This is a genomic window from Bacillus sp. MC1252 (assembly GCF_056838025.1).
In genome coordinates, this window is sequence record NZ_CM166369.1 from 2,297,649 (window position 1) to 2,352,322 (window position 54,674).

72 protein-coding genes and 2 pseudogenes (2 of these 74 cut by a window edge) are annotated in these 54,674 nt (G+C 40.5%); 11 read left to right on the forward strand and 63 right to left on the reverse strand.

Annotated elements, in window-relative coordinates:
* The 9 genes and pseudogenes from ACYH0L_RS11740 to ACYH0L_RS11780 all read right to left on the reverse strand — a co-directional run.
* A pseudogene (locus ACYH0L_RS11740) lies at nucleotides 1-276 on the reverse strand (YmfQ family protein) (its annotated part extends 165 nt beyond the left edge of the window); the annotation flags it as partial.
* Nucleotides 263-1,309 (reverse strand): baseplate J/gp47 family protein, encoded by a 1,047-nt coding sequence (locus tag ACYH0L_RS11745; RefSeq protein WP_482354486.1) that lies wholly within the window; start codon nucleotides 1,307-1,309, stop codon nucleotides 263-265. The pseudogene ACYH0L_RS11740 and the gene ACYH0L_RS11745, both read right to left, overlap by 14 nt.
* A complete protein-coding gene (locus ACYH0L_RS11750) occupies nucleotides 1,302-1,733 on the reverse strand; it encodes a DUF2634 domain-containing protein (RefSeq protein ID WP_482354040.1) in 432 nt (143 codons plus the stop codon). Before ACYH0L_RS11750 ends, ACYH0L_RS11745 begins: the two co-directional genes overlap by 8 nt.
* Complete coding sequence (locus ACYH0L_RS11755; protein ID WP_482354041.1) at nucleotides 1,733-2,014, reverse strand: DUF2577 family protein; 282 nt, start codon at nucleotides 2,012-2,014, stop codon at nucleotides 1,733-1,735. Before ACYH0L_RS11755 ends, ACYH0L_RS11750 begins: the two co-directional genes overlap by 1 nt.
* Nucleotides 2,011-3,117: an XkdQ/YqbQ family protein gene (locus ACYH0L_RS11760; protein WP_482354042.1), complete on the reverse strand. Its 1,107-nt coding sequence runs from the start codon at nucleotides 3,115-3,117 to the stop codon at nucleotides 2,011-2,013. The genes ACYH0L_RS11755 and ACYH0L_RS11760 overlap by 4 nt, the downstream gene beginning before the upstream one ends.
* 11 nt (nucleotides 3,118-3,128) lie before the next feature.
* Nucleotides 3,129-3,791 carry a LysM peptidoglycan-binding domain-containing protein gene (locus ACYH0L_RS11765; RefSeq protein WP_087977383.1) on the reverse strand — a complete coding sequence of 221 codons (663 nt, stop codon included), beginning with the start codon at nucleotides 3,789-3,791 and terminating at the stop codon, nucleotides 3,129-3,131.
* Nucleotides 3,784-8,751, reverse strand: a complete 4,968-nt coding sequence (locus ACYH0L_RS11770) for a transglycosylase SLT domain-containing protein (RefSeq protein WP_482354043.1) — start codon at nucleotides 8,749-8,751, stop codon at nucleotides 3,784-3,786. Before ACYH0L_RS11770 ends, ACYH0L_RS11765 begins: the two co-directional genes overlap by 8 nt.
* Before the next feature lie 3 nt (nucleotides 8,752-8,754).
* On the reverse strand, nucleotides 8,755-8,907 hold the full coding sequence (locus tag ACYH0L_RS11775; protein WP_008361258.1) for a hypothetical protein: 153 nt from the start codon (nucleotides 8,905-8,907) through the stop codon (nucleotides 8,755-8,757).
* A gap of 23 nt (nucleotides 8,908-8,930) precedes the next feature.
* A complete protein-coding gene (locus ACYH0L_RS11780) occupies nucleotides 8,931-9,380 on the reverse strand; it encodes a phage tail assembly chaperone (protein ID WP_095285430.1) in 450 nt (149 codons plus the stop codon).
* Nucleotides 9,381-9,562: 182 nt separating this feature from the next.
* On the opposite strand from ACYH0L_RS11780, the gene ACYH0L_RS11785 reads away from it, so the two are divergent.
* Nucleotides 9,563-9,619, forward strand: coding sequence for a putative holin-like toxin (locus ACYH0L_RS11785; RefSeq protein WP_229200408.1), 57 nt, complete (start codon nucleotides 9,563-9,565; stop codon nucleotides 9,617-9,619).
* 346 nt (nucleotides 9,620-9,965) lie between these two features.
* Here ACYH0L_RS11785 and ACYH0L_RS11790 read toward each other — a convergent pair whose 3' ends face one another.
* The 21 genes from ACYH0L_RS11790 to ACYH0L_RS11890 all read right to left on the reverse strand — a co-directional run bounded on the left by ACYH0L_RS11790 (nucleotide 9,966) and on the right by ACYH0L_RS11890 (nucleotide 25,263).
* On the reverse strand, nucleotides 9,966-10,409 hold the full coding sequence (locus ACYH0L_RS11790) for a phage tail tube protein (RefSeq protein WP_034282378.1): 444 nt from the start codon (nucleotides 10,407-10,409) through the stop codon (nucleotides 9,966-9,968).
* Between the two features lies 1 nt (nucleotide 10,410).
* Nucleotides 10,411-11,757 carry a phage tail sheath family protein gene (locus ACYH0L_RS11795; protein WP_482354044.1) on the reverse strand — a complete coding sequence of 449 codons (1,347 nt, stop codon included), beginning with the start codon at nucleotides 11,755-11,757 and terminating at the stop codon, nucleotides 10,411-10,413.
* 2 nt (nucleotides 11,758-11,759) lie between these two features.
* Nucleotides 11,760-11,984 carry a YqzN/YkzM domain-containing protein gene (locus tag ACYH0L_RS11800; RefSeq protein ID WP_410612589.1) on the reverse strand — a complete coding sequence of 75 codons (225 nt, stop codon included), beginning with the start codon at nucleotides 11,982-11,984 and terminating at the stop codon, nucleotides 11,760-11,762.
* Nucleotides 11,971-12,426, reverse strand: coding sequence for a phage tail terminator family protein (locus ACYH0L_RS11805; protein ID WP_482354045.1), 456 nt, complete (start codon nucleotides 12,424-12,426; stop codon nucleotides 11,971-11,973). Before ACYH0L_RS11805 ends, ACYH0L_RS11800 begins: the two co-directional genes overlap by 14 nt.
* Nucleotides 12,427-12,430: 4 nt before the next feature.
* The gene (locus tag ACYH0L_RS11810; protein ID WP_482354046.1) at nucleotides 12,431-12,937 is read right to left on the reverse strand and encodes an HK97 gp10 family phage protein; all 507 of its coding nucleotides are present in this window, start codon (nucleotides 12,935-12,937) and stop codon (nucleotides 12,431-12,433) included.
* Entirely contained in the window at nucleotides 12,934-13,290 is a 357-nt protein-coding gene (locus ACYH0L_RS11815; protein WP_482354047.1) for a DUF3599 family protein, read from the reverse strand. The genes ACYH0L_RS11810 and ACYH0L_RS11815 overlap by 4 nt, the downstream gene beginning before the upstream one ends.
* Nucleotides 13,287-13,679, reverse strand: coding sequence for a protein YqbG (yqbG, locus tag ACYH0L_RS11820; RefSeq protein ID WP_482354048.1), 393 nt, complete (start codon nucleotides 13,677-13,679; stop codon nucleotides 13,287-13,289). Before yqbG ends, ACYH0L_RS11815 begins: the two co-directional genes overlap by 4 nt.
* Before the next feature lie 5 nt (nucleotides 13,680-13,684).
* Nucleotides 13,685-14,056 (reverse strand): YqbF domain-containing protein, encoded by a 372-nt coding sequence (locus tag ACYH0L_RS11825; RefSeq protein ID WP_482354049.1) that lies wholly within the window; start codon nucleotides 14,054-14,056, stop codon nucleotides 13,685-13,687.
* Nucleotides 14,057-14,061: 5 nt separating this feature from the next.
* Complete coding sequence (locus ACYH0L_RS11830; RefSeq protein ID WP_482354050.1) at nucleotides 14,062-14,991, reverse strand: phage major capsid protein; 930 nt, start codon at nucleotides 14,989-14,991, stop codon at nucleotides 14,062-14,064.
* A 23-nt stretch (nucleotides 14,992-15,014) separates the two neighbouring features.
* Nucleotides 15,015-16,181 carry an XkdF-like putative serine protease domain-containing protein gene (locus tag ACYH0L_RS11835; RefSeq protein ID WP_482354051.1) on the reverse strand — a complete coding sequence of 389 codons (1,167 nt, stop codon included), beginning with the start codon at nucleotides 16,179-16,181 and terminating at the stop codon, nucleotides 15,015-15,017.
* Between the two features lie 26 nt (nucleotides 16,182-16,207).
* Nucleotides 16,208-17,032, reverse strand: a complete 825-nt coding sequence (locus tag ACYH0L_RS11840; protein WP_482354052.1) for a hypothetical protein — start codon at nucleotides 17,030-17,032, stop codon at nucleotides 16,208-16,210.
* Between the two features lie 83 nt (nucleotides 17,033-17,115).
* A complete protein-coding gene (locus ACYH0L_RS11845; RefSeq protein WP_482354053.1) occupies nucleotides 17,116-18,021 on the reverse strand; it encodes a phage minor head protein in 906 nt (301 codons plus the stop codon).
* A complete protein-coding gene (locus tag ACYH0L_RS11850) occupies nucleotides 18,018-19,538 on the reverse strand; it encodes a phage portal protein (RefSeq protein WP_482354054.1) in 1,521 nt (506 codons plus the stop codon). Before ACYH0L_RS11850 ends, ACYH0L_RS11845 begins: the two co-directional genes overlap by 4 nt.
* Nucleotides 19,538-20,836, reverse strand: coding sequence for a PBSX family phage terminase large subunit (locus ACYH0L_RS11855; protein WP_482354055.1), 1,299 nt, complete (start codon nucleotides 20,834-20,836; stop codon nucleotides 19,538-19,540). The genes ACYH0L_RS11850 and ACYH0L_RS11855 overlap by 1 nt, the downstream gene beginning before the upstream one ends.
* Nucleotides 20,836-21,555, reverse strand: coding sequence for a phage terminase small subunit (gene terS / locus ACYH0L_RS11860; protein ID WP_482354056.1), 720 nt, complete (start codon nucleotides 21,553-21,555; stop codon nucleotides 20,836-20,838). The genes ACYH0L_RS11855 and terS overlap by 1 nt, the downstream gene beginning before the upstream one ends.
* Before the next feature lie 171 nt (nucleotides 21,556-21,726).
* Nucleotides 21,727-22,128 carry a hypothetical protein gene (locus tag ACYH0L_RS11865; RefSeq protein WP_482354057.1) on the reverse strand — a complete coding sequence of 134 codons (402 nt, stop codon included), beginning with the start codon at nucleotides 22,126-22,128 and terminating at the stop codon, nucleotides 21,727-21,729.
* Between the two features lie 238 nt (nucleotides 22,129-22,366).
* On the reverse strand, nucleotides 22,367-22,951 hold the full coding sequence (locus ACYH0L_RS11870; protein ID WP_482354058.1) for a BA5345 family protein: 585 nt from the start codon (nucleotides 22,949-22,951) through the stop codon (nucleotides 22,367-22,369).
* Nucleotides 22,952-23,097: 146 nt separating this feature from the next.
* Nucleotides 23,098-23,595, reverse strand: coding sequence for a hypothetical protein (locus tag ACYH0L_RS11875; RefSeq protein WP_482354059.1), 498 nt, complete (start codon nucleotides 23,593-23,595; stop codon nucleotides 23,098-23,100).
* A 66-nt stretch (nucleotides 23,596-23,661) separates the two neighbouring features.
* Nucleotides 23,662-24,006, reverse strand: coding sequence for a structural protein (locus ACYH0L_RS11880; RefSeq protein WP_482354060.1), 345 nt, complete (start codon nucleotides 24,004-24,006; stop codon nucleotides 23,662-23,664).
* A 90-nt stretch (nucleotides 24,007-24,096) separates the two neighbouring features.
* Complete coding sequence (locus ACYH0L_RS11885) at nucleotides 24,097-24,276, reverse strand: hypothetical protein (RefSeq protein ID WP_341081729.1); 180 nt, start codon at nucleotides 24,274-24,276, stop codon at nucleotides 24,097-24,099.
* 573 nt (nucleotides 24,277-24,849) lie between these two features.
* The gene (locus ACYH0L_RS11890; protein WP_482354061.1) at nucleotides 24,850-25,263 is read right to left on the reverse strand and encodes a MarR family winged helix-turn-helix transcriptional regulator; all 414 of its coding nucleotides are present in this window, start codon (nucleotides 25,261-25,263) and stop codon (nucleotides 24,850-24,852) included.
* Between the two features lie 382 nt (nucleotides 25,264-25,645).
* Between ACYH0L_RS11890 and ACYH0L_RS11895 the strand changes: the two genes are divergently transcribed.
* Complete coding sequence (locus tag ACYH0L_RS11895) at nucleotides 25,646-26,050, forward strand: DoxX family protein (RefSeq protein ID WP_482354062.1); 405 nt, start codon at nucleotides 25,646-25,648, stop codon at nucleotides 26,048-26,050.
* A 31-nt stretch (nucleotides 26,051-26,081) separates the two neighbouring features.
* Entirely contained in the window at nucleotides 26,082-26,444 is a 363-nt protein-coding gene (locus tag ACYH0L_RS11900) for a VOC family protein (protein ID WP_482354063.1), read from the forward strand.
* Between the two features lie 247 nt (nucleotides 26,445-26,691).
* Here the strand turns inward: ACYH0L_RS11900 and ACYH0L_RS11905 are convergent, their stop codons facing one another.
* The 19 genes from ACYH0L_RS11905 to ACYH0L_RS11995 all read right to left on the reverse strand — a co-directional run bounded on the left by ACYH0L_RS11905 (nucleotide 26,692) and on the right by ACYH0L_RS11995 (nucleotide 38,014).
* A complete protein-coding gene (locus ACYH0L_RS11905; protein ID WP_482354064.1) occupies nucleotides 26,692-27,738 on the reverse strand; it encodes an NADH:flavin oxidoreductase/NADH oxidase in 1,047 nt (348 codons plus the stop codon).
* Between the two features lie 197 nt (nucleotides 27,739-27,935).
* Nucleotides 27,936-28,319, reverse strand: a complete 384-nt coding sequence (locus tag ACYH0L_RS11910; RefSeq protein ID WP_482354065.1) for an ArpU family phage packaging/lysis transcriptional regulator — start codon at nucleotides 28,317-28,319, stop codon at nucleotides 27,936-27,938.
* Between the two features lie 81 nt (nucleotides 28,320-28,400).
* Nucleotides 28,401-29,564: a helix-turn-helix domain-containing protein gene (locus ACYH0L_RS11915; protein WP_482354066.1), complete on the reverse strand. Its 1,164-nt coding sequence runs from the start codon at nucleotides 29,562-29,564 to the stop codon at nucleotides 28,401-28,403.
* A 31-nt stretch (nucleotides 29,565-29,595) separates the two neighbouring features.
* Nucleotides 29,596-30,375, reverse strand: coding sequence for a DUF5986 family protein (locus tag ACYH0L_RS11920; protein WP_482354067.1), 780 nt, complete (start codon nucleotides 30,373-30,375; stop codon nucleotides 29,596-29,598).
* A gap of 77 nt (nucleotides 30,376-30,452) precedes the next feature.
* The gene (locus ACYH0L_RS11925) at nucleotides 30,453-30,659 is read right to left on the reverse strand and encodes an XtrA/YqaO family protein (RefSeq protein WP_482354068.1); all 207 of its coding nucleotides are present in this window, start codon (nucleotides 30,657-30,659) and stop codon (nucleotides 30,453-30,455) included.
* Between the two features lie 72 nt (nucleotides 30,660-30,731).
* The gene (locus tag ACYH0L_RS11930) at nucleotides 30,732-31,016 is read right to left on the reverse strand and encodes a hypothetical protein (RefSeq protein WP_171465196.1); all 285 of its coding nucleotides are present in this window, start codon (nucleotides 31,014-31,016) and stop codon (nucleotides 30,732-30,734) included.
* A 132-nt stretch (nucleotides 31,017-31,148) separates the two neighbouring features.
* A complete protein-coding gene (locus ACYH0L_RS11935) occupies nucleotides 31,149-31,589 on the reverse strand; it encodes a RusA family crossover junction endodeoxyribonuclease (RefSeq protein WP_413544983.1) in 441 nt (146 codons plus the stop codon).
* Between the two features lie 205 nt (nucleotides 31,590-31,794).
* The gene (gene dnaB / locus ACYH0L_RS11940; protein WP_413544984.1) at nucleotides 31,795-33,087 is read right to left on the reverse strand and encodes a replicative DNA helicase; all 1,293 of its coding nucleotides are present in this window, start codon (nucleotides 33,085-33,087) and stop codon (nucleotides 31,795-31,797) included.
* On the reverse strand, nucleotides 33,059-33,346 hold the full coding sequence (locus ACYH0L_RS11945; RefSeq protein ID WP_075623713.1) for a replicative helicase loader/inhibitor: 288 nt from the start codon (nucleotides 33,344-33,346) through the stop codon (nucleotides 33,059-33,061). Before ACYH0L_RS11945 ends, dnaB begins: the two co-directional genes overlap by 29 nt.
* A gap of 5 nt (nucleotides 33,347-33,351) precedes the next feature.
* A complete protein-coding gene (locus ACYH0L_RS11950; RefSeq protein ID WP_413544986.1) occupies nucleotides 33,352-34,212 on the reverse strand; it encodes a hypothetical protein in 861 nt (286 codons plus the stop codon).
* A 213-nt stretch (nucleotides 34,213-34,425) separates the two neighbouring features.
* Complete coding sequence (locus ACYH0L_RS11955) at nucleotides 34,426-35,226, reverse strand: PD-(D/E)XK nuclease-like domain-containing protein (protein ID WP_413544988.1); 801 nt, start codon at nucleotides 35,224-35,226, stop codon at nucleotides 34,426-34,428.
* Nucleotides 35,186-36,106 (reverse strand): hypothetical protein, encoded by a 921-nt coding sequence (locus tag ACYH0L_RS11960; protein ID WP_413544990.1) that lies wholly within the window; start codon nucleotides 36,104-36,106, stop codon nucleotides 35,186-35,188. The genes ACYH0L_RS11955 and ACYH0L_RS11960 overlap by 41 nt, the downstream gene beginning before the upstream one ends.
* Nucleotides 36,107-36,216: 110 nt before the next feature.
* Nucleotides 36,217-36,438, reverse strand: coding sequence for a YqaI family protein (locus ACYH0L_RS11965; RefSeq protein WP_061419716.1), 222 nt, complete (start codon nucleotides 36,436-36,438; stop codon nucleotides 36,217-36,219).
* A 32-nt stretch (nucleotides 36,439-36,470) separates the two neighbouring features.
* The gene (locus ACYH0L_RS11970) at nucleotides 36,471-36,662 is read right to left on the reverse strand and encodes a hypothetical protein (protein WP_095285463.1); all 192 of its coding nucleotides are present in this window, start codon (nucleotides 36,660-36,662) and stop codon (nucleotides 36,471-36,473) included.
* A gap of 189 nt (nucleotides 36,663-36,851) precedes the next feature.
* Nucleotides 36,852-37,022 (reverse strand): hypothetical protein, encoded by a 171-nt coding sequence (locus ACYH0L_RS11975; RefSeq protein WP_413544992.1) that lies wholly within the window; start codon nucleotides 37,020-37,022, stop codon nucleotides 36,852-36,854.
* Nucleotides 37,023-37,292, reverse strand: coding sequence for a hypothetical protein (locus ACYH0L_RS11980; RefSeq protein WP_096881244.1), 270 nt, complete (start codon nucleotides 37,290-37,292; stop codon nucleotides 37,023-37,025).
* 2 nt (nucleotides 37,293-37,294) lie between these two features.
* Nucleotides 37,295-37,561: a helix-turn-helix domain-containing protein gene (locus ACYH0L_RS11985; RefSeq protein WP_223254150.1), complete on the reverse strand. Its 267-nt coding sequence runs from the start codon at nucleotides 37,559-37,561 to the stop codon at nucleotides 37,295-37,297.
* A 68-nt stretch (nucleotides 37,562-37,629) separates the two neighbouring features.
* Nucleotides 37,630-37,779 (reverse strand): hypothetical protein, encoded by a 150-nt coding sequence (locus ACYH0L_RS11990; RefSeq protein ID WP_482354069.1) that lies wholly within the window; start codon nucleotides 37,777-37,779, stop codon nucleotides 37,630-37,632.
* Nucleotides 37,780-37,795: 16 nt separating this feature from the next.
* Entirely contained in the window at nucleotides 37,796-38,014 is a 219-nt protein-coding gene (locus ACYH0L_RS11995; RefSeq protein WP_181891708.1) for a helix-turn-helix domain-containing protein, read from the reverse strand.
* A 161-nt stretch (nucleotides 38,015-38,175) separates the two neighbouring features.
* Here ACYH0L_RS11995 and ACYH0L_RS12000 point away from each other — a divergent pair, with 161 nt between their 5' ends.
* From ACYH0L_RS12000 to ACYH0L_RS12020, 5 genes and pseudogenes are all read left to right on the forward strand, one after another.
* Complete coding sequence (locus tag ACYH0L_RS12000) at nucleotides 38,176-38,511, forward strand: helix-turn-helix domain-containing protein (RefSeq protein ID WP_181891709.1); 336 nt, start codon at nucleotides 38,176-38,178, stop codon at nucleotides 38,509-38,511.
* Between the two features lie 96 nt (nucleotides 38,512-38,607).
* Nucleotides 38,608-39,258, forward strand: a complete 651-nt coding sequence (locus ACYH0L_RS12005) for a hypothetical protein (RefSeq protein WP_482354070.1) — start codon at nucleotides 38,608-38,610, stop codon at nucleotides 39,256-39,258.
* A 72-nt stretch (nucleotides 39,259-39,330) separates the two neighbouring features.
* Nucleotides 39,331-39,801, forward strand: a complete 471-nt coding sequence (locus ACYH0L_RS12010) for an ImmA/IrrE family metallo-endopeptidase (RefSeq protein WP_482354071.1) — start codon at nucleotides 39,331-39,333, stop codon at nucleotides 39,799-39,801.
* A 158-nt stretch (nucleotides 39,802-39,959) separates the two neighbouring features.
* Complete coding sequence (locus ACYH0L_RS12015) at nucleotides 39,960-40,583, forward strand: DUF4352 domain-containing protein (protein WP_482354072.1); 624 nt, start codon at nucleotides 39,960-39,962, stop codon at nucleotides 40,581-40,583.
* Between the two features lie 95 nt (nucleotides 40,584-40,678).
* Nucleotides 40,679-41,077 (forward strand): annotated as a pseudogene (locus ACYH0L_RS12020) (sigma-70 family RNA polymerase sigma factor); the annotation flags it as partial.
* 217 nt (nucleotides 41,078-41,294) lie between these two features.
* On the opposite strand, the gene ACYH0L_RS12025 reads toward ACYH0L_RS12020, so the two are convergent.
* From ACYH0L_RS12025 to ACYH0L_RS12060, 8 genes are all read right to left on the reverse strand, one after another.
* Nucleotides 41,295-41,567, reverse strand: coding sequence for a DUF3986 family protein (locus tag ACYH0L_RS12025; RefSeq protein WP_180275481.1), 273 nt, complete (start codon nucleotides 41,565-41,567; stop codon nucleotides 41,295-41,297).
* Nucleotides 41,568-41,606: 39 nt separating this feature from the next.
* Entirely contained in the window at nucleotides 41,607-41,963 is a 357-nt protein-coding gene (locus ACYH0L_RS12030) for an Imm1 family immunity protein (protein WP_256498833.1), read from the reverse strand.
* An 84-nt stretch (nucleotides 41,964-42,047) separates the two neighbouring features.
* Entirely contained in the window at nucleotides 42,048-42,473 is a 426-nt protein-coding gene (locus ACYH0L_RS12035) for an NUDIX hydrolase (protein WP_230030422.1), read from the reverse strand.
* A 387-nt stretch (nucleotides 42,474-42,860) separates the two neighbouring features.
* On the reverse strand, nucleotides 42,861-43,052 hold the full coding sequence (locus ACYH0L_RS12040) for a hypothetical protein (protein ID WP_256498835.1): 192 nt from the start codon (nucleotides 43,050-43,052) through the stop codon (nucleotides 42,861-42,863).
* Between the two features lie 93 nt (nucleotides 43,053-43,145).
* Nucleotides 43,146-44,558 (reverse strand): polysaccharide deacetylase family protein, encoded by a 1,413-nt coding sequence (locus ACYH0L_RS12045; RefSeq protein WP_482354073.1) that lies wholly within the window; start codon nucleotides 44,556-44,558, stop codon nucleotides 43,146-43,148.
* A gap of 158 nt (nucleotides 44,559-44,716) precedes the next feature.
* Nucleotides 44,717-45,256, reverse strand: coding sequence for a delta-aminolevulinic acid dehydratase (locus ACYH0L_RS12050; RefSeq protein ID WP_256499679.1), 540 nt, complete (start codon nucleotides 45,254-45,256; stop codon nucleotides 44,717-44,719).
* Nucleotides 45,257-45,409: 153 nt separating this feature from the next.
* Nucleotides 45,410-45,502 carry a GNAT family N-acetyltransferase gene (locus ACYH0L_RS12055; RefSeq protein WP_249705038.1) on the reverse strand — a complete coding sequence of 31 codons (93 nt, stop codon included), beginning with the start codon at nucleotides 45,500-45,502 and terminating at the stop codon, nucleotides 45,410-45,412.
* Nucleotides 45,503-45,878: 376 nt separating this feature from the next.
* The gene (locus tag ACYH0L_RS12060) at nucleotides 45,879-46,172 is read right to left on the reverse strand and encodes a spore coat protein (protein ID WP_099727703.1); all 294 of its coding nucleotides are present in this window, start codon (nucleotides 46,170-46,172) and stop codon (nucleotides 45,879-45,881) included.
* A gap of 177 nt (nucleotides 46,173-46,349) precedes the next feature.
* Between ACYH0L_RS12060 and ACYH0L_RS12065 the strand changes: the two genes are divergently transcribed.
* A complete protein-coding gene (locus ACYH0L_RS12065; protein ID WP_099727704.1) occupies nucleotides 46,350-46,664 on the forward strand; it encodes a hypothetical protein in 315 nt (104 codons plus the stop codon).
* A gap of 35 nt (nucleotides 46,665-46,699) precedes the next feature.
* Complete coding sequence (locus ACYH0L_RS12070) at nucleotides 46,700-46,912, forward strand: hypothetical protein (RefSeq protein WP_099727705.1); 213 nt, start codon at nucleotides 46,700-46,702, stop codon at nucleotides 46,910-46,912.
* Between the two features lie 36 nt (nucleotides 46,913-46,948).
* On the opposite strand, the gene ACYH0L_RS12075 is transcribed toward ACYH0L_RS12070, so the two are convergent.
* The 4 genes from ACYH0L_RS12075 to ACYH0L_RS12090 all read right to left on the reverse strand — a co-directional run bounded on the left by ACYH0L_RS12075 (nucleotide 46,949) and on the right by ACYH0L_RS12090 (nucleotide 52,136).
* Nucleotides 46,949-48,289 carry a sugar porter family MFS transporter gene (locus ACYH0L_RS12075; RefSeq protein ID WP_099727706.1) on the reverse strand — a complete coding sequence of 447 codons (1,341 nt, stop codon included), beginning with the start codon at nucleotides 48,287-48,289 and terminating at the stop codon, nucleotides 46,949-46,951.
* Between the two features lie 84 nt (nucleotides 48,290-48,373).
* A complete protein-coding gene (araA, locus tag ACYH0L_RS12080; protein WP_099727707.1) occupies nucleotides 48,374-49,795 on the reverse strand; it encodes an L-arabinose isomerase in 1,422 nt (473 codons plus the stop codon).
* A gap of 17 nt (nucleotides 49,796-49,812) precedes the next feature.
* On the reverse strand, nucleotides 49,813-50,517 hold the full coding sequence (locus tag ACYH0L_RS12085) for an L-ribulose-5-phosphate 4-epimerase (protein ID WP_099727708.1): 705 nt from the start codon (nucleotides 50,515-50,517) through the stop codon (nucleotides 49,813-49,815).
* Entirely contained in the window at nucleotides 50,511-52,136 is a 1,626-nt protein-coding gene (locus tag ACYH0L_RS12090; RefSeq protein ID WP_230030427.1) for a xylulokinase, read from the reverse strand. The genes ACYH0L_RS12085 and ACYH0L_RS12090 overlap by 7 nt, the downstream gene beginning before the upstream one ends.
* 273 nt (nucleotides 52,137-52,409) lie before the next feature.
* Here ACYH0L_RS12090 and ACYH0L_RS12095 point away from each other — a divergent pair, with 273 nt between their 5' ends.
* Nucleotides 52,410-53,510 (forward strand): GntR family transcriptional regulator, encoded by a 1,101-nt coding sequence (locus ACYH0L_RS12095; protein WP_099727710.1) that lies wholly within the window; start codon nucleotides 52,410-52,412, stop codon nucleotides 53,508-53,510.
* Nucleotides 53,511-53,545: 35 nt separating this feature from the next.
* On the opposite strand, the gene ACYH0L_RS12100 is transcribed toward ACYH0L_RS12095, so the two are convergent.
* Nucleotides 53,546-54,271, reverse strand: coding sequence for a DsbA family oxidoreductase (locus ACYH0L_RS12100; RefSeq protein ID WP_099727711.1), 726 nt, complete (start codon nucleotides 54,269-54,271; stop codon nucleotides 53,546-53,548).
* Between the two features lie 150 nt (nucleotides 54,272-54,421).
* Nucleotides 54,422-54,674, reverse strand: the 3' portion of a protein-coding gene (gene hxlB / locus ACYH0L_RS12105) for a 6-phospho-3-hexuloisomerase (RefSeq protein WP_099727712.1). 305 nt of this gene lie beyond the right edge of the window; 253 of the gene's 558 nt are visible here — the last part of the coding sequence; the start codon falls outside the window, past its right edge; its stop codon occupies nucleotides 54,422-54,424.

The window sequence follows — 54,674 nt, forward strand, 5'->3', positions numbered from 1 at the left end:
AGCATAAGTGATCGGTGGAATGTTGGACATGAGATTCAATATACGTGCCCTTCTCAATTCAATCGAATCACCTGATTCACGCTGCACCTTCAGCATCCTTTCCCATCGATTAAGCCCCCATGTGGCAGTAAGCGGAAACAGTTGATCAGTCATATCAAAAATAGAATCATCTAGCCTTTCCATCTCAGGAGCCTCTGATTTCATGAGCTCATCAAAATCTGTGATCTCTGTGAGATAAGCAGGAAGGTAAGCTTTCATTTCATCAAGCTTGCTCAATAACGTTCACCTGCCCTAGACGCGGAATCTCAATGTCCTGAAGCGGTAAGTTCTTTGCCTCACCGTTTATCAATACATCCGCATAATCAGACACACTATCCGCATGATACAAAATGTCATTAATCGCTGACATTCTGATCACATTCTCCTCGAAAGCAAGTGATTTTAGGAGAGCCTTGATCTTCTCCTCTATTTCTTGTTGAGCATCTTCAAGTGAATAATCCATTTTAAGCTCCACTGATACGGACACCACAACATCTTTCCACTTGGCGCTTTCAACAGTGGCAATAGCCCCGATCGGTGCTTGCCCTTCTCCTTCTCCTGGAACCGGATCAATGTACTCTTTGACCTTATTGACGAGCAGATCCGTCGCAACATCAAAATTCCCATCTGTGATGACAACTTTTACTGTGCCCTCCCCGTTCCAAAGTGGGAACACCTTCGCCCTGCCAACTCCTTCAACTTCTTCAGCCCACTTTTTATAATGAGCTTTGTTGGCACTGACAGCCTCCCGCCTTGCCCTCATCAAGTACCGCTCATAAAGAGCTTCATCGTCTTCTTCCTCTTGCCCTGGTATCTTCAATTCTTCAAAAATGACAGACTCTAATCCTGGTATGTTATCGAGCGATAGGAGTGGCAGCTCTGCAAAATTCCCATTTCCTACAGCACCAGTCGTTTCACACTTCAGCGTGCCGTCAGATTGATATTGAAAATATAGACTGTCAATGTAGAACCTTGAGCCAATAGGTATTCTGATAGTGTCAGGTGTCACCTCAACGGACCATACAGCACTTGTGGCCACTTTACGAGTGATGCCCACTTCAGCAGCTCGTCTATCTAAAAATTCTCCCTGCGCTGTATCCGCAAAGACAAGATCGAACATCTGTTCTAGCCATATATAAGATTGAGCAAGTTCCGCAGCTGCAGGGGCCAACGCATTCCATATCACGCTGTTTTCACGTTTATCAATATCATCCGGTATACGTTCCAACATGCGCTCCATGATGGCTTCATAAGACTGTTCTTCAAACATCTTCGCCAATCACCTCCTCGATCTCCAAGGTCCCTTCATCCGTCACCACGTTAAAGAGCACTTTAAAGGTTGCCCCTTCTTTAGTGATCTCAAAATCTTGCACACTTTCAATTCTTTCATCCACTAAAAGAGCCTCTTCTATCAACCGCGGGATTTCCATCTCCTTGTATTCGTCCGTTGATTCTTCATCAGACACAGCTTCTTGCACTTCGCATCCTACGTCATGACTATAAACGGCATGTGAATATCGTTCCGTTCGCAAAGCCATATAGACGAATTGGCGAATGGCATCAAGACCATTAATCTTTTCATTGGTTAAACGGCCAGTTTCAAAGTTGATTCGGTAGGTGGTCGAAGGTTCAACAATATCCTCTTCTTCTTCATCATCCAAATCCTCAATTTCTTCTTCAGGTGAAAGAGCCATTACGAACCACCTCCTACTACTTTATCTAAGATGTAAAACGTTTGGCCGCCTGTCATTGCAAGGACCATGACACTATCACCTTCTTCTAGCTCATCATCTTCTCCCACGTCTAAGCGGGCTGGCCAGATGAGAAGTTCTTCAGGAATGATGAGTTTGTCATTCTCATTGAGTCGAACACTAAGAGGGGAAACAGACACCACATCACCAAGTATCAAGTCAGTTGGCGATTGTGCATCCACAGCATTGACGGCCAATCGCTTAATTGCCTCACTTAGTTTCATGATTGGTTCCCCGTTGGAATTGTGTTCTTTTCAACGACATCGATCGTCATGGTGTGTTTGGTTCCTTTAAATTCATGACTGTCTTGATCGATCCAGTACGTTTTTTTGATGCCGATATCAGGGATGATGATGCGTACTGGCATACCGCTTTGTAATCCAGGAATACCTAGAGCTTGGATGCTTTTAAGTTCTTTCTTCACACCCTTTTTCTGTGAGAGACGAACATCAGCCCGCTTTTGCAGCTGTGCTTGGTTGATCTCTCCTGACACTCTTTCAACGTGCTGAAGAATTCCATATTTGCTTCTTGCTGAACTATCATTCGCCACAGCCAGCATTTCAATTTCTTTCTTTTGAGTAACCATTTTTGGTTTCTTTGGCTTTGTTGGTTTGGTCGTTTTCTTATCTTTTTCTTTATCTTTGTCAGTAGTCTTAGATTTCTTTTTTTCCTTCTTTAAAACTTTTATTTTATCCACGTGTGTTGCTCTCATCTTTACACGTGTGGCCGTTTCTTCAATGGAAGTGCTGTACTGATAATCAATGAGATTGACACCTGATTCAATGACCCATACGTCCTCTGGATCTGGCCAAGCTCTCAACCCCATTTTCCCTTTAGAAGAATAAATCTGATAGTTACGTCCTGTTTGTTTTTTCGTTTCCCTTAGAGCCTGCAAGATGATGTCATAAAGGCTTGTATCGTTTTTGAATACAAGTGATTTAATGACATGGCCAGTGTTAGCAATCGATGTCATCGGGATCTGAAAATCTTGACCAAGCCGCTTCATTATCTGATCAGCCCGCTTGTTTGCAAAGACATAGACATCCTGGTTCTTCACCAAATACTGAAGCATGTCATAAGCAGTAAAAGTGAGCTTTTCATCTTTGGGCGTTCTTGCAAACACTGTTCCTCTGAAAAGCTCTTTCCCCTTCCACTTGAAAAGAACCGTGTCACCTTCTTTGATGCTGTAATACTTTTGACTTCCTTGCTTTGTAACGATAGTCGCTTGTATTGAGCGGGGGGCCTGATACCTTTGCCCCCGAAGTGTCACACTCTCTGTCACAAGCTCATACATGGTGCCGCTTCTGATGGCAAAAAGCTCAATCAATGTCAGCCCCCCTATTGTGGTATTTTTAATTTTTGACCAGGGAAAATCCAATGCCCTGGTTGTCTAATATTTCGTCTACTTCGTTTGATCATAGCGGCTTTATTTGCATTCCAAATGCGGCGCCACTTTGTGCTGTCACCATAGAAACGACCAGAAATATCCCACAAGGTATCACCCTTTTTAACGGTGTACACTTTTGGTGCGCCTTTTGAGCTGCGTTTTTTGCTGCTCTTTTTGGCTTTCCGTTTAATTTTTCTAGGTGATGCGGTTTTGTATTCTTTCAGCTGCAGCGTGAATTCTCGATCACCAACATCATAAGTACCTTCGTTGTGATTGAAGCTTTCTATGCTGCATTGCATATTGATTTTGGTTCCAGTAACGATAAAGCGCACAGGCTTTTTTGATTTCATGAATCGCTCTATTTTGGCAATAGCATTCTCTGGTGATGGAATGTTTTTATATTCAGCGATCGGTGTATATTTCTTTGGAAAAAAGGCTGTAAATGAAATTTGGCGAGCCCCTGGTACATCCAAGAATGTGAGCTCACCAAATTTTGATACTTTGATAGATTCATTTTGTACGTTGTTGTTCAGTTCAAGTTTCTCTGGAAGGACAGGGAATCGTAATTTGTCCTTTCCTTGCGAAATCCATAATTGATATTTTGATTTAGCCATCGATCACGACTCCCTTCGTTCCTGTGTTGATTTCATTTTCTAATTCATCAACCAACATCTGTTTGATCTTTTCAACAAGTGAATCTTCATCTTGGCCATTATGATAATGCTGCTCACCATTAAAATTAATGATGATCTGTTTTGATCCACCAGAAACAGTCGATGCATTCGATGTGCCAGCTGTTACTGTTTGCACCTGCCCTTGTGAAAGCTCGGATGATGCAGAGTTGGCTGGATCGTATACGTCCATTCCTAAAGCCTGTGCTGCTTGCGCCAACAAGTAACGGCCACGAATGCTTCGTTCTTCAGGAATAATCCATTCACGCTTGTTGCCTTCACCAACTCTGGCGATTTGCTCTTGCGTGATTAAACCACCGTTTGCATAACCCTTATATGGTCCGCCGTTTCTAATACTTCTCAATCCAGGCGTATTATAGACACTTCCATATCTGCCCTTAATGTAGTTAATGGCCGCTACGGCATTATGGATTGGGTTCCAAATGTCATTCATGCCTTTGCCTTTATTGGAGTTAAATGTCGGTCCAATGGTTTGCATTAAGCCTTTAGAAGGTGTTCCTTTCTTGGCATTGGAATCCCACAGGTTGATCGCTTTCGGGTTTCCACGTGACTCATTCTGCGCGATTGTCATCAAACCAGGTAGCCAGCTCATCGATGTGCCTGTTGCCATTAAAGCAGCCATGAGCCATTGTTGAACACTTAGGTTAGATGCACCCATGCCGCTAAATGCAGCGATTAAAGAACCGGCTTGATTCTCTGCGAATTTCTTCACATCAACTGAATCAAGACCTTTGACGACACCGATCGATGCAAATTTCCCAAGACTCATCATGACACGTGAAGGAGAATGAATGTCTAATTCCTCTCTAAACGCCTGTTCTACTTTCTTCGCCATGTCTTTGGCTGCTTGTGTCACTTCGCTTCCTTTGGAACGCATACCGCTGTTAAAGGCATCAATCATTCCTGAACCCCAGGAAGGTGACTCTTGGCGAGCGGATAAGAAAGGTTGTCTTACATTTTGATCTAAGAATTGACCTGTGCCAGTTGGTGTCATGTTTTGACCTGCAGCAAAGCCAGTGACAGTTTGCACACCATAAAGCGGAGTCGATGCCTGAATTTGAGTAAATGGTTGCTTGATATTAGCTTGTTTCCACTGTTCAAGTGAAACGACTTTGCTGTTTAAACCTTTTTCAAAGTCAGTGCTAAACTGCTCCCCGTATTTTGATGCGTTGCCGGTCTCCCCAATTGATACCGATCCACTTGCAGAAGTGGAAACTGCTGAAGCAGCTGCCGGCCTCATAGGAGACGATGAACTTGCTGGAGAAGTTGGTGATGCACCGTTTGGCACCACAGACATTCCAAGGTGAGAAGCAGCCTGAGCAAGCAGCATCTTCCCTCGCCCTCTATTGTTTTCAGTCGGAATGACAAATTCTTTTCCCGCCTCGCCTATCCACGAAAGTGTTGGCTTTGTGATATAACCACCGGTGGCGTTTCTGTCTTCTTTCTTCCCTTTAGGTTTCCAACCTGTCTTTTCTTCACCTTTTTTAATAAAGACATTAGCAACTTTCCCACTAACTTCCTTGACTTTATTAACCACATCGCCAACAACACCAAAGATGCCATCCCACGTATTTTTTAGATTCTCAGCATGTGTTTTTAATGGGTTAAATACTTTATCTTCAAACCATGTACTCACTGTTTTCCAAATACCCTTGATGATTCTCCATGCATCCTGAAATTTCTCCCACACAAAGGTAATTGCTGGCTCTGCATACTTTTTATATGGCTGCCACACATACTCATCAAACCAGGTAGCCAGCACAACCCATGATGTTTTAATCCAGTTCCACGTGCTTTTAAACAGGTTCCAGATAAACATGATGGCTGGCAATCCAACATTGATGAAAGGCTGCCATACGAAGGTATCAAACCATACCGCAAATGTACCCCAGACAAACTGAACCCAATTCCAGAACTCGGTTAGTTTATTCCACACCCATACAATGGCTTCAATCGCCACTGATCCAAATGGTTCCCATACATAAGTCATGAACCATGCTGAGAAAACGGACCAGGTGATTTGTATCCAGTTCCACAATTCAACGATCTTGTTCCAGACAAGGGTGATCGCAGCGACCGCAACTTGTCCGTACGGAGTCCATACATTGTCCATGAACCAAGTTGATGCAGCTCCCCAGACGGTACTAATCAATTCCCATCCCACGACAAAAACACCAACCACAAAGTTGATGATTGGAACTGCAAAGTTATAAATCGGCAGCCATACGTTATTCATAAACCATGAAGAAAGCTGACCCCATTTCTCTGTGATCCAGGTCCATGTGTCGCTGAAAAACGTTGTGATAGGTGTTAGAACATTATCATTGAACCAACCGGAAACGGTGGACCATGTGTCTTTAATCCACTGGACTGCATTTTCTGCGCCTTTTACAAGCTCATCCCATTTCTTCTTGATGGTTCCGTCATCAAACATCTTACCGATCCAGTTACCGAGATCACCGCCAAAGATGCTTCCTAAAACTCCACCAATAGCTGTCCCAATTCCAGGCGCGATCAATGTCCCTAGTGCAGCTCCACCGATACCGCCGCCCAGATTGCCAGCAAACCCACCGATCTTTTCACCTTTGTTGTCATTATTCATACCGATAAGTTCTGTGGCTGCAATCAGTGTACCGAGAATAGGAATACGTTTTCCGATGCTCTTTGCACCTTTACCGATACTCCCCAACAATCCACCACCACGCCCTTGGTTTGGTGTGGTTGGTCTTACTGGCTCACCTCTATTGATCCAAGGCTGACGATATTCAGGAGGTCTTGGGTTCCTTGGTGGTCGCCCTGTTCCCCCAGCTCCGCCAATTACACCACCGCTTGTTCCTGGTCCCATTCCTCCTCTTAAACCTTTGCCCCATTTATAAGCAGCAAATGCTCCTGAAAGAATGGATTTAAGTGGCTTTAATAGAGTGGCCACTTTTCCAAGGAATGCGAGCGCAAACGCATTGGCAATCAAAGCACCGGCAATGGATCCTTCGCCTGTGAGGGCATTCCAGTTGATCTCGCCAATCTTCTTGGCGATCCGAATGCCTAATTTCACAGGGTCTAGAGCTTCTAGAAATGATTCAATGAATATCTTTCCAGCCTTTGCTCCTGCATCAGTAAAACTATCTTCAGACTGCTTGTTATCAATTCCAAGCAGCCCATTGATCACACCGTTTATGATGCCACCATAGGTTTTTCCGACATTCTTAGCCATTTTGAAAAGACCAGGCTTTCCTGTCTTTTCCCACCACGCTCCAAAAACGTCTTTTGTGTTATCAAGAACTAGCTTCCACCGAGTTTCAAAGTCCATATTTCTGTATTTTTCTAGCTGTTCAAAGTGCTTCTTCAGCTTAGGGTTGTCCTTAAACTTAACCTTCAGTTCTTGTGTCTGTTTTTTGGTTAACTTCTCACCAGGAAACAGAATTTTAAATTGATCACCAATGAATCCGAAAACACTCTTTGTCGGATCAAGGAAGCTGTTAGCAAATTTCTTGCCCGCTTTTTCAGCTTTGTTTGATAGATCAGTCAGCACAAAGGAATATTCTCCACGCCACGTTCTAAATGCTTCTAGTGCAGGTTGGAACGCAGCTGCTAGTCCTTTGCCCCAAGGCATAAGGATGCTGTTATTGATAAATGATTTGACACCTAGAAATAAGTTGGCCAAGTTGTCCGACATTTTGATCATCATATCGTTGTATTTGCCAAATTCCTTCGTTACTTCTGGCCATGTTTTGGAGATGTCTTTGCCGCTCTTTGCAAGTTTTTCGAGCTTACCTCTGGCATCACCAGAGATCGCCCCCATTTCCTGAAGCGCTGCCGTTGCGTCACCGATAGGACGCCCCGATTTAATGCCGTCATATAAACGTCCCATCCATAGCGCAACTTCTGAGAACGGCCGCTGAACACCTGCAGCAACGTCCCCGACTAGTTTCATTCCTTCAGTCGTAGAAAGGGCATTGCCCGTAAATACTTGGAGGACGCGAGATGACTCGAAAATCTCATCACGAGTAAATGGCGTTTGACCAGCAAAGGCTGTTAGCTCATCCAGACGTGCATCTGCTTTTCCTCTGCTGCCGAGCAGTGTTTCAAAAGCTGTGGTCATGTTTTGTCGATCCGCAACCATTTTGAGCGGTACAACAATCCCGCCTGTTGCACCGGCACCGACTCCAAGCAAACCAAGTGTACTGGTGACAGCTGACACGATCCCTCTCAATGGCTTTGTGATAAGATCAAGAACCTTGATTGTGGTTGTGTAAGTCCGTCCCAAATGGGTATTTGCAAATGAGACAGCTCCACGTACTGGAGCGGTGAAACGGTCGATCGCATTGATCGCCACCCTGTATTCAGTCCCTAACGTGTTCCTTGTATAAGACGCTATACGGCTGACTGTTCGTCGAACCATATCAACGGCTCTAATGGTATAGCTGTAGCCCCGGCCAAGCTGACGCGCTGCATATGAAACAATACGTCTGATCCCTGAGGTTGCACGATCATGGACCGTTATGGCAAACCGTTCTACTTTGCCAAACTTCCGATCGATGTAACGACGAAGCCTGACAAGCCCTGGTGTTGCCTGATCTTTAATGCGCATCAGCACACTATGAGTACGCGGCATCTTGCGTTGTAAGAAGCCATTGAACTTTCGTAGTGCTTTTGTGGCCAGATCATTGACATCAAGCGTCAGCTGATAAGTTCGAGCAAGATCACGCAATACGAAACGCTGCACACGTCTTAATGCGATTGTGGCATTGTCTCTGATTCTTAAAGTGATTGGCCGCTCTGATCTGCGGCGCAATCTATCAAGGCGTTCTAGGTCCCCTCTGATCAAACGCAACTTACGCGTGATCCGGTCTTGTAATTCAAACCGAGCGGTTAAACGAGCCATGTCTTATCCTCCTTTCTTCGATTCCTTTTCAAGCACTTCTAATTTATGGGCTATTAACCCAAACAAAAAGCCCTTGAAACGCCTTGGCGCTTCATAGACCTCTAAGAGTTCAGACGGGGAGTAATGAAGCTCATGCATGCAGTAATACAGATACACAGCCTCTTTGTTCCCGTCCTTTATTAGTTTTTTGCTTCTGTTTCAAGGTCCTCAATTTCATCTTCAAAACCGTTGACCTCAATGGCTTTGTTTAACCAGTTCGCATATTCACCGCCGACAGATAGGACACGCTTTGCCACTTCGACTGGATCTTGGGTGCTGTATGCTTCACGCAATTCTTTTGACTTAAAGTCAGGATAAATAGTTGATTCAACCGCAATACGTGCATAAAAGCGTTGAGAATCTAAGTCTTTCACACGTCCACGACCTTTAACATTCTTGTAAGTCGTGTTTTCTTTTTCCAGTTCATCGATGCGCTCTGTTGTGATCGCTTTGAATACGAATGGAATCACTTCACCCTTTTTATCAACAAAGCGCTTTGAAATGATTGATTTGATTTCTTCTGTCTCAGCTGTTTGTCCTGGCATAAAGAATGAAAGATCATATACGTTGTTTGTTTGTTTTTCGCTCATGTTTAAAAACTCCCTTTGATTTGTTTTTTGAATGCAAAAAAGCACATCCATTTTTGAATGTGCTTTCCAATCTTTTCATGTATAATATAGATCGTACATATGAACGGCTTATAAGGGCGGCCTGGCTCACCCCAGATCGAAAGGGGGTGATGCTCATGTCAACGTTCCAAGCGATTTCCCTAATGCTTTTGTTCGGGATGTTTATCCTTGCCTTGTTGACGTATATAAACAAAAAATAGGCCTCCCTTGATCCTGGTAAGTTCGTAGGGATAACCTATTTCCTGTTTAGCTTCACCATGTAAATAAGCCAGCCCTCTTGTGGGCCTCATTGTACATTGCCGGGATGCTCCAACATCCTGGCTTCTTTTTTGTGTGTTAGTGATACACTAACACACAACCTTTGTTTATAGTATATCAAGCTCTTTTAATTATAACAAATTTGTACAAAGAAATTTAAAACAGAATGCCTTTCGATAATATTCTATACAGTGACATTCTAATTTATTCACAATAACCAGCTACTCAATTAAAGAGCAGCTAGTTACATTGCCTTAGGGGATCTCTCCTTACTATATGCCAACGCCCTTAAAAAGAATCTTTCAACTTCTCAGGAAGATCGAAGTCCTCAAACGTGAAAGGAACCTCTTCTTCCAGTGCTTCTGAATCCACATCAAGCCCTGCAATTTTAGCTGAATCAAAGTTCACATCAAACAATGTGACACGCTCTGTGCCGCGGCCGGATGATTTGTCATCCAGTACTGCTTGAATAGTGAAATACGGATCTTGTCCTTTTTTTACATAGTTCAGCATGAGCTGAACGAAACGTGATGTTACTTTATAGAAAGTCGCTGTGCCGGTCCCATTCGCACCGGTTGTCTTGTGACCGGTCATACGACGGCCCATAACGTTAACTTCTGATTTGTTTTTCTCCACGTTTGCTTCAAACGTCTTGATGAACGCCAATTCCTCACCATCGAGGAATAAACGTCCTTCCTTACCTGAAATGGTATTCTGCGCTTTAAAAGCCATCTTATTTCACCTCTACATTGAAATAGAATTTTTCAGCTGCATCAACAGGTTGAACAGCTAGATCAATCAAGAAACCGTCACGATCTTCATTCAAAGCGATCGTAATATCTGTTTCAGAATCAAAGCCAGTGATTCCAGATCCATCTTGGAGCTGCGTGAGATATTGCGTGATGAGTGTTTTCACCAGCTGCAGCCCATCATCAGATGCCGGAATGTCATTGCCATTTGCTTTGCGTAACTTAATCAAATCCTTCAATTCTCTCGTTAGATCGTTGTTGATCGCATCGAGCACTCGAATGATCTTGTTTTTAGCGAATGTCTTGTTCTTCTCGGTTGTGTAAGTCGTTAAGGAGTTAATATCCTTTTCAACGCTTACTGTGCGATCTCTCGCATCAAACGTGAACAAGAATTCCCCTTGTGATAAGCGATATTCCACTTGGTCATTATCCAAGCGCTCTAACGTGTCCACAGCGCCTTCATATTCAACAAATGTCAGTGACTGATTGAAATTGGCTCCTGCAGATGCACCGGCAACCCATGCAGTTGCTTTGGCTGGCGTGATCTCTGTGCCGTCTTCTAGCAGAACGCCACTTGTGACATTGATAATTCCTTCATGATCAGCCGAATAGTTTGCTAAAACCCCTTGCACCTTGCGCCCTTGATCATCACGCAGCCGCTTGATGAAAGCCACAAATGTCGCTTTTAACTGCTCGCTAGTGTTATTAGGCAGCGCGATCACGTCAAAGTATTCTGTTTCAGCTGCTTCAAGAAATGCTGTGTAATCTGCCACGCTTGGCACACCGTTTTTCCCACCGCTTAGTGTTACGCCAGCTGTGATAGTCACTTCACCTTCACCAGAAAATTGAACGTATTTGTTTTGCTTCAGCTCTTTGACATCAGTGACAACCTGCTTATCGACAATGTCTGTACCCACGTAAGTCACCACATCACGCTTGGAGCTGTCCAATACGTTTTCAGTGACTTGGATCGTGACCTCATTACCTTTCTGTCCGCCATAATTAGCAAGCACATTGAAATTCTCGCTGATCTGAGCCTTTGCAGGCTCCCCTTCATTCAGGCGATAAAGCAAGACTGTTTGTGCTTTTTTCTTCGCTTCTCGGAAAAGAAGCAGTGATTTGTCATCGATGTTTAATCCGACTTTTTTATTTAAGTCCTCGATGCCTGAGATAGAGATGAACGTCTTAGGCTCTCCCCAACTCATCGTAATCGGAAGTGCAACGGTTCCGCGATCACCTAACGTGATACGCTGCTGTGCTGTGGTTTTAAAATTGAAGTAGATACCAGGACGCTTCTTTTCTGTACCTGGCGTGAAAGTACCTCCATTCATGCTTAAACCTCCTTAGACAAAAAAGCATCAATCTGCTTTCTCGCTTCTGTTTTTGTAATTGGTTGATCTTTGATATAAAAAAGAGCACCTTCAAGGATTTCAGGCTTTACGCCAAACAATTCCTTGCTGTGCTCTTTCAAGGCTTCAAATGAAAATGCTGCTTCTTTAGGAAGAACCGGAGCGGCTTTTTCTTCTTTCACCTGTGATTCATTTTTAGTCTTGCTCACGTTTGATCACCCCGTCTGAAAAATTTATGTCGTCAAGGCTTGGCTGCGCGTCTCGGTTGTACCAATAGGCACTATCCCATGTGAGGACGATCGTTGCCACACCTTGATCTGCAATCCTAGTTTCCGCCCTCTTGATTCGCATATATTGATCGAGCGGTTTACCGTCTTCAGCAACCATCTGAATGATATTACGATCCGCTGATAAGGCATCAACGATTGTTTCTGCCGCATCATGAGCCTGCCCAGAATCCTTGTGAAACACTTTTATATGCAGCGTGTATGTTTTGAGAAACGTTGAAACAGTATCGTTTTTTGTGTTTGTCCATGCTGCAGGAAAGTACATCGATGGGATCTGAAACTGTTCAGGAATCTCTTTTTCATATACTTTCACCGGAAACCGCTTGTAACAATAATTCATGATGGCGCCGACTTCTTGATTCATCTAATCACCGCCCAAATTGTTCATCGATCCATTGCTGCAGCTTGCGGTCCAATGATTGTTCAAACATCTGTTCAAAGATGGCTATTGCATTATCCCAATAGCCGCTGCCCTCAACCCATTGAAATTTTAGGAGCATCCCTGTTTCGGCATTTGGGTCATATTCAAATCTGTCCCCAACCCACCTACCAGGAACCCATCGCCTGTCCTGATTTTTACTAGGATCAATTGTAAAGTGTCCATCGTTTGTGTAAGATGCATATTCCAAGTTGGTCCCTACATCCAGGGTGAGACCACCGCTGCTCATAGAAAATACGTTTTCTTGGTCTCCCTTTTGGAATGAGTTGAGCAAACGGCGAACATCCACCGTTTTTGTACGAATAACCTCATCCTGAACGATATCAAGAAACTCATAGCCCATTCCTTCAAGCCACTCTTCATATTCTGCTTGCAAGCCGCCATTAACAGCTGCATTCAAGTCCTCAATGAATTGATCAAGACCATCAATCCTCATAGGCTTTCACTCCTTGTGGCTACCACCTCAATGTGGTGGTTTTTGATCCGTCTGGGCTTTTGCAGTTTCAAAGTAATGCCCTCCCATACTACTTTGTCATTAAGTCGGACATCGGCAGTAATAGGAAAATGAACAAGATACGATTGATGAATAGTTGCGTTTGGCTCCTGCTGTGTGATGTTTTGATTTTTCTCTGTGAAGTAACAGGCTTGATCGACTTGATCAGGCTCATCAGGATATGAAAAGACCGGCTGCGCATCTTGGACAGGTATTCCATAGAGATTGCCTGTTTTTTGTTCTTCCTGCAGATGATATATATCGCATCGATCCGTTAATAATGATTGATAGCTCATAGCGATCTCAACCTTAACTTGACGTTGCCTGGATCTTCTGGCGCTTCTCCTGGCTCGATATAATCTATCAACAGGTTATACACATCTGGCTTTGAAACGGCGTTACCATCTGCCAGTGTATAAGAGTAGTCACCAATCTTTTCAGACTTGTATCCTTTGATGATCGACTCATCTCCATTGATCAGCGCGAAGAATTGTGCCATTTTAATCAATGCAATCTTCACCTTTTCAGGAAGTGGCTGATATTTTTCACTTGTGAAATCATGACCTGCGATCTTAAATACCTCAGCTTCAGCCTCGATGATGTCACTTTCCAATAGTTCATCCGAGCGGTATTTCACAGATTCAAAGACTGTATATGCCCTAACATCTTCAGGAGAGATCAGCATCAGCCTTACTCTCCTGCTTTTTCTTGCTGCTGTTGATTTTCAAGGATGAAGGCAATTCTTTCACTTTCATTCTTGAACTCAGACGGATCGCCGCCAAGATCAACAATAACGGCTTCTTGTCCATCTTTTTTCATATCCTTCAATTCAGTTTCAGTGTAGATTTTTGCTTCTTGTGCCGGTTCTTCTGACGGCTTTTCTTTTGTTTGATCATCCGTTTTTGGATCATCAACAGGAACATCATGCTGCTTACAATCAAAGAACTCATTGCCATCGAGATATTGAAAAACCTTTTTTTCAATCTCCTTAACTTGGTTAAGAAGAAAGACATGCCCCATCACAGAGTATGTCTTTCCCTTGATCAATTCAACTGTATACATATTGATCACTCCTTGACCTTGATGATCTTAGCAACAGCATCCTCTTCCTCAAATTTGCTGTCTAGCTTCGCAGTCAACACAATGATGAATTTACGTCTGCGGATATCCTTTTCAACCTCAATACGAATATTGCGTGAGAATCCAAGGATGATGTTTTTTGGATGAGTCAATAAGATATCCGAAACATCTGTGCCGTCCTCTCCCATTTCATATGGCTGCATGTTTGCAATACCTTTGACCGGCACACCGAATGCAGAAGAAAGACCACCTTGTACAGCTGCATCTCCTAGATTCGTTTGACGATCCGCTACTTTGTCTTTCCACTCGACTTCTTGTCCTGGCGATGTGTAAAAACGGAATTCTTGTGGAATACGCAAATATTTAGATGGAACAGCTTTGTACCCTTGTTTGAATACTTGGCGTGTAAGTGGTTCACCAGCTACATCTACGATATGAGATGTTGCTTGCTTACGAATACCATCTAGCTGCGCAAGGTAAGCATCAGATGACGCTGTGTCACCATTTAGGATTAATTCTTCAATATCAACAGCTGCACGCTCAGCGAGCATTTGCATGATAGTATTTTGTAAATTATCACCCTCGATGTTATTTTCAAGCGTGTCATATGTGATATTTACTTCAGCGATGACTTCTTTTGCATTAAGCTCCACAGTGCTTGTTGTTGGCGCAGTCTTTTGTTCATTAGTTAAACCTACACCTTCTTGACCAGGACGAAGAATCCGCTGACCAAAACCGATTTTTTCAATTTTTTGTGCATCACTATCCATTGGAATGACACGTGCATCTTGTAGCAGTGTTGGTGCATTTTGCACCATACGAATAAATGTGCTTGATTGGGTCGGATTCATGAGACCGCCTGTCTTTAAAGTAGCAAGCGTCACTTCCGCTTTGTTAATTACCTCTTGATTTCTCACTCTAGTTCCTCCTTTTTCTCGGCTTAAAGCAAGCCGTCCCATACCGTTTCAGATTTTTGCAAGTCTTGTTGTTGTGCATCCTCTACGCCATTACCTTCCGGACGTGCTTTTTCAAGGGCTTCGACTCTTTCAACAACTGGAGCCATTGCTTTTTCTACAGCTGCGGCCATTTCTTTTGCGACAGCTTCATCCGTTTGGTTTTCTTGCGGATCAGGTTGTTGCTCGCCTTCTCCTTTTTCAAGGTCTTCAAGTCGTTTTACAACCGGTGCAATTGTGTCCTCTAGCATCTTTTGCAGATCTTCTTTTTTCACTTCTTCGTTCTCCTCCTTCTCTTCCGCTTGACTCAACAGATTGTCGATAGCGGCTCTTGCATTTTTCAATTCAGTTAAGTTAGCAGCGGAAAACTTTCGGCCAGCTTTTGCGACTTCTTCAGGTGGATCAGTTTGGATCCCAGCCAAGTCATCAGTAAGCAAAATCTCTTGTGTAATTTCCACAAAGTCTTGCAGTGCTGCCCTTACCTTTTCAGGATCAGTCTCCAAATCTTCATCGGTGTAGGAATCCCATTTAAACAAAACGGAATTCAGTGCATCTTGTGCCGCCCAAAACTCACGACGCATGCGGCCTTTGTCGTATCGGTTCTTTACTTCTCCTTTTGATAAAAAGAAGTTTTTGAGCAAAGAAAAAAGCCCCTTCTCATCAGAAGCTGGCTTGTGATCTTCTTGTTTTCCTATGTCTGCTGTTCCGGCCATTGAGTATCCGGTGATCTCACCCTTTTGAATCTGTTCCCAAATTTCATCGGAAGCCTTCGTCACAAGGACCCACGATCCTTTCTTGATAATCTCATCGCCCATTTCAAAGTCAGATGGAGCAATGTACGATTCAACGACTTCCCCGACACCGCCTTGGAAATCATGCTGCTTGTCGATCTCACGTGCATCCTTCAGGAACCCATGAGCAGCTTTTTCGATCTCTTCTGGTGTCATGTAATCCCCATGTGCATCTGCTACGTTTGGTTCGTAGACAATACCGTACACTAGACGCTGTGCATCATCTGCTTTGGCAATGACCTTGATCTCTTTTTGAAAGTCATTTTCTTTTTCTGATTTCATAAAAAAAAACTGCTTTTGATTAGCAGCCTTGTCTACGTATGAAACGTGTGTGATCTTTGCATTAATCAATTCCCGTGGCATATTTTCACCCCCTTTCAAGCTCCTATTTAAAGATCTTTAAAATTAACTATTGAAATAAGTTGTTGTTCCTTTACTTCTACATTGAACGGTTGAGTTTCATCAAAAACAATTGACACTTTTTTATTACCTGATCCCAGTTCGATTGCAGGAGGAACAGAATAAACAACTTCATCTTTTACTTGATCTGTTACTGCTTTTTCTATTAATTTTTCTAAGACATTACTATTTGAAATCTGCTGCAATATCCAATCACCCAAGTTTCTTATTGGTAAATATTTCGCCAAATCGCCAATAATGTCTATTATTTTGTCTTCCCATTTTCCAGGAATTTTATCTTTAATGTAAGTCTTTATTTCATCAATAACATTGTTCTGTATCCTAGATGCAATGTCATTAGGTAGATTTAAGCTATGAAGATCAAAATTATTTAAACCCACTATAATATCCCGATTATTCACAAAGCATTTCATATTTGCAGAAAAATTAGGCTGAACAAAGTCTTCAAGCCCAATAGTTAACCTGATATCAGGGTTTGCACCAAAGAAATCCCAACTAAATACTCTTAATCCCCCTATTTTAAGCTCACCATGTATTCTTTCAACGTCAACTTCAATTACTATATTTAACAATCTGAATTGAACCTCAACATTATTCAAATCAATAAGATTTGGCTCGTTTAGACTAAGACTGTTCATTTTTATTTTTTCGATATGCACATTTCCAATTACTTTAACCCCTGACTGCTCAATAATAACATCACTTAAAGTAGTCTCTTGTTTGAAATTCTCTAGATTCCTTTTTATAAATGAATCAAGAGTTGTTTGAGACAGAGAAATTTCAAGTTTGTTCATAAATAATCCTCCTTAAAGTTGAATACAACCTTAATTTGCATTGAGGAATTATTTATATACTAGAATTTTCTTGAAAAAAGCTTTTACAAGGACTGACTTCGAATTTCTTCTTTTTCATCAGCTGACAACCCTAAAATGGCCGGATCAACCACAGGACCAACCGCACAATGACAATTTACTCGCTCTTTGGGAGAAAGCGTGGTATCTCTCGGAAACACACAACGCTCTCCGCTGCCTGGTATCTCGAATTCCTCATCCAAAGGAATGATCGTGCCATCCAGCTGCACATGACTTTCTCTGGACTGATTCTTTTTCCCGCCGCTGTGTTTCCATTGTTTTGCCGTCACAGCTGGAGATTGTACATATGATTCATGTTGAGCAACAGAAGAAGCGGTCAACACTTCAGTTACAGCTGTTACACGTGCACGTTTGCGACTGAATTCAGGAAGGTCCTTCAGCTCCAATTCAATCTCCTGGATAGACCGGCCTTCTTTTATGCCATCTTTCAAGGTTTGTTCAATAGCCTCATGAGTATTCAGCTGCATCAGCTGCGCCAACTCCTGAGACCATGATTCAATCCATTGTTCAGTTTTCTCAGAAAGAACCTTGAATGGAATATCTGCATCGATGGAATGCATGATCTTCTCAGCCAGCTGCGTGACAGTCAAAGTCAAGAATATGGCCGTTTCTTTTCCGAACAGCTCCGCAAATTCATCAGCTGCAAACAAGTCATTTTGAAAGAACGCTAGAATTGATTCTAACGTCTCCGAATCGTTCTTGGATATAAAACCATTCAGTTCATTCAAAAACATCCTACGTTGCAATCTGAACAATCTAGCGATGCTTTTCTCATAATCCTCCACCAAAGAAGGGATATCCTCCAGTTCAGGGAAATCAGCCACCGCCGCTTTGAGTTCCTCGACCTCATCTGCCTCCGCTTTTTGTACAAAGGTATTGATGTTTTTTATCAGCTGATCGATCTTGCTCATTTGCGGATCTCCTCTAGTTCATCCCTAACATCTTTTAAGAGATGGATCAGATCTTCCTGAGAACCCGCAGACTTTTGAAGAACCGTATCAAGTAAGCTAGTTGATGCCTTTGGCTTCGCCTCAATTGGTCGGTGATATTCTTCCTCTGGCCATTCTTCAAGTGTCTTACCAAGAATACGGCCAGCCAGATCACGCAGGTCATTCGGTGAAACCGCTCCTGCTTGAATAAACGGTGTAAGAACCTTTGCAATTTCGAGCGGATCACGAAAATCAGGACCATTTAATATGAGCCGCACATGCCAGAGATCAAGATCAGGAAGAAAGAGTGTATTGAGCTTGCCAGTGATGATCATTCTCTCCGGCTGGAATACCTGTTCTTCTGTCGTTTTTCGAGCGGTGTCAGCTGTGGCCTTGTTATAATCCTGTGATTCGCCTGTGTAGATCGGCGGCAGACGGAAAGAAGAACGTATCTTGTTTCTCGTCTTCTCGTCGTATTCAAGAAACAACGCATCCTCCTGGAGAATCTCGGCCAATGATTTTATATCCACCTTCACATTAGCCGGCTCTTCATCGTTCGATAGCTCATCCTTCTTCGGAATCCCTTCCACTTCTAGTAACAGGAATTTATGTGCATTGTCTGAGCCCTCGATGCCGTTCATGTATTCCTGCAGCTGTTCATACGAGGATTCAGAAAGCATTCCATTCTCTACAGTAATTGCAGCCGGCACATGCCGCCCTTGTTTAAAGTACAGATAGTTCAGCTCTTCAGCTTTGCGCGCTCCATACATATTGACGATGTTACCAATCCAGCGTGGAACACCATATGTACCGCTGCCAATCTTAAAGTGGATGACTTCGCTTGCTACAAGATCAGAAGGGGTGTCTTCTCTGTATTCTCCCGTAGCAGCGTTCAATGTTCTTGGATCACCGTACTCCTTGAAGAATACTTTTTTAGTGTTGACCTGCTGCACATACTTCCTGAATCTCTTCTTTCGCTTCAATGATTTCACTTGGCCATTTTCTGTGTATCGGAATTCGACGTCAACGGGATCGCTCAGCTTACAAACTCGTAAGTATTGTGCATCCAGGTACTCAATACCTGCAGGTTTCCCTGTACCTTCTCGAAGCACTTCCACAAATCCATTACCTGTTTTCTCTCGGTCTTCTATTACATAACCAAGAACCACTTCGGCTGACTCATCATAGTTCATATATCTGGCGAACTCTTCAAGTTGGGTCCATTCTTTCTCAGCTGCCTCTTTCTTTCCCTCTGGTGCATTCTCCGCGTTGAAGTCGAACGTGTATTCAACTCCCAAGCCAAATCCTAAAATATTCGTTTTGTACGCATCGATGCATTGTTGAAGAATGGTAGAATACTCGGCCATTTGTTTGAGCTCTTTGATATTGTATGGTGGCTCAATCACATCATCTATCTTGTAATTAAATCCATCTTCATAAATCTGCTTAGTGGTTTCAGACACATTTGCTTTCATCACTGTTGCTCTGACCGTTTTCATCAGCGTGACCTCCTTTCTCTGTTCGGGCGTGTCCGCTCTTTTGGTTTCTCTTTCAGATCAGTGACCTCATAGTCATCAAGCGCATACCAGATGGCCGATAAGGTATGAGGATCAATCTTAAACTCGTCTTCTATGATGTTACCGTTCTTGTCTGTCTTATATGTGAGCGGCTGAAGCTCATAGATCGTGTTTTTACATGAATCGGAACATATGATTTTCTTGAACCGTTTGACCTTCTTTGTGTACTGCAAGCGTGATCCCTGAAACTTACGAGCAGCCACCATGTTGTATCCCATCTTCCTGAAGTATGCGATTGTTTTCGGTTCAGCTGTATCCGCTTTGATCAGCTCTTTTGTTTTGGCAAATTCGATGAGCTCTTGTACAGTTTCATCATCGGTTGTGCCCTTTTGATAATACTCCCAATAGATGTATAGATATTTCTTCTCGTGATCGACAGCCAGTCGAATCAATGCGTTATATGACTCTACGAAACCAAAGTCCATGCCCGCTCTAAGTAAAGGCCGATTTATATTTGAGATGGCCAGCATCACATCTTCATGCGGCTGCACCTCGAATTGTGGCAGCACACGAATTCCGTTTATGCCAAAATGACCTTTCCTCGCAATTCGATAAAGGTCGGGATCATATTCTTTTAGTTCATCCAGCTGCTTAATGTAACTGACCGGAAGGAACAAGTTATCTTCAGCTGTAGAATGATGATAGTACGTATCGTTGATAGCGATAGTACGTTCCTTGTATAGTGTCTCGTCATCCAGGATAAATCGGTTGTTCTGATCGTCCTTAAAGAAGTGACGGTATGTCCAGTTATCCTGCCCGACAGGGTTCGTTGATAGTATCATGTGCAAATCCAAAGTCGGGTGACGCAAACGACCAAGTAACTCCTTGAATCCCTCGTATTTAACCTCTGAACACTCTTCAATCCATATGATCGAGATGTTGTTGATCGACTTCAACTTGGCTGGCTTGTCCAATCCTTTGAAAATGATCCGGCTGCCGCTATGGAATTTCAGCATGAGCGGAGATGTCCGGCACTGAATGACATGATCGAGTCCTAGATCATTCACGATCTCTTCAAAAAGCGAAAACGTGGAATCTCTGTGCGTGTCATAGACTTCACGAATCACAAGAGCGGTTCGCTTTTCATCTAACAGCTTCAGAATTAGCTTCAGGGCAATATGATAGCTTTTGGATGAGCCGTAACCGCCCACCAAGAACTGAAACTTCTGATCCCAGTCAAAAAGAAATTTTCTAAAGTGGGGGTTCACTTCTTTTTCCATCAATGTCCCCCCTTATCCTTGATAATGATTTCAAACGTTGAATCTTCTTTATTATTTGTAATCCGTTCCACTTCAGCTTTTGTCCTATCAATATTAAGCCTCATCTGTTCCAGTTTAAGCCGTCTTTCGTCTGTTTCATGGGCTATGTTGTCAAACTGCTTTATTAAGCCCCTAAGCTCAGACATCGCCCTAGATTGAGCATTCAAAAAAGTAGCATGTCGATCCCAAGCGAATTGAAACTCGTATTCTTCTTCCTCAATATCGGTTGAATCTGAAACGACTGATTTTTTCTTTTTCAGCTCTTTGATCATTTCGTCTTTGCTTTCAACGAACATGATTTTTTGTGCTCTTACAATCGCTGTGAACTGAATCTGTATTTGCTCCCATAGCAAATCAACGGGGGAAAACTCCTGAATGTCCTGCATGATCTCAAACGCTTCAGCCGGCATGTGCTTTGAGTAAAACCCATGCGTCTTTGCGTTTTGGTTTCGTATTGGTGCTGCGCCCCCGCTATTACCTAGCGCATTAACATTACCGGGTTGACCACCCTTTTTTGTGTGCACACTTTTTTCTCTTGGTGCACCCTTTTTCCTTTCCCAACCATGCCGCTTTTTCCATGATTTTATGGTGTTGATCGACACCCCGTATTTCTCGGCAAGGTCCTTGTATTTCATACCTTTGACGTAATCTTTCTGCGCCTGAATGTGCTTTTCTGCCATTTACATTCACCTGCCACCTCCTTCTGATTCGTGTTTGTTTTGGGATTTTTATTTTCTCTAAACTGCCGCCGCACTCTACCTTTAAGCCGATGCTTGATGTAAAGATTCACCGGAAGCAGTTTACAGGGAACAAAAAAACGCCCTCCAATGGAAAGCGCTTCTAAATAGTTCTTATGAATCAAATTCTTCGGGTAAATCCTCTCTGCGGAGGAATTCCCATTCTGTAATAATCTTTTGATCTTCTACGTCATGAGAAAGAATAGTAACTATCTCAAATTTCTTAACCTTATCAAGATATTCTCTCCCTGTTTCACACAACCATTTTTTTATGTCAATATCCTTTAATCCACAAGGAGCATTTACAATAGCAGTCCCAGATACTCTTAATTCCAATAAACAGTTTCCGTTTTTATTGAAATAGACACCCTCATAATCACCGTTTCTTGGGCTTTCCTCACATTTGACTTTTTGTCGCTCAGCTTCTTCTCGACGAAGTTTTTCTTCTTCATCTCTTTGACGTACAATTGCTTTCTGCTGAGGACTATAGTTCCTCATATCATATCTATAACCCATAGTATCACCTCCCCCCTTTATATCGGCAAAAAATGAGCATATAGAACTATTTGCAAAATTTGTCGATCGAAAAAGTGACCTCTCTTTTGGGAAAGCGCTTGGATATATTCTTTATAAACCGGGCCTACAATCAGAGGTCTCCTTTTAAAGCCGATTGTCTATTTCGAGATTCACCGGGAACTATTTACAGAAAATACAAAAAGACACCTAAATAGTGATGCCTTTTATTATTAGATTGTCATGAGTCATCACTTGAATTACTTTGTTTTTCAAACATATTTACTCTATTCATAAAATATTCTAGATTCCTATCAAAATAGTGATAATTTATTAGCATAATCATTATTAGAGCACCGTTACATATTTCAAGTATTATTGTTTTTACACTGAGTAAATTTAGATCTGTCCAACAGAGTATTATTATAGTTACAAATGACAGCATTAAACTAGTAAGCAATCCCCTTCTTGCATGCAGTTGTCCCAAACGATAACTGTATATGTTTTTGATTTCCTTACCGATTTTTTCCTCTTCAACAATTCGCTTGTCTATCTTAAACTCTCTATCAAAGTAAATTAGCCATTTTCTTTTTCTGTATTCAGGAACTACAAACCACAAAAACAAGCTAATCTGATGAATGATATGTCCTAAAATTATTCCTAGTGCTGCAGCCAGTGCTGTAAATCCTACAAGCGAGAACCCTTTATACTTTAAAATATGTGGTATGTATTCTGGTTCGTTTATCAAGTAAAACAGGGTTATAAATATCATAAATACCCATCCTGGTAATCCCCATCTTACTAAATATTTCGATTCAAAATTCAACTTAATCGCCTCCCACCTTATTATCGGTGAAAGAAAATGGTAATGAAATAATATGCGAAATTTGTTGAACGAAAAGCAACCTCCGCAATAGAAGCCGCTCTCAAACAAAATAATGTGCAGTTTTACGCAAAAAAACACCTTATCTCCTAAGGTGTCCGATACTTGTTTGTTAATTTTAAGAAACGTCTTTTGCTTTTCTTTTGAGACATTTCATCTATGCACTCTTGTAGCAATGTTTTATATCTGCTCGCTTTTTTTAGCATTCGTGAATGAGTTATAGATTGATAACCCCAGATTATAATAGCAGTATAAAAGGTCATTAATATAATCAATGGCGCTGCTCCTTCAACGTCTGCCAAACTAAGACCATAATTTATTGTACTACCTAATATTACAGCCAAAATCGTAAAGAAAGCAGTAGTAAAATGACTTGAAGCTTTATGATTATCGATCCCTTCTTCAAGCCTGTCCAAAAGCATTTTAATTTTTTTACTATCATGATGCTTTTTGATTTTTTCTTTAAATGCTGTTTGTTCAGCAAAATTTGCTTTATGCATATTCTTCCCAAAGCGCAGCAAATACATTGGCACGTCTCTAATCTGACCAAATGATGTAAATTCGTTAGTTTCGTTAATTTCATTCATAAGAATCACCTCCTAAACTTATATCGGAGGTGATTTGGAAATTTTCAGGTGTTCAGTGAAATGGTTTTATTTAACGTAAAATTCGCTAGTGTAGAACGTTCCAACAGTTTCAACGTGGTTGCCTTGCTTGTCATAACGTTCTACATCAACTCTAAATCGATAAGTACCTTTCTTGTTATCAAGTGATTCCTTGATGCTGAATTCATCGTACTGTTTCTCTGCTGGGTTCAACAGGTTAGGTGAATTCGTTTTGATTGTTACCCATTTCCCTTCTACTTTTCGTTGAGGAATAAGGTTTGGCCCACAAATGTAATCATTGTGATTCTGAATCGCAACAATCACAACCTTGTCCTTTCCTAAAGTATGATTTGCTTTTTTTGGATTAGCAGATACACCAAATTTTGATGCCATGCTCATCATCTCCCTCTTTATATTTTTGCGCTCCTATCCCTCGCCAAAGCACCTGCAGCCATACACCCAAAAGACGACTGTTCCCAAAATTTATCGTTTTCTTCGGATACGGCCGCTTTGTCTTTGATACGTTTCGCGTCTCGTCCCCATTATTTCTTCCCAATCGCGCGTCGTTATCGGATCAGCATCGCTCTTCTTTCGATTAGAACCAGGAGCAATGCTTTTAAATTGCTTTAATGTCTCTTTAGAAACAGAATCCCTGATCTTCATGTTCATACTCTCCTTGCCGAATAAGCACCACCTTACGCTATTCGCTTAAATAGATTTTGCAATGATGACTACACTCCGAGAGGATGCCAAGTACAGTCAATCATCAAGTAAAATGAAAAACTGTCCTCGATACGGCTGCCGCAGACCAGCTGCTATCCAGGCTCAGAATGTCCCTCTCGTATGGCCACATTCCTCAACACCTTTGTTCCGTATCCAGATACGCCATTGATAAGGGAAAGACGCGTCTCCCAATAAAAAAGCGGACACCAATCAAGGCACTTAAAGTGCTCAATGATCAGCGTCCGCAGGTTCTTCCTTCTGGACAAAATATTCACGTTCGTTTTGCTTGTCTCTATCATACGATGATTCACTTAGGAAAAAAGGTCCCCTTTTTATCCCCCGTTTTGTCAGCTTTTTGTCGGCTATTTATCGGTGTTTTATCGCCAAACAAAAAAGAGCATTCATTAAATTGAATGCTCTTCGGTAGGCTTTATTGTAACTATCATTCTTCTTTCTAAATCATGAATGCTTTCAAATTGCACAATACAAAAGGAAGGGGATAATTCCCCTTCCTTATTTAAGCAATTCCACTATATTTGATATATCTTTTGGTAATAAAGATTTGTGTAATGCTTCATCAATAGTCTTTAACATGGATATAAGTAATTCCTCTCCTGTTTCTGACAAGACTATATAGGCACTTCTTTTATCCCCCGGATAAGTTATTCGTGATACAAGTTCTCCGTCTTTATAATTTTGAAGTCTGGATACCATTCTCGACAAAGCACTCAAGCTTAAATCAATTTTGGAATGTAGTTCCTGTAATCGTAGTTTTTTTTGATCCGCTTCCGAAAGAGTATAGAGTAAAGTAAACTCTTTTATGTCTAATCCAAATTGATCTTTTAAGGTATAGTCAATAGCGTTTGTAATTCTATTGTAGTATTTGGAAAAATTGAACCAAGTTTCAATTAAGTTCTCAGTTTTCATAGTGTACTCCTATTTATAGTATCTTACTTTCTAGAATAACTTAATGAATTAAGGGCTGCAAACATAAAACATGTTTAAGAAATGCATGAACGGATAATATATAGCTACAAAATTGTTTGCGCAAGCAAATAAGGGAGGGGATCTAATAAGAACTATACCAGTTGTTGGATAGAGAAAGTAAGCAATGGAGAGGAGTCGTTGATCCAAACAGAAATTATTACTAATGACTGGGATGATTTAACTTTACCAGATGCAATGTGGGAATACGTGCAGAGTCGACCTGGTTGGTTACCGTTCTCTACTTTAGATTAACTTAAAAGTACTATTTATAGTGTTGATACCACAAAGGAAGTTGGTTTGAGGTTAGAGTAGTCAGAAAGAGGTGACGGTATTGAGTATAGCTATTTTGTTAATCCGTATCCTATTAGGACTTACTTTCATTGGACATGGATTACAAAAAACCATAGGTTGGTTTGGGATAAATGTATGGAATAAGACTGTAGAGAGTTTCGGCCATATGAGATTAAAGCCTCCTAAGTTAATGGCTTTCTTTGCAGCACTGTCTGAAATTGGAGGAGGTTTGCTATTAGCCTTGGGTCTTTTAACACCACTTGCATCCATTCTGATTATAGCTGCCATGGTAGCAGCTATCATTACGGTAACAGGAAGAAACGGGTATTGGATTACAAATAATGGTGCTGAATATAACATGCTTATTATTTTTGTTGCAATCGCCATAATAATTGTCGGACCAGGTATATATTCATTAGATCATATATTATTTTAAATTTTATATACTAGAAAGGTAGTGTGTCCCTATGAGTAACATCATTAGAGGTATTGATCACATCGGTATTACAGTTCCAGATATGGAGGAAGCAACTGATTTTCTACAAAAAGCATTTGGCGCTACAGTAGCTTATGATTCTAAGAAGCCTGAGGAAGGAACTATAGGCGGTGAAGAAATCGAGAAAATTCTTGGATTGAAAAAAGGTTCAGAAGTTGTTCACATGAGAGTAGTGTCTATAGGAGAAAGTATTAGTATGGAGCTATTCCAATATCAAGGTATAGAACAAAGAAAACCGAGTAATCCAGATGATTTGGGTATTCAGCATTTTGCTGTTTATGTAGATAATATGAAGGAAGCTGTTACAAAGTTTGAACCGCTGGTGGTCAATTAAATACCCAACCTACAAAAATTCTTAATGAGATAGAGGGAAATGACGAGGCGAATCAATTTGCCTATGGTACAACCCCGTGGGGAATGGTAATTGAGCTTATAACTTATCCTAATGGGATAGATTATCCGAAAAATAGTAATGCAAAAAGATTTACTCCTCCAAAGAGATAAGAATTATAAGAAAAACAACCAATCCAGTTTGGATTGGTTGTTTTAATATGTTGCGTTATCAAAAATAAAAACAGAAACTATCGTATACCTCTACTATACTGTACTGGAGGTGTGACCTTATGCGTGATAGCTTTTATAGCATGTAATCCCCAATAAGGATCGTTTAACATACCTCTGGCGATTGCTACAAGATCAGCATCTCCATTTGCTAATGTCGCCTCTGCGACTTGAGGAGTACTCAATTTGCCAACAGCTATAACCGGGGTTTTCAAAGCTTCTTTAAATGCGCTAGCAAAAGGAACCTGGTATGCAGGGTGGTTGCCGGGCTTTTTCTTTCCAGGAATACCTTCTCCTCCACTTGATACGTGGAACATATCTACCCCAGCATTTCTAAAACGTTTGGCCATCTTTATTGCATGATCTATTTCATAACCACCATCAATATATTCAATCGCAGACATTCTCATGATAAGAGGCATATCTTCTGGTATTACTGACCGAACAGCTTTGACAACTTCTTCTCCAAATAGAGCAAGGTCCTTACCGTAAGCGTCCTGTCTGTTATTTATGGCAGGAGACATAAATTGATGTAACAAATAACCATGAGCTCCATGCAATTCTATAGTATCAAATCCAGCTTTAACTGCTCGACTTGCAGCATCTTTGAATTGCATAATTATAGTCTGGATTTCGTCAGTCTCCAAAGCTCTAGGTGGCTTGAGACTACCATTCTTTGTCTCGTCAGGTAATACTTCTACAGGTATATCTGATGGGCCAACAGGCTGTTCAGCATCTTCTGCTTTTCGACCAGCATGAGCAATTTGTATAGCTGCCTTTGCTCCATGTTTGTGAATTTCGTTAATGATTCGTTTATATGCAGGTACTGAATCATCAGACCATAACCCTAAGTCGCCATTTGTGATCCTACCTTCCGGAGTAACACTTGTCATTTCCATAATGATTAATCCGGTACCACCAATAGCTCGTGAAACATAGTGGACAAAATGCCACTCGTTAGGAATACCGTCTCCTTTCTCGACGGAGTATTGGCACATTGGTGCCATTACAATCCTGTTTTTAAGCTCAAGATTTTTAATGCTAAACGGTGTAGAAATAGTTGCCATTATAAGTATACCTCACTCTCTATTATTTGTTTGCGCATGCAAATAAAATATAACATCCGTCTCTTTATGTCAATATTTCTATCTCAGAGAAATTTGTACATAGCCATGCAATTGATCTTTGTAAGACATATATGGAAATCAAAACAGAATGCAGTTCAAATCGTTTAAAGAAAAAATTAAACATAAAAAAACAGCGCTCAGATTATTCCGAGTGCTGTTGCGATATTGTTAATAGCTTGTCTTTTCACCTGATAAAACTTATCTCTTTTTATACCCAGTTCAATCATGATTTCAAGATCCTTTATTTTTTCCGGAGACAAATATTTCTTTTCTATGATGCTGTATTCATCTTGATCAAGGCAGTGCATTAGCGCCCTATCCATCTGCTTGACCTTCAGCTCATTATATTCGGTGCTTTTCCGCAGCTGCGGGAATAACCCAATGACTCCCTTTTCCTTTTGCTCTCTCCTATTTTTCGCTTGTATTTTTAGTGATCTATACGTTTTCAGTTCTTTGATGACTGTGTTTCGCACTTCTTTTTCATTAACTTCTGAAATTAATGATAATTGTTTAACTAACAATGTACACCCTCCTATTGCAAATGAAAGACACCAACCAAATACATTTGTAACCGATTGGTGTCCGGGTATCTTCTCAAGACTTTAAGCTTTGTTTTTTAGAGCTTCTATACTAATTATACGTACGTTCTCAGTTTCAGTTTTTAGATATCCTTTTTCCAAACCTAAAAGGAGTTCAACCTCTTCTCTAAGCAAACTTAACTGATAATCTTTAGAGAGCTTTTGCAGAAATTCTTTACCATCTAAAACATCATTTTCAATCAGAAGTTCAACCGCTTGCCTAATAGCAACTGGTTCTTCCAAATTCTTGGTATCATCAAAAGGTTCATTTAATCTCCAATTATTTCTGCTTATTTGGCGCTGTAAATATTGATATTGATTAGGAGTTATTACACCTAGTCTATGAGCTCTTACTATCATTGCACTAATTGAAACACACCACTTTTTCTTTAAGTGTTTATAATAATTAAGGTCAGTTCGATGCAGTGAAACATCTTTAAAAAATGCATCCTTAGGTAATAAGAAAGCAGAAGCAAATTCGTTAGCTTCTTCCTCTATTTTCTTAAACTCCTCTTTAGATATTTCGTAGGTGTTCAATTCTGGATCGTGTAAAATTTTATGCGCCAATTCATGAGCAGCTGTAAACTGTCTTCGATAAAATGATCTCTTATCACTGCCTAATACAATGGTGTAGTATTCCTTATCTTCAATAATTTGATTACTGCCAAAAGCATCAATACTGTTAGTGCTCGTATTAATTGATGTAACAACAAACCCATTTTCCTCTAGAAGCCCCACCATATTCCTTATTGGTTCACTTCCTAGTCCCCAATGCTCTCTCACTTTCATTGCAACTTCTTCTATATCTAAAGGTACGTCATAGTCGAATTTAGGCAAATTAAGAGCTGGAAAGTCAATATATTCTTCCATAAAATGACGTATTACAGTGAGATATTTAACGCGATCATTTTGCATTTCTCTCTCTTTTTTTCCAGTGGATAGTAGTGATTTAAAATATGTGTTTCCAGTCTTAACATCAATACCTTCTTGATAAAAATAATCTTTCGGGAACTTTAATACATCAATTAATTTAAGTACACTCTCGAAAGGAGGTGATGATTTTCCATTTTCATATTTTGAGATCATTTGTTTACTAACACCTAGTTTATCCGCTAAATCAGTAATAGTTAATCCTCTATATATTCTTCCTTCCCTTAATCTATTTCCATTAAATTTAGTATTTATCATTAATTATACCCTCCACTTTAACAGGAAAGTATCAACTATCCTTTTTGTGATTTTTCTTGGTGCTTTTAAGATTAGGCAACTTTTTCTTGTCCTGAATTTTCTTTTGAATTTCTGGTTTTAATACAGGAATAGTTTTATTAGTATTACCCGTTCCGTTTTTAGAGTTACTAACTTGTTCATTAAGCTTAGATTCTTCATAAGCAGGATTGATGAAGGCACTCCAATCTTCTTTATAAACTAATCTAAAATCAGATGAAAACAAATTAGCATCTACCTTCACAGCTTTCCCTTTTTCTTCTTTTAAAGTAACGAAAATTACTTGATCAATCTCCGTATAATTTTCACCCAACATCTTTATAGCCTCGAATTTACGTTTTTCATTATAATCTTCAATACCTGAATTAAACAATGTTCCTTGTACACATTCCCCTGAAACATGATAATGGTCATCAAATTTAATATTTTTATACAAAAAAGCATGGAAATAATGAATTTTACTTTTCCCAAAATTCTTCCGTACTCTTTCTAGGTTACTCTCTTTAGTGTATATGTACAGAGTACGATTTTTTAAGCTCATTGCAAATTCCCAAAACCTTCTATTTGAAATTAAAGTCCTTATGTCACTTTTTTCATCTTCAAGGGTTTGAATACGATTAAACCTTATATCCCACGCGCTCATACCTCTAGAATTAAAAGTTGCTCTATAACCCATAAATTCCTTCAAATCTTGGAGAGATGTGTTAACAGGGTCTGAAAAAGCCCTGACTAAATTAGATTTAAACTCTGTTTCTCCCAAATCATATTTTCGCATCCCAAAATCCCCTGCCTCTTTTTAAAAATAAACTACATTTACGTTTATTATAAAAAAAGTCAACCAAAAATGCAATATCAGGGAAGTTTATAACCATAATCAAAGTTGACTATGGAAAATTTACCCTCTTTTGTCTGAACACTTGTTTTTCCATATTTCGGCGTGTTCGATAAGTATGCCGAACCTTTCCAACCATCAAGTATAACCACTTTAATTTTGTTTTGTTCAATCAAGGCCCCAACGGAAAGCTGGTGTATGTTTTCAAGTTCAATAGGTCGGTTCATTTTGCAGCACTCCCCATGTTATAATGAATTGTGCAGATTCAATAGAACTGGGGCCTTGTGCTTCGGTTCTTTTTATTTGCCCTGAAGAGCTTGCAAATCACGTACACACATTCTAAAGAAGTGTTCGTCCCTTAAATCTAAAGACAGGTCAATCAAAGCCCTCAGATCAACTTCTGTCAGAACCTCATCCAAATTTTCAGCCCAAGACTTTGGAACAACCAAGGTGTTTCCACTAAGGAACCTTACTAAAATGTCATCTTCAGATACTTTAAGTACATAACCTTCTTTGTTAAGTGTTTCTCTTTTGCCTTTCCTTGATGCTTTGATCCAGTCTCCTTCTAAGAATTTGTTTTTCATCTGATAATCCTCCATCCTTTCCTGATCCGACTGAGCAGTTCATATTTTTTAAGTGGTTCATAGAGATAGACGCGTTGTCCATCCTCTTTACGATAAAGCAGGAACCACCGTTTTGATCGTTTGCGTGTCACTTTAGACTACTCCGATTTGCTGAGGTGGTATGAGAGTAGAGACTTCGATTTCAATTCTTGGTGTGCTGCTATAGAATTTGCTTACATGTAGATCGACTATCTGGCTATCATCGTGCCAAATGACTTTATTCAGGCCATCTTTTATCCCTTTGATGTAGTTATCAACATCTGGCTTCTTAGCTGGTCGCAGCTCACCTCTTTCAGCTGCTACTGCTTTTTTCTTGCTGAAGCTTTTTAATATGGATTTATAGACTTTCACTTTCAATTCAAGTGGACCTGTAAGGAGCTGATCTGGACGATGATCACTTGCTGCCAACTTCACGTATTGCTTAAAGTCTCGTGACTTCTTGGGGTCGTATAACCTTGTCATTCCATTCATATGAGTAGCTCTTGGACGCCCCTGTGCAACCGGTTCTCCGTAGATGGTAAATGCTATCTTCATTCAGATGCCTCCATCCTAGCGTTATATGTTAACACCCTGCTGCCACGTTGACTCTTGAGAGAGATGACGAGCATTTCGAGTTCATAGAGTGATAAATTTTTGGGGTTCTTGTCCAAACTAGCTAAATATCCAATACGAGTTAATTCGCTTAAAAGGTACTCACGACGCTGTTTGCTATTAATATTTGACATGTTCATCCTCCGTATCATAAAGCGACTTCCATTTGCCGCGACAAGTTTACAAACCTTCCGTACTCTTTCATAAAAGCAGCAGTTATTGTCCCAACTTCACCATTTCGCTGTTTAGCAAAGATGATTTCAACTATGTTTTTCTGTTCGCTATCTTTGTTGTAATAATCATCACGATAGAGGAACGTAACGATATCAGCGTCTTGTTCAATGCTTCCTGAATCACGCAAATCAGACATCATTGGACGTTTATCTTGCCGCTGTTCAACTCCACGTGAGAGTTGTGACAGTAAAATGATTGGGACATTAAAGCTTCTCGCCATATTCTTCAGCTCTTTTGTGATAGCTCCAACCTCATAGTTCTTGCTCTCAAACTTACCGATTGGGGTAATAAGCTGCAAATAGTCAATGATGACTAAATGATCTTGATCAGGATGATCCTTTTTCGTTTTTCGGATCTGGGACCGGATATCTGCGACTGTTTGAGTGGGTTGATCATGGATGTAGATATCTAATTTTTCGTATTCACCCATAGCTTTGTTGGCTCTGTCATAATCTTGATCGCTAAAGTACTTTTTTGGATTCCTCCACTTCGTGCCTTCAATTCTTCCAAGGCTGCTTAACATTCGATGAGTTAACTGTGTATCTGACATTTCGAGCGAGAAAATATCAGTTACTCCACCCTTTAGCGCGTTGTTACATCCTAGGTTAAGAGCAAAAGCAGTCTTTCCCATCGATGGACGAGCAGCTACGATAATCAAATCGCTTTTTTGCCAACCACCTGTCATAGCATTCAGGTCCGCAAGACCAGTGTCGACTCCTGTAAGATCTCCTTGATCTTCTTCCATGCTCATGAATATCTCCGTCAGAACATCCATTTTTGTCCGAGTGGCTTTAACTCCAACTTCTTGCACTTCAATGGTCTTTTGATAAAGCTCAGTGATCCCCTCATCGCATGGGGCATTAGCAAAAGCTAAAGCGGCACTTTGTAAATCTCTGAGTCTAAAAGCCTCGTAAATTAATGTTTCATAGGTCTCGAAAGCATGTTTTGAGGGAACAGTACTTGCAAGATTGGTTAAGTATTCAAAGCCTCCAATTGAATTTAAAAGGTCTCCCATAGATGCAGCGATATTGGCCAATTCAACAGGCTTACCTAGCTTGTCCACTTCCCTCATCGCTTCGAAAATGCGTTTATGCCGTTCTTCAGCAAAATGTCTGGGTTCTAGTGCTGTTTCTTTAATCAGATCACCTTCAAGGATGATACAACCTAATAAAAACTGTTCAGCTTCTACGTTTCGCAAATTTTGCATTTTGTTCCCACACTTTCTGTTTCGCTAAGAATTCATTTTGCTCTGGTTGTTTGATTTTGATTTCTGCTATAGCAGGTGGGAATCTTTTTTCAGCAATGTGCTGGTCGATCTTTTTTAAAACCTGTTCATAGGGTTGATCCTTTAGGTGATCAAGCCAAAGTTTAATTCTTTCTTTTCCGATCGCGTCTGTAGTAAGTTCAAACCTTGGATAGGCAGCTGCAATCCTTGTTAGGATAGACATCGCTTGCTCTTGATTCATGTCCATCAACCTCCTCCAAATTTAATCCCATTTTCTTTTGCGTATTGAGCCAGTGCGTCTAAATTACTTTGCCTATGCTGCTTTGGTTTAAATTCAGAAACATTGTTTTTAAGAGGCTGATGTTGATGCTGCTGTGCATGCCACCGATCAAGAATCGCTGATTCCAGGTATACAAAAGATTTAATACTGTCTGCTCTATGCTTTGGTTGATATTGATCGAATATCTCATCGATCCACACCAATATGTTTTCAAGTGGGATTCGCTCCTTGAGAATCCTTTCAATGGCAGCTGAATCTTTTGGCGTTAACATCAACCCACCTTTTCGTGATAAGTACTTTTCTTTGATCTGCTGGAAAGGAGTTAGATCATTTTCTACTGAGGCTCTCTTTTCTTCTTCCTCTTCTTCTTTAATTCTTAAATTCTTTAATTCTTGATATAGTTCCGACTTCGTACCGCTTTCGTTCCGTCTTCGTTCTGCAATAGGTTCTTCTTCCGTTCTTGGTTCTGTTTCGTGATCACTCGAAAACTCTTGATATGACTCGTATTTAACAATGGTGAATAGTGTTCCTAGTTCCGTTTCGCTAACAGTAATGATGTTGTTCGTAACAAGTTTCTTAATTGAACGCATAATTGTACTTTTAGACAGTTTTTTTAGCCCTCTTCCTTCTTTATAAGCGAGGTCCTCACATAGTTTTGAGTACGATCTTATGTACTGGCCCTTATTTAATACAACTCCATTCATTTTGAAGCCATCTTGATGACTTGCTCTCATAACTAATAAAGTGAACAGTCTAAAAGTAGTCACATCATTCCATAATTCGTGTTCTAATATTTTTCGGTGCAGCTTTACCCATCCAGTAGACAAATAACTTCCTCCTCTCCAACACCGTCAATTAAGGCCTTTTAACCTCACATAGAGCGTACATTCCACTGATCCTAATAAAAGTAAGACCTGGCTCATTTCTTTGGATATAACCCTTTACATACGTTCTAAATAACGCAGCTTGATTACGACTTGATTTAGATAAAGACAGGTACACAAACGGAATAGGAACTTTAATGATTAGCTTCTCCCTCATTAGCTGTTCACCAGTTCAGAAAAATGGATGATGCGGTTTAGACGATTTGTAGAACGACAATACTTACACTTTTCACACCTTCTCGGTCTTTCTCCGCCATGCTTAACCTGAACGATCCGCTCCATGTTTTTTTCTATATCTTCTAACTCAATTTCCATTCTTGACTCATCAATATTGATAACTGCTTTATCTGGTGGATCTTCTTTTGATATGGCCACAATCAAAGGCTCTAACCAATCACTACGTCCTGTTTCCTGTCTTTCTAATTCCGCATAGAGAGCCATTTGAGCGATATATCCATAGGCTTCTACAAATGAACAATAGCCAAGCTCTTGATCCCATATCCTTTCCCTAAGAGAGCGAGTTGTTTTAAGATCAGCAAAGCGCCCACCTGCTGGGTTGTACACATCGAGTTTTCCTTTCCAGGGCACTCCGAACAGTTCACCTGTGATAATCACTTCTTTATCTCCTTGAAGAACAAACATGCACAAGTCGTCATTCTGTATAGCTTCAATCATGAGATCAGCCAATTGATATTGTTTATAAAGCTGGCCCTTTTGTGTAAATAGAGCAGGTGTGTTCATCTTAAATTCATCAAAGGCCTGCTCTCCTTCAAGCCAAGCATGAACATATTGACCAAAGAGCAGAGCCTCAGAGGACGGCGGCTGCCATTCACCGTTGAGTTTTGCCATTGTAGCCGCCTCACACTCTAAGAAACTCTTATATTGAGAATTTGACATATAAACTTGGTCGATTTCGTTAGAATAGTAATTCTCCTTGTTGATTGTCGGAATCATCATCTGCTGGCTCACCAGCCTTTGCATCACTTTCTTTTTGTTCCTGCTGCTTTAGAAATTCTTCTTCAATTTTGGATTTTGTAGCATTAGTAGCACCTGAAGTTTTGACGTTGAAATAATCCTCTTTTTTTGCCATTCCATCTCGAAGTGAAGTGTAGATACGTCCTATTTTGAGATAATCTTGCTCAGTAAAGGCATCTAATTTGCTACCGACATATTCCTCGACCATTTCCTTCGTAACACCAAAATCAGTTTTAAATGTTGTTAATGCTTTTCTTAAACGGTCTTCTAAAGGCTCTTTATGACCACTAATCAGCGTTCTTTGACACATATCAACTGCGGCATCAACAATGTCTCCTGGTATCACTCCGAGAATGCACGCACGAACTCGACGTGCCCCTTGGTTTGCAACCAGTTCATAGATATCTCTTGGATCGTTGAGCTTTGTAATGGCTCCTTTTGCTTTTCGTTCATGCTTTACCGTAAATATTTTGGTCTGACGAGTATTGGTTTCAAGATCCCATGCATAAGCCATTACAGAAGATTCTCCTGCTTTTTGTTCAAGTTCCATGATTCCGTAATCAATGTTCCCCCAATTCTGTGCCAGAGCTTCAGCCAGACGAATAGAAGGACCTGATACCTTTGTGCCACCTCGTGGATATTCGTAGACAGCATTCTCAGCTAATAGCCTACGCTCACATGCTTTCTTGATTCGTTCAAAAGCAGCATAAACGTCTCTTGGAAACTTCTTTGCGATGACCATAGCTGCTTGTACTTCCTGTGCCTGCCGACTAACCATAGCTTCGGTTGTTACTGAAGTTCCTGCTGATTGCTGTGAAGCTGCCATATAGTTTGAGTAATCAACATTTGACAATCCATTCATATAAGAACCCCCCATTGAATTTAGGTGCCAACCTGCTTATAATAGTGGTTGACACCTTATTCTGTGTCTGGTTATTTAGATGAGAGTTCACTTGTTGGGAGTGAACTCTTTTATTTTGCTGTTTTAAATTCAAAATCAAGCTCCTCTGCAAGATATCGTTCTAGATTTTCTCGCAAGATCAGTTCACCTGAATTTTTATCCTCAACATAGTCATCTTCTAGCAAAATTTCTGACCCATAAAAATCAATTCCAAAGTGTTCCTCTTGCCTCACCACATCTTTTGGATAGCCATATCTATTAATCTCTGTGATGATCGGATGCTCAATATTCATCTTCTTCCCTCCTCTTCTGTTTGGTGTAAGCATCAAGAAATCTCTAATTTTGAGCGGATTGCATCTGCCTTTAGTTGTTGAAATTTCTCAAAGGCTTGTTTATCAGGAAATTGGAACATTGGCTTACCTTTGTTAGTCATCACAATTGATCCATTCACTTGTGATAGATAGAACTGATCAGACTGTCTCTCACTGAAAGGTTTAATAACTGGTTTATTTCTCAAGACTTCTTTCCTCCCTAACACATTATTTGATGCTTATTCGCATCGTCCGACCGCAGATGGAGCATGATTTGAGGGGGTAGGTGTACACTGTCCCATCCGCAAGCCGGACGACAAGAATAAGCCTTGTCGTGATCTCTAAATAACGCTATAATGAGATCGATCATTTTGTTATTCATGGTTTGAAATGATTTAAGCAGTAAGTGTCGGAGCTTGCTGCTTTTTTCTGTTTTCTATTTCCGTTCTGATCTGTAATTCCACAGCGGCTAATAAAATGAGTCCTTCCTCTGTATGACGCATCTGACATTCTTTTACGATATCTTTCGCCTTCATTAAGCGACTTGCTGTGAACAAATACTTCACCTAGATCAATCCTCTCAATCTATTTTTTAGTGATTTTGGATATTTGATTTTTGTAATACTCGCAGCCTGTTTTAATAAATGAACTTTAGCTTGGCTTTCGTAACGCTGAATTTGGTTTAATGATTTAGCAATATCTTTGTGAGCTGCCAATGCTGTATTTGTATCAGCACTCTCTAATGCTTTCATTAATCTTTTTTGTAGTTGTTCAATACAGATCATTTCAGCTGTTATCCCTTCGTGATCAATACTCTTGAAAATCGCTTTTCTCATCTTCATCCTCCAAACAAAGCCATAATGGCTGTAATTTGCTGCGTGACCGCAAGTGGATCGACACCACATAAGGTTGCGATCATGGCTTCTTTTGCATTTGTCGCCTCCATCCACCGTACATATGTAGGAACATCAAGCATCTTTTGATCGTTCTCAAATTTTGATATGCAGCTCCTTGAGCGACTTAACAATTCAGCCAACTTCTCTTGAGACATCCCAGCTCTTTTCCTTGCTTGTCGGAGCACTACCCCCAACCTCAACTTCCTCACCCCCTTTGTTCTGTTCTGGTTAAGAACTTTTTCCAAGTTAGAACAGCTAGAAAATTTTTAAATGGGTATCATGATGAAGAAGCGACCAATTCTTGCTTATCTCTTTCAATTTTTTCTTGATGCTCTTTCATTCGTTTAATTAAGATGCCGCTTAGGTACTTGTAAGCCCTGGCTTCTGCTTGATGAAATAGAGGGCCTTTTGTGACGGTTATTTTCAATTTGATATACCTCTCTTCACTTTTGTACTCTTTCGCTACAATCGACTGTAAAAAAATATGTCCAATCACAACCTATAATTTTACTGATCCTTTTCGCTACACCGACACTAGGACTTCTAGAACCTAGCTCAATTTGAGAGTAATAAGCTCTTTTTATACCTGCAGCTGTTGCAATTTCTTCTTGTGTTTTACCAATTTCTTTACGTTTTTTAGAGAGCCATTTTCTCTTCTGCAAACTAACACCTCCTTTTGTAGCGTTACGCTACTATTAATCACATAATACAGTAGCATTTTGATACAGTCAATGCCCTTTGCGCTTTTTTGCTACATTTTTTCTTTGTAGCTTTTTGCTACGATATAATGTACTCAACCTTTAATTTGAAAGTAGGAATAACTATGTTGGGTGATAGACTTAGATCCCTGAGGGAAAAACATAATCTGACTCAAGAACAAATTGCAAAAAAAATTGGCATTTCACGAGGAACATATGCTCATTATGAGATAAATAAACGCCGCCCTGACTATGAAACGCTTATTAAAATAACTGATATTTTTAATGTATCTCTTGATTTTTTATTAACCGGAAAAGAATTCGATAGCTCAAATGAAGATATGTGGAAAGAGCTTTTAGATCCAAAAACAGAACTTTTCTTTAAAGATTTGAAAGATGCACCCGATGATAAGATTGAGGAATTAATACAGTTTTGGGAATTTATTAAGAGCAAAAAATAATCACATACTTGTATATAAACCTTTTTATGCAGAATGAATTATTTGATGAATTTGAAGAGATATACAAGTTATCAGAAAGAAAAATAGGGGGAAGCTATGGGGAAAAGATTCTTATTCTCAATTTGCTTATCATTATTTGTACTTTTAGTTGGATGTAATTCAACTAAAACAACTGATGAATCTTCGGCAAAACCACAAGAAAATGTTTCAGACAAAAAGGAAAAAGAAACTAAAGAAGAACAGACAAGTGACAGTTACAAAGATGACGAAACAGGAGAATTATTTAATTACTTAAAAAGCCAAGAAAAAATTGAAGCACAGAAAATGGGCCCGCTCAAGATAAATTTTGAACATGTCAACATAATGAAGTTGTCAAATATTCCTGATGACCGTCTAAGCGACTATCAAAGTTTAACGGATATTCAATTAACAAACCCTTTTCATTTTATTGATATAAAATTTTCTGTAGAAAATACAGATAAAGAGACCATCAATTTCTCTGGTATTAGTCATATTATTTTAAATACAAAAGAACAGATTAAGATGAGCAGTAATAATCTTTATACAGACATTGAGCAGTATGATATGAAACTTTTTGGAAATGCGAAAAGAGAATATCAAGTTGCTGTTCCTTTTGAATCTGATGTTTCCAAAATTAAGAGTATCAGACTTGTATTAGATTCACCATTCGACGAACATTTAAATAATGTTGCCGAAAAAAAAGAATTAACAGTTGATTTAAAATAAATGCTCATTAAGAGTATTTATTTTTTACCCATAAATAGAACGAATGTTCTTGTTTTAAAGGAGTTGCTTTAGTTGGAACGTATTTTACCAAAAAACACAACACACTTAGATGACTGGATCGAAGCATTCTATCATCAAATCAACATAACAAATCCATCCGAACTTGATCTATTAGACATCGCCTACCGCTCCAATTTAAAAGTCGAATTTTTCAACATCAGCAGCCGGTACTATGCTGGAACTATTATCATCGATAATCGCCTCAGTCCTCAAGAACAGTGGCAAGATTTTGGTCATGAACTTTGTCATGCGCTTAGACATGAAGGAAATCAACTGATTATGCCCCCACTGTTTAGAGAGCTGCAGGAAATGCAGGCGAAGCGTTTTGCATATAAGTTTTGTATTCCAACTTTTATGCTTAGAAAAATAAAAGCAATTCAGCCTTATAATAATTTCGCAAATGAGATAGCAGCACTTTTCAATGTTACATACGAATTCGCCACCGAACGATTCGTGACTTTAAACCCATGCTATATGTCATAATTATTTTGTCTACTTTTGTCGAAAATCAACAATTAAAACTTTTTTCCTTTATAATATTGTCTGTGTTTCTAAATTATGTATATAGGATGATGTATCAGTCCCATTCCAACCGATTCAATAAATAACAAAAATTAAAAAGAAGAAAAGGAGAAAGAAACTTGAAAAGAAAATTATCTTTATTTGTAGTTCTTTTATTATCAGTAGCTTTATCAGCTTGTAATACACAAAGCTCTAACACCAAAGAAGAAGAAAAGGGCAAACAAGAGACCAATGCTCAAGAATCGTCTTCAAAACAGGAAAATAAGAAAGAAGCTGATGGAACACGAACAGCTCCTGTACCTTTAAAAGATGTAATTTATTTCGACGATTACATTACTACATCGGGTAATGAATATTCTGCTGAATTAAAGATGAATGTAGAAGAGGTTATTCGAGGAGATAAAGCATTTGATGTTTTATATAACAGGAATAGCTCTGTTGCTCAACCGAAAAAGGGTTTTGAATGGGCACTTGTTAAGGTCAAAGTGAAGATTACAAATTTTGAGACAGATGACGAACCACTTTTATTTTCCCCAACTCTGAACTTCGATTTTTTTAAGAGTGATGGATCTCCTTATACACAGGAATTAGATTTTGTTGCTCCAAAGGACTTTGAGGGAGAAGTTTATAATGGTGGCTCTCTTGAAGGTTATATAGTAAACCAAGTAAAAAAAGGAGATGACTTTTTGATAGCTTATAAAAGTATATATGCTGGAGGTAAACTATTCTTTAAAACAAAATAATTCTGAAGGCCCTCTTCGGGCCTTTCTTTTTCTAAATAAAACAGAACGTATGTTTTTTGATTAAACTTCATATATAAAAGCACCCCCCTCTTGACATTAATAATGAAATCCTCATGCATTTACGCGCACTCAAAAAAACAAAAAAAGATGTCTCTCTGCATGACCCCATCGGTCAGGATAAAGAAGGTAACGAAATTTCATTAATTGATGTCTTAAAATCTGAAAATGAAGATGTGATTGATACCATTCAGCTCAACATGGAGCTTGAAAAAGTAAAGGAGTATATCGACATTCTCGACGGCCGGGAAAAAGAAGTCATCGTCGGCCGATTCGGCCTTGATTTAAAGAAAGAAAAAACGCAGCGGGAAATAGCGAAAGAGCTTGGGATATCGCGGAGCTATGTGTCCCGGATTGAGAAGCGCGCGCTGATGAAGATGTTTCATGAGTTTTACCGGGCGGAGAAGGAGAAACGGAAGCGGGAGAAGAGGAAGTGATGACAGATTTCAAAATAACTTTTTCCAACTTCTAGTTAAAAACAGACCTTGTTTGGTCTGTTTTTATTTTGTCATTACGATCTTCCCCCCACATTCGTCACCATCCTTTGTTTCATATTTGATAAGAGAAAGAATCTATTAATAAAAAGAAGCAAACATTAAATTTCACTCTAAATAAAAAACATCACCAAGGCTAAGTAATGTTTACATTCTCCATTTATTTCACTATGCTGTTTTCTTTTAAAAAACGCTCGAATAGTTTATGACCTTCATCCTCAATTTGGTCATCTTCAATAGGATACTCCCCTATCAATAGCCCTAAATCATCGTATTTTTCATAGCGCTTTAAAAGCATTATTCCGTAACTTTTATGATCAAAAAATAATAGCCATCTTTCTGATTCTAAACTCTTATAAAACACCCCTTCATAATCAAAACCGTTTTTATAATACCCTACATGTAAATGCATGGTATCGTCTAAATTAAGCATTCTTTTCTCTCTCCTTAATACGCTTCGTCTCAAAAAAGTCTATTTACAGATATGCTGAAAATCAATATTCCTCAACTCTACCCATTCAACAAAATCAGGCATCGTTTTTGTCTTTAGAAAATGTTGAACGATTTGATGGGCTTCATCTCGATTTACATAGCTGCACGATGGCACATACAATGGCGCTCCTGCCACAAAATACTCAATTGTTTCTATATTTTCAACCTTTTTAAAAGGGACCAAAAAATCTGGATATCTCAATATAAAAAAACCATAAGGTTCATTGTAAAAGAAAACAAGACTTTCATATTCCCCTTCTTCTTCAATCTCAATAGAAGATTCGCCATTCCCTTGTTTCCAATAATCTTCACCCTTTTGAAAGAATATACTTTTCATTAATTCTTCTCCCGGAATTCTTCTCCCGGATTTTCTACTGGCGCTCCTCATAAAATCTTTCCTTCGTACCTATTCACCAACAACTTAACCAATTGTTCTATTTCCTTCAAATTCATAAAATGCATGCGTTTGTTGTTTTAATTTTAGCATGCTGAATAGCTTTGGATTTAGCTTTTGAGCAGCTTGAGCGCTTACCCATTTTACTTCTTCAATATCATGATCCGGATCTAGAATGTTCATCTGCCCGCCGATGATTTCAGCAAAGAAGGTCACGATGAGTGCATGATGCATTTTATCTTGAAAGAATGCTTCTCGAATCGAATGAAGTTCATTTATTTTTACTACATACCCTGTCTCTTCTCTCACTTCACGGATGACAGCCTGCTGCAAGTGTTCACCTTTTTCCACAGCACCGCCTGGAAGTTCCCAATATCCCTTTACATTCTTGACCATTAATATATTTTCTTTCACGTCATAAATAATAGCTGAAACCACGTCTACTCGTTTCAAATGAATCCCCCTCAATTATTCACCATTCACATCAATTGTCGAATTTATGGAACGAACTGTTCATTTCAATACATTCTCATTATACTGTAACCTTGATACGAAAGCGGCAGCAAAAAAGAATTAGTCAGCCTATTGGAGGCCTTAGCATATGGATCATCATCATTTCACTTATTGTCCTAATAGGATTTACGTGAAATATCGTTTCTCTTTTGAGACAAATCAAAAAGGCGAACGAAAAAAGCATCCAACTGTTAGATCATCAAAAACCAAGAAAATAAATAAACCTCCTTTATCTTAGTAGGAGGTTTGTTTTTAGATTTGAATGGGTCATTGCGTGATTATGATGGAAACAGGAGGTACAACTTTATGACTTTGGGTCTTTTCCTTTCAACGGCTTCTCATCAAACAACATGTATCTGATTCGCTGAATATAATGGAACGAAATATGACCGAGCAGAAAAAGAGCCCAATCATCGCAAGAATATAAATGGGCAGCATCAAACCAGGTACATAGTTTACGATAAAAGCCAAACCAAACGCTGTCAGCATATATAGGCTGATCAACCTCATCAATACCATATGAAGCCCTCCCACACTCACTTTAACATATTTTCCCTTTATTTTCATGATTCACTTTAAAAAAAGATGCGAATCCTAAGATTCGCATCATCATTACATATTCAATTCACCTTTCTTCGCACGCTCTTCCTTCCACTCTTCAAGCTCCGACACTGTCAATAATTGATACCCTTGTTTGGTCAATTCTTTGATAATCGTGACAGCTGCGTTTGCTGAGGTGTCATAGATGTCGTGCATTAAGACGGTTTCTCCGCTAGACGCATGCGCTAGAATGTAGTTGGCGACGTACTGACTGTTTCGATATTTCCAGTCTTCAGGATCTACATCCCAAAGGGTGACTTTCATGTGAACAGCCTCGTTGATTTGCTGATTTGTTCCACCATATGGCGGTCTAAAGTGAGTCGGTGTGAACCCGCCTGCTTTTTCAATGATTTGCTGCGTCTCTTCTACTTGTTTGATGGCTTGTTTTAATGGCAGTCTTGTGAGTAAAGGGTGGTTATAGGAATGATTTCCGATTTCATTTCCACCCTTTCGGATTTCATTCAGCATATCTGGATAATACTGCACCCTGCTCCCTAATACAAAAAATGTCGCATGTCCTTTGTTTTCTTTTAAGGCTGTTAAAATTTTTGAGGTCGTTGATGGATTTGGCCCATCATCAAATGTGAGTGCAATGGCTTTTTGGCTTGGATTGAATGTTGACTGTTTTGGCAGTTTCACGATCTTTCTTTTTGGAATCGGCTCTTTTTTCTCATTTTTGTTCTTTTCTTTATTGATGTATTCAGGCTTTAACATTCCTTTAAGAAGTGTTTTCTTAATCGCTAACACTTGAGGGCCTTGCTTATCTGATGCAATTTGTCCAGCTGGAAAGTAGAATTCGATATAATGATCCTTGATAGCAAAATGCTGATAATGCTTCGCCGCTGGAGACGTTCCTTGTTTGAGCAAATGCTGATTTTCAGCAAGAGAGCGATCTTTTTTTAACTCCTCAAATGTCATATGAGACAGTTTTTGCAGACTTTCTTTTTTTGATAAAAATAGATCATCTATCGATAAAAATTGCTGTTTCTTGAAATCAAAGTTGAACATCTTCGTTTGATGTGCACCTTTTACTCCGCCTTTCAATTCAAATGTATTGAATTTGACCGCAACGGTTTGCTTGGCATAATGAGTGATCTCGTAATCTATGTTTAATTCGTAGCGATTCTCTTCATCGACATCACTTGCTTCGCTAAATGATGTTTTGAACCTGTCCAGCACTGTTTCTGCAAATCTTTTCATCTCTTGATCTAGCTTTTTTTGATGAAACACTGGATAGTTGACAGCATATCGCATGTATCTCCCGTCATTCACGAGGGTGACAATTTCAACTTCTTTATAGCTCGCATCTGGTTCTATTTTCTTCTTCTCTGTCCCGCTTGCCTGCTGGTTATGATAAAACGCAGCGATACCGATGACGATCGCAAGTCCGCATAGGACGAGACTGACCTTCCCTTTAATTGACACAATGATTCTCCTCTCGTGATGCCGCCATGCCTGGATGACGTGTGTTTGTAGGATAGACTTTGCGTCACTCCTTTTTAGTTTGCCAAAAACACAATTGTCACATTTTCGTCACAATTAAGAAAGGATGAAAAAAAGGGCTTGATCTCTCAGCCCTTTGATTATTTTTGCATATATAGTTGAAATAATTTCGTTTCTTCATCAATAGAGCTCGCTCGATCAAAAGCCGCTCTAACCGTCTTCGTGTTGTTCATGAGCTCATACAGCATTGTCAGTACAAAGATAAATGCCGCATCTCCATCAATGTAATCATCAGGGGCTGTATAGGACAATGCACCTGCTTCTAAAAAGGCTTCTGCAAGTTTTTTCTCACCTAGTGTGCAGCCGGTTGATATGACGTGAACCCCTTTTAAGGAAGCATACCGCTTGATTTCATCCGCTCCAAAAGTTGCACCTCTAGGCTCCCCATCTTCGTATACATCTTCCCCTAACTCCGGCATGAGAAACGCTCCTTCGTCCCCGTGAAAAGATAAAAGAAGGTAGTCCGTCTCCCTTCTATTTCTCCCAGATAACACATCAATCAGATCATTGGGTCTGCCTATCCAATGCATATCGACTTTAGCACCAAAGTTCTCAAATGCTGCACGCAGGGCAAAAGATTCTAACTCACTATTTGGTCCTGCTGCTAATGTGATGCACATGGCCTGTTGTTTCACTTTTATCTCCTCCAAACGATGATAAGAATAAAACCATTTTTTCCTCATCTGCATATGTATCATTCATATTTAAAGCTTTTTCTTCTACAGCATACGACTCAAATCCAACGGACCTGTACAGGAGATTGGTTGTCACCACTATGAGTCCTTTCTTTCTCGTGCGAAGGACAGAGCTTTCGTCATCAGGGCCTTGCCTATTCCTTGTCCGCGGCCAGCAACCGTTACATGCATGGCTGTCACATTTGCGCGGTGCTTTCATTTCTGCAAGGTTTCACTGAGCCCGCCAGCTGACCTTGATGAAAGGCGCCAAATGTCTACATAGATTGCGCCGAAGAAAAATGCGCCGTGTATTTGTTCTTTCTATCTATTTTCTCTTCTTCATAGCTCATAGCAAAGCCCTCTGGGTTTAATCGAGTGCTTCTAATCTCAAGGCTGCATATTCTCGAGCATCACCTGATGTTAACAATCGAATATTCAGAAAACCGTCTCCAAAAGAATGATTGATACTTCCAATTTTATCTTAAAAATAACTTTTGATCAAAATTTTACTCATAAAAATAAAAAGGCATCCCATAAAAGGATGCCCCTATTCCTCCTCAACATCACATTACCACTTACAGCGTTTTACCGGACGGCAGCAAGGGTTCTTGATATCCCTGCCGCAATCGTATTCTTCCACAATATACTCGTTTTGAGTAGATTGCGTGACAGGATAGTAGTTTTCAATTCTCTTGATGTTTTTATTGACGTTTGTGATATGCGTTGGATGAATTTTTCTGATGGTTTGTTCATTCGTTGTCGTGTTGACAATTTGACGTGTGGGGAAAACAACCGTTTCATCTCCTCCTTGGTTTCCTCTGCGAGGCCCAAAGAAAAAATCATCTAATCTATTCCGGCTCATCTTAAAACCCCCTTCAAGTTGTCTTTCACTTACACTCTATCGTATGCAAGAGGCGTCTTTCGTGACTAGATGCTTGTCTATTTTTAAAAAATCCACCATCCATCTAGTTTTCTCTTTCTTTACAAAAGGGTAAATTTAACATATCATACAAATGATATCTGTAAAGAAAGGACATCGATGAAAACAAAACATAAGCTCTTTTTGTTCATTACATTACTCGTCATCATCACTCTTCCACTGCTGTCACCTATCATTTTTACAAATGCGACTGAAAAAGGAGCCATCCGGCAGGCTATTTATCAAGAAGGCTATCCTTATCAAAGCTACTTTGCCATTTTGCAAAAAAAGAATCATGTAGATCCTCAGGATGGCCAGCTTTATGATGTGTATTGGCATGCTTGGAAAAGTGAAACAGGGATGACGCCTTCCGTCTGCTATTCAAAAAAGGTAGAAGAAAAAGAATATGAGGTCAGCTGCGGAACTGCGCCATGACCTTTCCACTCATCATGAAATAAGAGGTGAACCATATGATCAATCCGACACAAACCATCGAACGTAACAAGCTAGACATTGCCCTTGAACTCACTCAATTGCATTTGAATCAATATGAAACGAATCATCCTGATCAGCTGAGTGAAATCTATGCGAAATATTATGCGCTGCTTGAAGTTCTGGATTTGTCTTCCTATGATCAATTAATTGATTTACTGCCAGATGATCTTAAAAATACGCTTGAGTAAGAAAACCATCTATCCACGTGGGATAGATGGTTTTCTTTATACACGTGCCGCCATATCGGTTTCGATTTGCTCTAAGCTTCTTCCTTTTGTTTCGACTAAAACAAAGCGGGTGAACAATAGTCCGATTAAGCAGATAACCCCAAATGAAGAGAAGATGACCCCAAAGCTGAATTGATCAGCCAAGATGGGGAAAACGAGTCCGACTGCTAACGACCCCGTCCAGTTAAAGGCAGATGAAATACCTGCTCCAATGCCCCTGACAGAGAGCGGAAAGATTTCGCCGATGATGATCCAAGTGATCGGCGCCCAAGAGAAGGCATAGCACAAAATAAAGCAGCAAAGTGAAATCAATGTGACCCAGTTTAAAATCCCTTCACTGACTCCGAGTGCACCTAATGCCGCTGGTGCAAAGAAGGAAAGTGCCATTCCTGTTCCCCCTACTGTAAGGATCGTTCGGCGGTCAAACCGATCGACAAATTGCAAAAAGATAACAGTTGTCACAACGAAAATGACACCAACGATGACTGTAAAACCCGCTGCGACCTGCGGAGCAAGACCGACATTTCTAGCGATACTCGTTGCATAATACACAATGGAGTTGGCCCCCTGTATTTGCTGAAGGGTGGCCATCCCAACCCCAATGAAGAGTGCCATTCGGAATTTCTTTTGGAACAATTGACGAATACCTGAGCGTTCTTCTTTTGCGACTTCTAAAATTTCCTGCATTTCTGCTTCGATTTCTTCACGGGAAGAGCGCAGTGACCCTAATACTTCCCGTGCTTTATGAGCCATTCCGTGTTTAATTAAATATCTCGGAGATTCAGGAAGTTTGAGCATGCCAATATAAAGCACGATGGCAAATAAAGCGGCACTTCCCAGCATCCAACGCCAGCTGTCTGGGATGGGCTCAAACACAAACGCGACAATATAGCTGAGCAATAGTCCGCTCACAATCATGAGCTGATTGAGCCCAGACAATTTCCCGCGGATTTTAGCAGGAGCGATTTCAGACATGTAAGCCGGCACCAAAGATGAGGCTGTTCCTACTGCTGTCCCTAAAAAGATACGAGCAATGGTTAATGAAATCTCTTCTGGTGCGATAGCTGATCCGATAGCTCCGACAAAAAAGATGATCGATGAGACCAAAATGAGCTTTCTGCGGCCGAACTTATCCCCCATAAGACCGCTTAAAATCGAACCAATGATTGCCCCGCCCATTAATGAAGAGACGACGATCCCAAGCCATAATGGACTGAGCTGAAATTCTTCCTGAATATGTCCTTCCGCCCCTGCAATAATGCCAATATCATATCCGAATAAGATTCCTGCAAAGGACCCGAAAAAGAAGATAAATTTACTTGACACTTTTTTCTCCAAGTGGATAACCCCCTCACTTAATAAACCGCTTTCATTTCACCCAATGATTCTACTGTAAACAGCAGAATCTATTTCACCCTTCATTTATAAAACCACATATTCTGCATTCACAAGCTTTGCAAAATGAACAATTTGATCAACCGTTAAATTGAGAGACACGACTGTATGATGACCGCCGCCTTGTTCGATCCATGCTTTGACTCCGTCCTGAAAGTTCGGCTTGATTTTCCAGAGCACACGGGCAACTGGTAAATGAGGTGCTGCTTCCTGCGGTTCAAAGGCCTCAACTTCTTGAATCAGCCATTTGAAATGCGTTCCAAAATCAGCGATGGAGACAACAACGCCCTCCCCTGCTTTTCCATCAAACACAAGACGCGCTGGATCTTCCCGATTTCCAATGCCAAGTGGAGACACGACAATGACGGGTTTCGTATTTGCAAGTGCTGGATCTACTTCTAACATATGAGATTGCAGCACCGCTTCCTGCCCAGAGGTCATTTCATACGTGTAGTCCTCCATAAAACCAGTTGCTTGATGATGACTCATCACCTTTAATAAACGGTCCAGTGCGGCAGTTTTCCAATCGCCTTCACCAGCAAAGCCATATCCCTTTGCCATCAGCCGCTGAACCGCAAGTCCAGGCAGCTGCTTCATGCCATGTAAATCCTCAAAGTTTGTCGTAAAGGCATTGTAGCCGCCTTCATCTAAGAAACGTTTGATGGCGATTTCATAGCGCGCTTGCACCTTTACACTTCTTTCCCATTCTTCAACCGAATAACTCCCATAATGAACGTCATATTGCGTCAAATAATCAGCAAATAGTGCATCCACTTCTGCTTCTTCCACTCTGTTTACATATTCGACGAGATCACCTATCCCAAAGTAATCAACAGTCCAGCCTAGTTGGATCTGAGCTTCAATTTTATCTCCTTCTGTCACAGCAACATGGCGCATATTGTCACCAAACCGAGCCACTTTGATGTGAAAGCTCTCTTGGTAGGCAGCAGCGACGTCCATCCAATCAGCGATTTGCTGCTTCACCTCTGGTTTAGACCAATGACCGGCGACAATTTGGTTCTGTTTATTTAAGCGTGCATTGATATAGCCATACTCTCTGTCTCCATGTGCAGATTGATGGAGATTCATATAGTCCATATCAATCGTGTCCCATGGAATCTTTTCATAATATTGAGTGACGAGATGCAGGAGAGGCTTTTGCAAAAGAGACGTACCGCGTATCCACATTTTTGCTGGAGAAAATGTGTGCATCCAAGTCATCACACCGATCACCTCATCACGATAGTTGATCTCTTTCATCAGCTGTGTGATTTGATCCGCGCTGACAGCCAGCTCCTGCAATATAATTGGATAAGGTAGTAAACCGCTCTCATTTAAGGCATCCGTTATCTTCTGTGCATCTGCCTTTACTTGCTGCAGTGCTTCATCTCCATATAAGTGCTGTGACCCGACGACAAACCAACATTCTTTTTTCTGACTTGTTAACATAGAAATCCCTCTTTTCTTTATCTTGAAGGTTTTTGTCCATAATACGCATGCGCACCATGTTTTCTTAAGTAGTGTTTATCCAAAATTCGCTGCGGAAGAGGCTCCGCATATTCGTTCAATTGCTTTGCAAACAGATTCATTTTGGCTACTTCGTCTAAAACCACACTGTTCGTTACCGCACTTTTTGCATCTTTCCCCCATGTAAATGGACCATGACCTTGAAGCAAAACACCAGGTACCGCCATCACATCTATCTTTCTTTTCTCAAATGTTTCAATGATCAGCCGGCCCGTTTCCACCTCATATCCGCGATTTACTTCTTCTTCTGTGAGAAATCGAGCGCACGGAACAGGGCCGTAAAATGTATCCGCGTGAGTCGTGCCCATTGCTGGTAAATCGAGACCAGCTTGCGCCCATACGGTTGCCCACATGGAATGGCTATGTGAAATACCGCCAATTTCCTCATAGTGTTTGTAAAGAACAGCATGTGTGGCTGTATCTGAAGAAGGACTGAACTCCCCTTCCACTACTTGCCCGTCAAAGTCGACAACGACCATGTCTTCCGCTGATAGTTGGTCATACTCTATGCCGCTCGGCTTAATGACAAACAAACCGCTGTCACGATCGCACGCACTGACATTGCCCCATGTAAATTTCACAAGTCCGTATTTTGGCAGATCTAAATTCGCGTGAAACACTTCTTCTTTTAACCGCTCTAACATACCGTTGTCACTCCTTTCTTTGGCGTCAGATGTGCTACTGCGGCTTCTTCAATCGGGAGTCCCCCTTGATAGCGCTTTAAAAATTCCTCAAAGCCTTTGACATCGAGCGGATCGGGCTCGACCAGCTCTTCTGTTGTGCTTGCAAACACTTGATGTGTTAGAAAATCAGCCAACGTTTGCTGCTGATGATTGACCATATATGAAGCAAGGACAGCCATCCCAAACGCACCGCCTTCTCCGGCTGTTGAAACGACTGATACAGGTGTATCAAGCGCAGCAGCAACCATTTTTTGACCAACGAGCGGTGTTTTAAATAAACCACCATGTCCTAGTAAACGATCAATCACAACATGCTCATGTTCTTTTAAGCGGTCCATCCCTATTTTCATTGCACCAAATGCAGAGAAAAGGTGGGTACGCATGAAATTAGCGAGGTTAAAGCGGCTTTCAGCGGCCCTGACAAAAAGAGGCCTTCCTTCTGGCAATCTTGTAATATTTTCACCAGAATAATAGCCGTAGCTTAAGAGTCCGCCGCCATCACGGTCTGCTTCTAAGGCTTGCTGTAATAAGACTCCGTATAACCTTTCTGACTCCACTGGCTGGCCCATTGCTTCAAATGCTTCACGAAATATATTCATCCAAGCGTTTAGGTCACTTGTACAGTTATTCGCATGAACCATTGCTACTGGCAGTCCGTCTGGTGTCGTGACCATATCCACTTCTGGATACACACCTGTCAGATGCTGCTCTAACACAATCATGGCAAAAACAGAGGTCCCAACTGAAATATTTCCTGTTCGCCTTTCCACGCTGTTTGTCGCCACCATCCCCGTTCCCGCATCGCCTTCTGGCGGGCAAAATGGAATACCTGGCTGCAAATGTTTGCCTTGATCTAAAATAGCTGCTCCTGCTACCGTTAACATGCCAGCCTCCTCGCCTGCTAAATAAACACGTGGCAGAAGGTGACGTAGATTCCACGGATAGCCTTTTTCTGCGATCAAGTCTTCAAATTGATGGAGCATTACTTCATTGTAATCCTTCGTTTGTTCATCGATTGGAAACATGCCTGACGCATCCCCAATGCCAATGGCCTGCTTTCCTGTTAACAGCCAGTGAATGTAACCTGATAGGGTGGTCATATATTCTAAGCGGGAAAGATGTTTTTCCTCTTCTAATATGGCTTGATACAAATGGGCAATGCTCCATCTTTCTGGAATATGAAATTGGAAGACATCCGTCAGTTTTTGACTCGCCTCAATGGTTGTTGCATTCCGCCATGTGCGGAACGGAACGAGGACCTCTCCTGTATGATCACATGCCACATAGCCATGCATCATCGCTGATACCCCAATTGAGCCAATGGTTTGAATGGTCACGCCATACCTTTGCTCGACTTGCTCTTTCATCTCTCGGTACGCTACTTGAAGACCTGTAATGATATCGATTAAGTTGTACGTCCAAATTCCTTCCTGGAGAGAACTTTCCCATTCAAATGTCCCTTGGGCAATTGGCTGAAACGCTTCATCTATTAAAATGGCTTTAATTCGTGTTGAACCAAATTCAATCCCTAAAGATGTCCGTCCTTCTTTTAAGGCTTTGATCGTCTCTTCATGATTCATTCTGCGTTCACCTCCATTGTTGATAGCGGTTTCAATTTTAATTTTCTAGATTCATTGATTCTCTGTGCACATTCACAATATAATATTTGTACGTACATATGTCAATATTAAATATAGTTGTACATACACAACGTGACAAAAACCTGCACTTTTCTAAAGCTGAGACGACAGAAAGGGAAAGCGCCTGTTTTTGATTCGACAACCATGTTAAAATATGTCCATACAATTTCTTCTCAATCCGAGTAGATGATCAACTGAGAAAGAAGTGAAACGATGAAAAAGAAGTACCAGATCATTATCGATGATATAAAAAGCAAAATACTTACAGGGGATTACCGGATCGGGGAACGTATTCCAACTGAATCAAGCCTGCAGGAGATGTATCAAGTGAGCAGGCATACGGTTCGAAAGGCCATCTTAGAATTGTCGAGCGAAGGATTTTTGCGAAGTGAGAAGGGTTCAGGCACATTTGTGACCAATCAATATCAAACAAAGCCTGCCGGACATGCGCATATGAAAACGATTGGGGTTATCACGACATACATATCCGATTACATTTTCCCTTCCATCATTCGAGGCATTGAAAGCCGATTAAACGAAGAGAACTATTCTTTGTTACTGGCGAGTACGAATAATGATGTAGAACAGGAGAAAAAAGCGCTAGAAATGATGCTGTCCTTTGGTGTGGACGGACTCATTGTCGAGCCGACGAAAAGTAATTTATATAATCCGAACATCTCGTACTACCTATCTTTTAAAGAACAGGATGTACCGCTCATTATGATCAATGCCTATTATGAGCAGTTAGAGGTTCCTTTTCTCTGTTTGGATGATGTCAAGTCCAGCTATCTAGCCACAAAAGAGCTGATCACGTCTGGACATAAGCAAATCGGGCTGATTTCAAAGACAGATGATTTACAGGGGAAATACCGGATGAAAGGTTATATTCAGGCACTTGGAGAAGCCAAGCTGAATTTCCTGCCTGAGCATGTGCTCTTTTTCGATACAGAATCGAAGCAGCATTTGGGGGATCATATCAAAACATTCTTAATCGCGCACCAGCATGAGCTGACCGCCCTCGTTTGCTATAACGATGAGGTTGGGTTAGAAGTGGCTAATGTATGCAGCGAAATCGGGCTATCCATTCCTGGTGATCTCTCGATTATTGGACAGGATAATTCGTACATTGCTCAAAAAAATGCCCATGTGAAGCTGACAACACTGACACATCCTCAGGAGCAAATGGGCCGAGATGCAGCAGACTGGATGATTAAAAAAGTACAAGAAAAAAAGAATCTGCCTGATCAAACCTTTTATGAGCCTGAACTCGTTCCTGGTGAAACGATCAAACAAATGAAGGCAAGAAAAAAATGAGCCCTATCCTTCAAGAAGGCTCATTTTTTATAGATTTAGTCTTCTTTTTTTAGAGAAGGCACGGCACACACACCATCTGCACATGCTGCTTCAAATGAAGGGTCATCAGCTTTCTCAGCTTGAGCTGCTTCTTCTGTCCAAGCCGTTTCAAGTGCACGAAGGAAGGTATCGGCTGGCTGTGCACCTGCAACCGAATATTTGTCATTTATTAAGAAAAAAGGAACAGCAGAAATTCCGAGCTGTCTCGCTTCTTTTTCGTCTTTTCGTACATCATCAGCAAACGTTTGCTCATCTAAGACTTTCTGGACTTCTTTTTGATCAAGACCTGCTTTTTCTGCTATATCTAAAAGGGTTTTACGATCACCCACATGCTTTCCATCTGTAAAATACGCTTGAAACAGCTCTCCCATCACGAGATCGCCTTTTCCCATTTGACCAGCATATTGCGCCAATCGATGGGCATCAAATGTGTTTGTTAAAACGAGCGGATCAAATTGAAAATCGATTCCTTTCTCCTTGCCGGCTTGCTTCACCTGCTCATTCATCGCCATTGCCTGGCTGCGGCTCATTCCATATTTTTTGACGAGCATATCATGTACATCATAATCGACTTCAACAGGTGCATGTGGATCGAGCTCAAAACTTTTAAACTCTACTTCTATCTGTTCCTTCTGCGGAAATTGCTCAAGCGCTGTTTCTAGCTGTTTTTTTCCTATATAACAAAAAGGACAGGCGATATCTGACCATATTTGTACTTTCATCTTCATCTTCCTTCCACTGCTTACGTTTTTTCTTTAAAGATGTAACTATTATAGTTACATTAAATCACTTATGTCAAGCCACATTCATTTTGTTCTACATTTATAAGAAAAACGCCTTTCCTTCTAATAGAGGAAAGGCTTTAAAAGTCACTATTCTAAATTTGCATGGTGTCCGTACATTGTATGTGTGTCGAGCTCTTTCATTTCCATTAACCGCAAAATGACCGCATCGTACATCAGAAGCAACGATTGCTCAAATAGCGAGCCCATCGGCTGAATGGTATGATGGCTTCCTTCATGTTGATCCTTCGGCGCACCTGAGAGTAAGATGACTTCATCGGATAGATCAGCCATCGGTGATTCAGCTGAAAGCGTGAAAGACGCAACTCTTCCGCCAATCGCC

What these genes read in the sequence shown, in the direction of transcription:
- ACYH0L_RS11745 (WP_482354486.1), bottom strand. Translation starts at nt 1,309, where the DNA reads ATGTTTGAAGAACAGTCTTATGAAGCCATCATGGAGCGCATGTTGGAA.
- ACYH0L_RS11750 (WP_482354040.1), bottom strand. Translation starts at nt 1,733, where the DNA reads ATGGCTCTTTCACCTGAAGAAGAAATTGAGGATTTGGATGATGAAGAA.
- ACYH0L_RS11755 (WP_482354041.1), bottom strand. Translation starts at nt 2,014, where the DNA reads ATGAAACTAAGTGAGGCAATTAAGCGATTGGCCGTCAATGCTGTGGAT.
- ACYH0L_RS11765 (WP_087977383.1), bottom strand. Translation starts at nt 3,791, where the DNA reads ATGGCTAAATCAAAATATCAATTATGGATTTCGCAAGGAAAGGACAAA.
- ACYH0L_RS11770 (WP_482354043.1), bottom strand. Translation starts at nt 8,751, where the DNA reads ATGGCTCGTTTAACCGCTCGGTTTGAATTACAAGACCGGATCACGCGT.
- ACYH0L_RS11780 (WP_095285430.1), bottom strand. Translation starts at nt 9,380, where the DNA reads ATGAGCGAAAAACAAACAAACAACGTATATGATCTTTCATTCTTTATG.
- ACYH0L_RS11790 (WP_034282378.1), bottom strand. Translation starts at nt 10,409, where the DNA reads ATGGCTTTTAAAGCGCAGAATACCATTTCAGGTAAGGAAGGACGTTTA.
- ACYH0L_RS11795 (WP_482354044.1), bottom strand. Translation starts at nt 11,757, where the DNA reads ATGAATGGAGGTACTTTCACGCCAGGTACAGAAAAGAAGCGTCCTGGT.
- ACYH0L_RS11805 (WP_482354045.1), bottom strand. Translation starts at nt 12,426, where the DNA reads ATGAATCAAGAAGTCGGCGCCATCATGAATTATTGTTACAAGCGGTTT.
- ACYH0L_RS11810 (WP_482354046.1), bottom strand. Translation starts at nt 12,937, where the DNA reads ATGAGGATTGATGGTCTTGATCAATTCATTGAGGACTTGAATGCAGCT.
- ACYH0L_RS11815 (WP_482354047.1), bottom strand. Translation starts at nt 13,290, where the DNA reads ATGAGCTATCAATCATTATTAACGGATCGATGCGATATATATCATCTG.
- yqbG (WP_482354048.1), bottom strand. Translation starts at nt 13,679, where the DNA reads ATGCTGATCTCTCCTGAAGATGTTAGGGCATATACAGTCTTTGAATCT.
- ACYH0L_RS11825 (WP_482354049.1), bottom strand. Translation starts at nt 14,056, where the DNA reads ATGTATACAGTTGAATTGATCAAGGGAAAGACATACTCTGTGATGGGG.
- ACYH0L_RS11835 (WP_482354051.1), bottom strand. Translation starts at nt 16,181, where the DNA reads ATGCCACGGGAATTGATTAATGCAAAGATCACACACGTTTCATACGTA.
- ACYH0L_RS11840 (WP_482354052.1), bottom strand. Translation starts at nt 17,032, where the DNA reads ATGAACAAACTTGAAATTTCTCTGTCTCAAACAACTCTTGATTCATTT.
- ACYH0L_RS11845 (WP_482354053.1), bottom strand. Translation starts at nt 18,021, where the DNA reads ATGAGCAAGATCGATCAGCTGATAAAAAACATCAATACCTTTGTACAA.
- ACYH0L_RS11850 (WP_482354054.1), bottom strand. Translation starts at nt 19,538, where the DNA reads ATGAAAACGGTCAGAGCAACAGTGATGAAAGCAAATGTGTCTGAAACC.
- ACYH0L_RS11855 (WP_482354055.1), bottom strand. Translation starts at nt 20,836, where the DNA reads ATGGAAAAAGAAGTGAACCCCCACTTTAGAAAATTTCTTTTTGACTGG.
- terS (WP_482354056.1), bottom strand. Translation starts at nt 21,555, where the DNA reads ATGGCAGAAAAGCACATTCAGGCGCAGAAAGATTACGTCAAAGGTATG.
- ACYH0L_RS11865 (WP_482354057.1), bottom strand. Translation starts at nt 22,128, where the DNA reads ATGGGTTATAGATATGATATGAGGAACTATAGTCCTCAGCAGAAAGCA.
- ACYH0L_RS11875 (WP_482354059.1), bottom strand. Translation starts at nt 23,595, where the DNA reads ATGAATGAAATTAACGAAACTAACGAATTTACATCATTTGGTCAGATT.
- ACYH0L_RS11880 (WP_482354060.1), bottom strand. Translation starts at nt 24,006, where the DNA reads ATGGCATCAAAATTTGGTGTATCTGCTAATCCAAAAAAAGCAAATCAT.
- ACYH0L_RS11885 (WP_341081729.1), bottom strand. Translation starts at nt 24,276, where the DNA reads ATGAAGATCAGGGATTCTGTTTCTAAAGAGACATTAAAGCAATTTAAA.
- ACYH0L_RS11890 (WP_482354061.1), bottom strand. Translation starts at nt 25,263, where the DNA reads ATGAAAACTGAGAACTTAATTGAAACTTGGTTCAATTTTTCCAAATAC.
- ACYH0L_RS11900 (WP_482354063.1), top strand. Translation starts at nt 26,082, where the DNA reads ATGAGTAACATCATTAGAGGTATTGATCACATCGGTATTACAGTTCCA.
- ACYH0L_RS11905 (WP_482354064.1), bottom strand. Translation starts at nt 27,738, where the DNA reads ATGGCAACTATTTCTACACCGTTTAGCATTAAAAATCTTGAGCTTAAA.
- ACYH0L_RS11915 (WP_482354066.1), bottom strand. Translation starts at nt 29,564, where the DNA reads ATGATAAATACTAAATTTAATGGAAATAGATTAAGGGAAGGAAGAATA.
- ACYH0L_RS11920 (WP_482354067.1), bottom strand. Translation starts at nt 30,375, where the DNA reads ATGCGAAAATATGATTTGGGAGAAACAGAGTTTAAATCTAATTTAGTC.
- ACYH0L_RS11925 (WP_482354068.1), bottom strand. Translation starts at nt 30,659, where the DNA reads ATGAACCGACCTATTGAACTTGAAAACATACACCAGCTTTCCGTTGGG.
- ACYH0L_RS11930 (WP_171465196.1), bottom strand. Translation starts at nt 31,016, where the DNA reads ATGAAAAACAAATTCTTAGAAGGAGACTGGATCAAAGCATCAAGGAAA.
- ACYH0L_RS11935 (WP_413544983.1), bottom strand. Translation starts at nt 31,589, where the DNA reads ATGAAGATAGCATTTACCATCTACGGAGAACCGGTTGCACAGGGGCGT.
- dnaB (WP_413544984.1), bottom strand. Translation starts at nt 33,087, where the DNA reads ATGCAAAATTTGCGAAACGTAGAAGCTGAACAGTTTTTATTAGGTTGT.
- ACYH0L_RS11945 (WP_075623713.1), bottom strand. Translation starts at nt 33,346, where the DNA reads ATGAATCAAGAGCAAGCGATGTCTATCCTAACAAGGATTGCAGCTGCC.
- ACYH0L_RS11955 (WP_413544988.1), bottom strand. Translation starts at nt 35,226, where the DNA reads ATGATGATTCCGACAATCAACAAGGAGAATTACTATTCTAACGAAATC.
- ACYH0L_RS11960 (WP_413544990.1), bottom strand. Translation starts at nt 36,106, where the DNA reads ATGAATGGATTGTCAAATGTTGATTACTCAAACTATATGGCAGCTTCA.
- ACYH0L_RS11965 (WP_061419716.1), bottom strand. Translation starts at nt 36,438, where the DNA reads ATGAATATTGAGCATCCGATCATCACAGAGATTAATAGATATGGCTAT.
- ACYH0L_RS11980 (WP_096881244.1), bottom strand. Translation starts at nt 37,292, where the DNA reads ATGAGAAAAGCGATTTTCAAGAGTATTGATCACGAAGGGATAACAGCT.
- ACYH0L_RS12000 (WP_181891709.1), top strand. Translation starts at nt 38,176, where the DNA reads ATGTTGGGTGATAGACTTAGATCCCTGAGGGAAAAACATAATCTGACT.
- ACYH0L_RS12005 (WP_482354070.1), top strand. Translation starts at nt 38,608, where the DNA reads ATGGGGAAAAGATTCTTATTCTCAATTTGCTTATCATTATTTGTACTT.
- ACYH0L_RS12025 (WP_180275481.1), bottom strand. Translation starts at nt 41,567, where the DNA reads ATGCTTAATTTAGACGATACCATGCATTTACATGTAGGGTATTATAAA.
- ACYH0L_RS12030 (WP_256498833.1), bottom strand. Translation starts at nt 41,963, where the DNA reads ATGAAAAGTATATTCTTTCAAAAGGGTGAAGATTATTGGAAACAAGGG.
- ACYH0L_RS12040 (WP_256498835.1), bottom strand. Translation starts at nt 43,052, where the DNA reads ATGGTATTGATGAGGTTGATCAGCCTATATATGCTGACAGCGTTTGGT.
- ACYH0L_RS12050 (WP_256499679.1), bottom strand. Translation starts at nt 45,256, where the DNA reads ATGTGCATCACATTAGCAGCAGGACCAAATAGTGAGTTAGAATCTTTT.
- ACYH0L_RS12055 (WP_249705038.1), bottom strand. Translation starts at nt 45,502, where the DNA reads ATGCATGTAACGGTTGCTGGCCGCGGACAAGGAATAGGCAAGGCCCTG.
- ACYH0L_RS12060 (WP_099727703.1), bottom strand. Translation starts at nt 46,172, where the DNA reads ATGAGCCGGAATAGATTAGATGATTTTTTCTTTGGGCCTCGCAGAGGA.
- ACYH0L_RS12065 (WP_099727704.1), top strand. Translation starts at nt 46,350, where the DNA reads ATGAAAACAAAACATAAGCTCTTTTTGTTCATTACATTACTCGTCATC.
- ACYH0L_RS12070 (WP_099727705.1), top strand. Translation starts at nt 46,700, where the DNA reads ATGATCAATCCGACACAAACCATCGAACGTAACAAGCTAGACATTGCC.
- araA (WP_099727707.1), bottom strand. Translation starts at nt 49,795, where the DNA reads ATGTTAACAAGTCAGAAAAAAGAATGTTGGTTTGTCGTCGGGTCACAG.
- ACYH0L_RS12085 (WP_099727708.1), bottom strand. Translation starts at nt 50,517, where the DNA reads ATGTTAGAGCGGTTAAAAGAAGAAGTGTTTCACGCGAATTTAGATCTG.
- ACYH0L_RS12090 (WP_230030427.1), bottom strand. Translation starts at nt 52,136, where the DNA reads ATGAATCATGAAGAGACGATCAAAGCCTTAAAAGAAGGACGGACATCT.
- ACYH0L_RS12095 (WP_099727710.1), top strand. Translation starts at nt 52,410, where the DNA reads ATGAAAAAGAAGTACCAGATCATTATCGATGATATAAAAAGCAAAATA.
- ACYH0L_RS12100 (WP_099727711.1), bottom strand. Translation starts at nt 54,271, where the DNA reads ATGAAAGTACAAATATGGTCAGATATCGCCTGTCCTTTTTGTTATATA.